The following is a 57,671-nucleotide window of genomic DNA, read 5'->3' as shown; positions in this document are numbered from 1 at the left end:
AGCTGTAATCGGCATTTCAACTTCCATTTTCTCTGCCAATTCATGAGCAGCTTTCGTTGTTCTTACACCTTCCACAACCATGCCCATGCTTTCTAACACTTCTTCTAAAGAGTGTCCTTTTCCAAGCATATTTCCAGCGCGCCAATTTCGGCTATGAACACTTGTACAAGTTACAATTAAGTCTCCCATACCAGTTAGACCAGCAAACGTTAACGGATTCCCGCCCATTTTTCTTCCTAAACGAGCAATCTCTGTTAAACCACGTGTCATCAATGCCGCCTTTGCATTATCACCTAATCCAAGACCATCAGTTATACCAGCAGCTAATGCGATAATATTTTTTAACGCACCACCAAGTTCAACTCCAACGATATCTGGATTTGTGTATACACGAAAATAACTATTCATAAATAAATCTTGTACTTCCTCAGCCGCTTCCATACGCTTTGCTGCAGACGTAACTGTTGTCGCTTGTCGTAAACCGACTTCTTCAGCATGACTCGGTCCAGACAGTACAACAACATCTTTAATTAAGTGCTCTGGAATTTCTTCCTCAATCACTTCCGAAATACGTTTTGACGTACCAGGTTCAATTCCTTTGCTCGCATGAATCCAAGTAATTGGTTCAGTAACAATTTCTTTCATCTCTTGTAATACATCTCTGTACGCTTTCGTTGGTACTACTAGCAGTACTGTATTTACATCTACTAATGCTTCTTCTAAAGAAGAGTAGGCTACGATTGTGCTTGGCAATGTAATGCCTGGGAGATATCGACTATTCTCATGTTTCGTATTAATTTCATCCATAAGTTCTGGGCGATTTCCCCAAATACGTACATCATGTCCATTGTCAGCTAATACCATCGCTAACGCTGTTCCCCAGCTACCTGCTCCTACTACTGTGATTTTTGTCATAAAATCACATCCTCTCCATTAGTCTCTTGCTCTAGCGATAATGTGAATCGGCGTTCCTACGAAGCCAAATGATTCACGTAAGCGATTCTTTAAGAAACGCTCATATGAGAAGTGCAATAATTCTGGATCGTTTACAAACACAACAAATGTCGGTGGTTTTACCGCAACTTGTGTTGCATAGAAAATTTTCAGACGGCTACCATTATGAGTTGGCGTCGGATTCATCGCTACCGCATCCATAATTACATCGTTTAATACGTTCGTTTGAATACGGATACTATGACTTTCATTTACCTCATCGATAACCGGTATTAATGTTTGTGTACGTTTTCTCGTTTTTGCAGATAAGAACACAATTGGTGCGTATTCTAAGAATTGGAAATGAGCACGGATATTTTCTTCAAATGCTTTCATTGTTTTTTCGTCTTTTTTCACTGCATCCCATTTATTTACAACGATAACAACAGCTCGCCCTGAATCATGAGCATATCCAGCGATTTTTTTATCTTGCTCAATAATTCCTTCTTCACCATCTAAAACGACTAAAACAACGTCAGAACGTTCAATCGCTCTTAGCGCACGAAGTACACTATATTTTTCTGTACTTTCATACACTTTTCCTTTTTTACGCATACCAGCTGTATCAATAATTACATAATCTTTTCCATCTTTACTATATGGTGTATCGACAGCATCACGAGTTGTTCCTGCTACATTACTAACAATTACACGCTCTTGACCAAGAAGAGCATTTACAAGTGATGATTTCCCTACGTTTGGACGTCCAATTAAAGAGAAACGAATTGTGTCTTCATCATATCCGTCTTCTTCAATCTTTGGAAAATGTTGTGCAGCTTCGTCTAGTAAGTCACCTAACCCTAATCCGTGTGTACCTGAAATTGGGAATGGTTCGCCAAATCCTAATGCATAAAAGTCATAAATGTCACTGCGCATTTCCGGATTGTCCACTTTATTTACTGCAAGTACAACCGGTTTATTTGAACGATATAAAATTTTTGCAACTTCTTCATCAGCTGCTGTTACACCGTCACGACCGTTTGTCATAAAAATGATAACATCCGCTTCATCAATTGCTACTTCAGCTTGTTGACGAATTTGTGTCAAAAACGGCTCGTCTCCAATATCAATTCCGCCCGTATCAATAATGTTAAATTCATGATTTAACCATTCTCCAGCGCTATAAATACGATCGCGCGTTACACCTGGAATATCTTCTACGATTGAAACTCTTTCTCCAACAATTCTATTGAAAATAGTAGATTTCCCTACGTTCGGGCGACCTACTATCGCTATTACTGGTTTCGGCATATACTTTCATCCTTTCAACTTGCTTCTGTTTATTATGTAAAAAACCCTTCTTTGTGCAAGAAGGGATTTGCATTCCAGAATATTTCTCAACGTATCAAAACACCTCACATTATAACACACGTTGCTAATGTTTCACAATAATATATACATTCTCTTGTAAGCGATGTGCAATACCATCTAAAATTGCTTCTAAATTATTTGCAACAAATTCTAGTTCCTCCGTCGATTCGCAAACGAATAAAGGAGCACCACCTGCAAATTTTTCTGGAGTCGTTGTTATAACTGCCAGAATAACACTTTCTAACATCATCTCTTATCTCCCCTTCCTTTTGGGGCTTCCGATGACATATGGACAGCACTTTCTAACGTTGGTACATTTCCTATGACACCTATCGCTTTCTCTGCATCTTGATCTTGCGGCAGGACAAAAATCCCAACCCTGCCATCCTCTAAATCACGCTTTGCTAACGGTACAAGCGCTGGTGTACCAGAATCTCTATAAATCCCTAACGCTACTGAAACATCGTGTAAAATAGCTTGTCGTTGCCCTAAATTTGAGATTGTAACCATCGCATCAATTGATTTCGGCTTTAAAATAAAACCCATACCATATTTCATAATTTCTTCTTGTCTTGCTGGCAATCCAATATTCATAATGTAAATATTGTCAATATAAAGCCCTGCTCCTTCAAAACGAAGCGGAACGTGCTCAATTTCAACAAGATCATGTAGCCTTTTACCAGACATTAATTTTTTCGCGATAAAAAATGCGATTATAGCCATAATTACTCCTGCAATCCATGAACGGAATCCTATATACGCAAACGTCGTTGCAAACGACGTTAACATTGCCAAATAGTTGCGACTTTCAAAAACCAATGCAATTCCTTCAATGTATGTATTTCCACGCGGTACGAGCTCATACCCATCTAATTGTTGAAGCGTATTTCTTTCCATATTACGTACATCACGAAATTGTGTCGCTGCTAATGTAAGAAATGTAATGGCAGAAAAATCTTTTTTCAAAATAGACGGGATTGCAATCGCTCCTAAAGCAGCTGCAATTAACCCCATTGCAATATGAATAATTTTCCCATGTAGCCTCGTCGGATATTGCCGCGTATCCGTCCGAAGCATTAGCACCCTTGTAACTGTCCCCGCTATTACGCCGCATAAAATGGCTGGTGTATATTCAGTCATGTATTACCCTCGCCTTTCTTTTACGTGTTTTTCTCTTAAACCGTTCCATGTATACTGATGCTTTTGCAATCCAAAACAATATTGCCATGAATAATGTAGAAATGGCGACGATATCAAAAAATGCTAAACTACCGTAATCATATGGAAAATTCAATTTCCTAAAAATAAATGTCACTAGCAGCTCTCCTTGTAACATCCCTACATATAGAGAACATAATCGTAATATGCGATCCCCATGCAATAACACCGATGCATACACAAGAGCACTACTTAGCAGAAACACTCTATCCACCACAATCCAAATCGGATCATATATTTCTAACAGATGAAAACTTGTATATAACATTGCAATAATAAGTGCCGAAAGTAAGCTATACACTTTTTTCCAGACAGAATATAGCGTGATCCCTATAAAAGAAATAATACAAAGTAAAAGAGCATTTACTGATACCACGAATGAGGCAATCGTTACATGTAACGGAGAGCAAATTATAAAAATCAGTATACAAGCGCCTAACTTCCACCGGATAGGGTCCTTTTTCATAAAAAAGGTTACAATGATCCACCCTATCCAAGCTACAAAATAAAAAGTACTTCCATCCATCAACTTCACCTCCTATGTTTTCCATTATGGGAACTTTTTATGAAAGTTAATCCACTTTATTTACGCATAGTTTTTTCTTATAACAGCAACACTTTTAACAAGGAGGTGTTATTCATTATGGGTAAAGATCGCCAAGAACGAAAACTACGAGAATCACGCCGCGTTGAATCCGATCGTGATCAATCACTACAATATCCAGGTGCAACTGGACTTGATACACCAGAACAGGCTCGAAAACAAAACCAGCACTAATTAATACAAAAAGACGGTTTCTATATTGTACGAAACCGTCTTTTACATAATCAGTTTAATGATTTCTATTTATATTGAAATAATATTTCGCGCACTATATCCTCCCATTACTTCTTTTTACCTTCACCTATTCCCATTAAAAATTAAGTTCTCTCCAGTAATTCGACAACACACCATCTACATTTTTCAACCCTTTTTCAATTACAATTTTTACGAAATGATATTTTTATATAATGCTAATTCCATTCTCCACTTTATATTACGAAAAAGAATAGAACAAAAAAAAATCAACCGAATGGTTGATTTTTTATCTCCTACTATAATGCGCAGTATCAATACCACGCTGCATTAACCAATGATATGTTTCACCCTTTACAACAAGAGGTACAGATTGCAACTCTTCTATCGTCTTCGCACCAAGAGCTGTCATTATAAATTTCAAATCTGTATGTAGAAGCTCAATTTCATCTACTAACTTCTCGATACCATCTTGCATTAAAATACGTAAAAAATAACCAGCAAACGCAGTTGTATTCGCCCCTAATGCGATTGCTTTCGCTACGTCAAGCGCTGTTTGTATACCCCCAGATGCAATAAAAGAGAGGTTATTATTTGTAGAGGTTGCTTCAATAATCGAGGTTGCTGTTTGTATGCCCCAGTTATTAAAATAAGAAAGCATTCGCTGTCTTCTTTCGTTTTCAACAGCAGCAAAATTCGTACCACCTTGCCCACCAATATCAATTGCTGTTACACCTACGTTCACTAACTGTTGCATTGTTTCCTTACTCATCCCAAATCCAACTTCTTTTACAATGATAGGAACTTTACTATTTAAAACAATTTTCTCAATGCGCTGAAGTACTCCAGTAAAATCACGGTCTCCTTCTGGCATCGTTAACTCTTGTATGACATTTAAATGAATTTGTAATGCATTCGCTTCAATCATATCAACGGCGCGCTCTGCCTGCTCGATAGTTGCCTCACTACCTAAATTAGCAAAGAAAATACCATTTGGGTTTACCTTTCTAATCACCTTATAAGAAGCAGCTTCACTTTCATCTTTTAACGCCGCCATTTGCGAACCTACAGCCATAGCAAGGTTATGATGTTTCGCTACATATGCTAATTGCTCATTAATATGTAACGTTTTCTCTCCTCCACCACCAGTCATCGCATTGATAAAAATCGGCGAACTTAGTGAAAGTTCGCCGATTTTTGTTTCACATGTTATTGTGTCATAATTTGAATTTGGCAAGCTTTGATGCACAAAATCAATATCATGAAAGCCATGCGTACGAGACTGACCAGTAGAAAGAGCGTATTCAATATGATCTAATTTACGTTTTGCCCTTACCACTTGTACCCCTCATTATTTCTTTAATTTTTTCAGTTGTTCACCAATAATATCACTTAATTGGAAAGTAGCAGAATCAGCATTTGGCTCATACTGACTATAATCTTCAGTTACATTATTTTCCTCAAGCGCTTCTTTTATACTTAAAGAAATACGTTTCTCTGCTACGTGAACTTCAAGTACTTTCACTTTTACTTCTTGTCCCATTTCCAATACTTCATTCGGATTTTTCACGTGACGATTTGCAATTTGAGATACGTGTACAAGCCCTTCAACGCCCGGTAAAATCTCAACGAATGCACCAAATGTAACAAGGCGTTTTACTACTCCCTCACGAATATCTCCAGCTTTTATTTCGCCAGCAACGTTTTCCCAAGGTCCTGGTTGAGCTGCTTTAATTGATAAAGAAATACGTTGTGTATCAGCATCAACAGATAACACCTTTACCTTAACCTTTTGACCTTGCTCTAACACTTCAGAAGGTTGCTCTACACGTTCGTGTGAAATTTGTGAAATGTGAACTAAACCGTCCACTCCACCAACGTTAACGAATGCGCCAAAGTCAGTTAATCGTTGTACTGTTCCTTCAACAACGTCCCCTTCTTTTAATGAAGAAATTGCTTCTTTTTTCTTAGAATCTAGTTCTAATTCTACTACCGCTTTATGCGAAAGGATTACACGATTTTTTTCACGGTCTAATTCAACAATTTTCACCGCTAATGTTTTACCTTTATAGTCAGTAAAGTCTTCTACATAATGTACTTCTACAAGTGAAGCTGGAATAAAACCGCGAACACCAAGGTCCACAACTAATCCGCCATTCACAATATCTTTTACAGTAACATCAAATACATGACCAGAAGTAAATTTCTCTTGTAGTTCTACCCATGCTTTTTCTGCATCAACAGCACGTTTAGATAAGACAAGATCATCTTCTTCTAATTTAATAATTTTCAACTCTAGTGTTTGATCTAATTCTACAACATCGCTTGCTTTTTCAATATGAACGTTAGCTAATTCACTAATTGGAATTACGCCATCTGTTTTGTATCCAACATTTACAAGCACTTGTTTCTCTTCAACCTTCGTTACAGAACCTGTAACAACGTCACCAACTTGTAATTCTTTTGAATCCATAACTTCTTCATTCATTTTCTCTACCATGGAAATACCTCCCTACAGAATTGACAAAGCATTTTTTATGTATATACGAAATGAAAACAAAGTTTTCATTTGCATGTTTAAGAATTTCTCATCACATACTCTTTTTCAATAACATTCACAAGAAAATATATTAAACCTATATAAATAGTATACAGCAAAACCAGCTTGAAAAAAGTATGTTTTGAAATATAATAGCGAATATATTCTGACAGTTTTATTCCTCTTTAACTAACTTCTTACAAATCAGCTCATTTGTCAAGGAAAGAGACTCACAATTCACGTATCCTTTACATTTCTATTTAAACAAAAAAAGAAAGAGGATTATCCCCTTTCTTTATTTCGCAAACACTCCAGAAACAATGCTCATAATTTTTTGGACAACTTCTTCAATTGATAAAGAAGTCGTATCTAATTCCAATGCATCATCAGCCTTTTTTAGTGGAGAAACTTCGCGTTCTGAATCTAATTTATCACGCTGAGCAATTTCTTCTTTTAGCTGCTCTAAATTAGAATCGAAACCTTTATTTAAATTTTCTAAATGTCTTCTTTCCGCTCTTTCTTCAACAGAAGCAAGCATAAAGATTTTCACTTCAGCATCCGGTAATACATGTGTACCAATATCACGGCCGTCCATTACAACGCCGCCTTTTTTCGCTAACTCTTGCTGACGACGTACCATTTCTTCACGAACAAGGCGATGTTTCGCTACAATAGATACTCGATTCGTCACATCAGGTGTACGAATTACTTCAGAAACATCTTGTCCATTTAAAAATACAAGCTGTGTATTTTCTCCTTGCTGAAACTCAATATTTACATTCTTTACAACTTCCATTAACTGCTCTTCATTTTCAATGTCTACTTTTTGTTCAAGGGCTGCATATGTAAGCGTACGGTACATTGCGCCTGTATCAATATAAACGTAAGAAAGTTCCTTCGCAACAACTTTTGCCACTGTACTTTTCCCAGCAGCTGCTGGACCATCTATAGCAATTGAAATTCGTTTATCCATTGTAACACCTCATTTTTTCACTTATAAAACAAAACGAAAAGCAGGTGTTCACCCTGCTTCTTCTCATTTGCTTCACGTCATTAAATCCTCAATTATTGTAGCATAATCCTTCATAGAAGAAAATGAAAACTACCTATTCACCTGCAAGATTTCCACTTTGTTTTTTACCATGACACCCTCATAATAAACAATTTTAGATAAATATTTCACTGATGACTTATGTATAAATAACAATTGCACAATAGAAAGACAAATGAATTGTATTATTAATATACGAATAAAAATTCTCTCCATCTTTTTCACCGGAATTCTTCCCTCCTATACTATATTTGCACATTTCGTTTCATAATTTTATACATCGTACATATAGCAGTTAATTTTATTGTCATTTTCGAGGCATACTTTTATACATTTCCATTGTCGAATTTACTCAAAACATGTTATGTTCTAAATGTATTTTTTTACTTGAAGGGGGTATAAGCATTGAAAAGAATCCTAGTTTTACACACAGGTGGAACAATTGCAATGGAGGAAGATAAAGAAACTGGGGTCGTACAACCAGGTGAAAAAAATCCTCTTTTAAAATTCATTCCTGATTTAGAAGGCGATGTTGATTTAATCGTTGAAGATGTGTTCCACCTACCATCTCCTCATATGACACCGAGCGAAATGTTACAATTACAAGTCATCATTGATGAAAGAGTAAAACAAGACAACATTCATGGCGTAGTCATTACGCATGGCACGGATACATTAGAAGAAACAGCTTATTTCTTAGATTTAACAGTACAAGCAACTATTCCGATCGTAGTGACAGGTGCAATGCGCTCTAGCAATGAGTTAGGTGCTGATGGTCTATATAACTTCTTATCAGCTGTAAAAGTTGCTAGTTGTGATGAAGCTGCAGAAAAAGGTGTTTTAGTCGTATTAAACGACGAAATTCATTGCGCTACAAATGTAACGAAAACACATACAAGTAATGTTGCAACATTCCAAAGCCCACAATACGGACCAATTGGAATGGTAACAAAACGCGGCGTTGTCTTCCATCACGCTTTAGTACATCACGAAACATATACGATAAACAAAGTGTCTAAAAATGTAGTTGTTCTAAAAGCATATGCTGGCATGGATGATACATTATTAGCAGCAATCGAAAATCTTCCTGTAGACGGCATTGTTATCGAAGCTCTTGGACAAGGTAATCTCCCTCCAAGAACACTACCTAGTCTAGAAAGATTATTAAATAGAGGTATTCCTGTCGTATTAGTTTCTCGCTGTTTCAACGGTATCGTTCAAGACGTATATTCGTATGAAGGTGGCGGTAAACACTTAAAAGATATGGGCATTGTATTCACATACGGCTTAAATGCACAAAAAGCACGCATTAAATTACTTGTTGCATTAGAGAATACAAATTCTCATGAATCCATTCAAAATATGTTTATGCACGAATAAAAAGGAGCTGTCGAGGTTTTCCCGACAGCTCCTTTTTATTTTTCTCTTGATGCAATGGTTTGCGCAATCGCATCTCCATGAAATCTCCCGTTCTCGATAAATATTTCATTTGCATTATTTCCAGCAGCAATGACACCTGCAATGAAAATATTTTCAGCATTCGTTTCCATTCTATCCTCTGTATAAATTGGACGTCCTGTTTCTTCATCAATCTGAACACCCATCTTCGTTAAGAAGCTATGATCAGGATGATAACCAGTCATCGCAAATACAAAATCGTTTTTGATTGTAAGAGCTTCACCATCAACTGTAAACGTTAATGTATGCTCAGTAATTTCTTTCACATGAGCCCCAAAATGCATTTGAATTGTACCATTTCGTACTAACGCCTCAAATTCCGGCAAAATCCAAGGCTTTATGCTTGGTGAATACTCACTTCCACGATACAGTACCGTTACACGCGCACCAGATTTAACAAGTTCTAACGCGGCATCTACACTCGAGTTTTTCCCACCTATAACTACTACATCTCGATCAAAATAAGGATGCCCCTCTTTAAAATAGTGAGCTACTTTCTTCAATTCCTCACCTGGAACATTCATATAATTTGGATTATCATAATATCCAGTTGCTACAACAATATAGTTCGCTATATATATTTCCTTACTTCCGTCACGCTTTGTCGTCTCAACCTGAAAAACTTCTCCATCTTTTTGAACTTTCTCCACTCGCTCAAAAGCATTTACACGTACAGATTTACGTCTTACTACTTCACGATAATACGCAAGCGCTTGATTTCGAACTGGCTTACGATTTTCTGTAATAAAAGCTACATCACCAATTTCTAATTTTTCACTAGAAGAGAAAAATGTTTGATGAGTTGGATAATTATAAATGGCATTTACAATGTTTCCTTTTTCAATTACTAACGGATTTATCCCTACCTTTTGCAACGAAATTGCAGCCGCTAATCCGCACGGACCGCCTCCGATTATAATAACTGTTTCTTTCTGCATACTCGTCCACTCCTAGTCTTCTACCAATACACTATTTATAAAAACAAGAAAAAACCTACTTACAGCAGTAGGCACCTATCTTTATTGTATTCATTTTTCATATATTTGTCATCTAAACGAAACGTACATCCGATAGACATCTGCTAAAAACTGCTGAAATTTAATACCTTGTTTCCCTAATACATTCTCAGGATCAATCTTTCTAGCTGGATCAAGCGTTTTATGTGACACGATATCTTTTTTCGGATTTAAGCCAAAGTTTTGGCATAAATAAGCATGATACCATGTAAAACGATTATATGCTTCCCAAAAGTTAACATCACCACCATAACAAAGTTCCACTCCAATGGCCGCCTTATTCGCGTCATAGCCATATAAGTCATTATCCGTCGGCACACCATATCGAACATGATACGCAACTTCATTTATAGGAATAATCTCCAATATTGTTTTATCATCTATAAATGTATGCGCCGAAGCTTTCGGTTGTAATTCATTAAAGTAATCTCGATTCCCTATCGCATTGCTTCCAGGATTCCCCGTATCATGGCTTACAATAAATCTCACTTTAGTCAGAGGAATCCCCGGTCGTGAACTTCCATATCCAATATAGTTGCGCTCTATAGGAAACATCGCCATTGCTACCAACTCCCGCTCTAGAAGATTACCTTACTTCCTTATATATGTATTCGGTAGCAATGTCCTTATCGCATATTTCTTACGCGAAGAGAAAATCGAAAATATTTGAAGTGAACACCATAAACAACAAGATACTTACAGCCACTCCATAAAAACCGTAAAACCAAACACAATCTTCTTTCGTATCTAAACCGAAAAATTTATTTACCGATTGTAATAATGTGCCACGCTTGCTTTGTTTGTTTCGTAATACTTCCACTCGCTCTACAACATCTGCTGGCATCATAAATCTTTGGTCTACTGTCATTTTCATCATTTATCTCTCCTTAAAATCATTTCCGTTTTGTTTATCTAAGGAGAGTATAGCACGTTTGTTCGTATAGAACAAGCGTTCTTTTTATTTTTATTTTATTTTATTTTTCAGCAAGCCAAGTAAAAATCGAGATTACAACGGCAATAATCGGCCCTACTACAACCACACCAAATACCAAAAACAGTAGCCCTTCCCCGAACATCCGAACGGTACTTATTTTTCGAGCTTTCATCGTTCTTGCAAGTTCTCCCTCTAACCTCTTAACCTTTTCTTCTAATTGTTCTACTCGTTCCAGCATTTCATTCTCCATATACAACACCTCATTTAATACTTCAACAAAAAAACGTGATTCCCTCGAAAGGAAATCACGTTTTCTCAAGATATAATATTTTATACCCAACCTCTGAAGCGGCTTGCTTCAGCCATTTTACGAACACCAACCATGTACGCCGCTAAGCGCATGTTCACTTTACGAACTTGTGCTGTTTCATAAATAGAATCAAATGATCTTACCATTACTTTTTCTAAACGTTGTTCTACTTCTTCTTCAGTCCAGTAGTAACCTTGGTTGTTTTGTACCCACTCAAAGTAAGATACTGTTACACCACCAGCACTTGCTAACACGTCTGGAACAAGCAAAATTCCGCGATCTGTTAAAATTTTAGTCGCTTCTAATGTTGTTGGACCATTTGCAGCTTCAACAACGATTTTTGCTTTAATATCATTAGCATTTTCTTCTGTAATTTGGTTCTCAATTGCAGCTGGTACTAAAATATCGCAATCAAGTTCTAACAATTCTTTGTTTGAAATTGTATTGTTAAATAGCTTTGTTACTGTACCGAAGCTATCACGACGGTCTAATAAATAATCAATATCTAATCCGTTTGGATCATGTAACGCGCCGTAAGCATCTGAGATTGCAATAACTTTCGCACCTGCATCATGCATAAATTTAGCTAAGAAGCTACCAGCATTACCGAATCCTTGAACAACAACGCGTGCACCCTTAATATCAATGCCACGTTTTTTAGCAGCTTCGCGAATACAAATTGTTACACCTTTCGCTGTTGCTGTTTCACGTCCATGTGATCCACCTAATACAAGCGGTTTACCTGTAATAAATCCTGGTGAATTAAATTCATCAATACGGCTATACTCATCCATCATCCACGCCATAATTTGAGAGTTTGTGAATACATCTGGAGCTGGAATATCTTTCGTCGGACCTACGATTTGGCTAATTGCTCGTACATAACCGCGGCTTAATCTTTCTAACTCACGGAATGACATTTCACGTGGATCACAGATAATTCCACCCTTACCTCCACCATATGGTAAATCAACAATACCACATTTTAAACTCATCCAGATTGAAAGTGCTTTCACTTCATTTTCTGTTACATTCGGATGGAAGCGAATTCCACCTTTCGTTGGACCAACAGCATCATTATGTTGCGCACGATATCCTGTAAATATTTTAACAGTCCCGTCATCCATACGAACTGGTATTTTCACTGTCATCATACGAATTGGTTCTTTTAATAATTCATATACTTCGTTTGGATAACCCAATTTTTCTAACGCTTCACTAATAACAATTTGTGTTGAATTCAATAGTTCAAAATGTTGTTCCCTTTGTTGTTGTGTTTTTGTTTGAGTTCCCTTTTCGGCTACCATAGTAAGTAAACCCCCTGTAATTTCACTTGTTTAGTAAACCTTCATTGCCTAGTATACACCCTTAAATTTGGAATGCAATAGAAAACGCTAACAAATATATACAAACTATTTTCTGTTGCAAGCGTTTTCACTATTATTATAGTCCTTTTATTACTTTTAGAAAAGTAAAATACTTAAATATTTAAATATTTTTTATTCTCATCAACCACACTCCCATAAAACTGCATATTTTATTTTCAAAAAGTATGTTCGAGTATTTACAATCCTCCCTTCCCTTCTCCAAATAAAAACAAAACCTCAGCTATGTTGTATTAGCTGAGGTTTTGTTTTTTCACAAAGTAATTGTGTATTTGTTCTATCGCGTTAACATCCATTAATTCTTTACCGTACTCCATGATGCGATAAATGGTTGCTGTAGACGGATTACCGTATTCCGCTAAAATAGCTATAAAATCCGCCTTTAACAATTGAATTTGTTCCTCTTCTTCCACCCAAAGATAGAAGCGCTCATCCCACGTATATAGCTTTCCGCCAGTTACACCAAGGTTATATAAGCGATTCGACAGGTTAATTACGTCATCTAGCGTAGCAAACTCATATAATATATGCTCACTTTCATCTAGAGTCACTTGCATTTCAATAAACTCGTCACGGAACTCATCATCTGTATCCATTTCTTGATTTTCTTTCGTTACAATTACAACCATCCCTTGTGCTTGTAGAGAAAACACTTCAACTGCAATCGGACCATCTGCTTCAAACCCTAATTCCTTATTTGCTTCTTGCATCATATCACGAAATAATTGCTGTACTTTCGGTGCATTTCTCCATAAATCTTCTTTCGTTAATCCTCGTTCAGATAAATCATCAAATGTTAGAAAAATTTTTATCTTATTGTAATTTAATCGTTCCAGCCTCATCTCATACCCTCCCTACGTAACCAATGCATCTAATTTTTATTATATGAAATAGAAAATAGATGGTTCTTTTCGAACAACTATTCCGACATTTTTAACCATCCATCCCATTCTTCTTTCGTATCACCAATTAAGATTGTTTCAATGTCCAACTGGTTTAGAACGCCTAGCTTTCCGATAAATCCAACAGAAAGAGATTCCCTTTTTTCTTGTAATACATTTATAAAGTTCATCGTCTTTTTCATTTCTTGTTCGTCAGCAAAAGATATAAATACATATTTCGGCTGTATTTCCTCTACCGCTGATAACATACCATCTTCAGCTAAGCTTGTCCTAATATATATCGCCTCATATCCTTTTAAGCGTAAATAAGTTGAAAAAATAAATCCTTTCAATGCATCCTTTTCTAACACAATAACTTTGTGTAAAGAGGAAAACATTGAGGCATTGTGATACACCATCCCTAGACGCGTTTGTAAAAATGATAGTGCATATTGAAATTGCACCATTGAAATCTCATTATTATTTTTTGACGTTAATAATTTGTCTGTCACTCGAAGAACGATACTGGCAACAACCTTTTCAGTTGAATATATACTAAAAGCTTCGTTTAATAATGCAGCAATTGTAATTTCATCAAATTTTAACAAAGCTTGTAGCAAATCGTCCACTAAAACAACTTCTTTATCGAAATGTATCTCTTTTTGAACTGTACTCTGCAAACGATTCTCTTCTAATAACTGAACTGCTTGTCCAATCATCATACCGGAAGAAACTTTTTCCATTAACCATTTTAAAATTTGAATATGCTCTTCTGTATATAAGCGATGCCCAGCTTGATTCCGCTTTGGGGCAATAATTTGATATCGTCTTTCCCATGCACGAAGCGTACTCGGCTGAACTCCAATTATATTCGAAACGGCTTTTATATTATATTTCCCACTAAGAGTTGGCATCATTTCCCTCCGCACAATGTAATGATATGTGTTTGAGCAGGTGCTCGGAAACGAAGTGGTATCAATGTTGTTCCATACCCATTACTAACAAAGAGAATCGTATTCAAATGGTTATATACGCCACCTTTTAAATATTTTTTAGATGGGAATAATCGGATTTGTCCTCCATGCGTATGTCCACTTAACACAAGTGAAATCTGTTCATTTCCAGACATTTTTTTTATTATATCAGGGTTGTGACTAACTAGGATACGAAAACCATCTTCTTTACAATCCGCCAATGCCAAATCTAGACGATCACGGTGCAATCCAACATCATCTATACCGAGCAAACAAATTTTCTCTCCTAATTCAGACTCAAATACCACTCTTGTATTATCTAAAACTTTTACGTTATTTTCTAATAATAACGCATCTAATTCATGATATTCTATCTCATAATCATTGTTTCCCCACACAAAATATACAGGACCTATCTCTCTTAACTTTTGAATATTCGCAGAGATTTTTGATAAAGAGACACCTTTCTCTGCTAAATCTCCTCCGATAATTACGAGATCTACTTTTCCTTTTACTTGTTCAATTAACAAATTCGAAATGACCCTTCTATGAATATCAGAAATAAAAAACACATTTACTTTTTGAAAACTTTTCGGAAATTCTTTAAATACTAAAGTATGTTCCAACACCGTATTACGCATCGCTTCTTTATACATCACAAAAAGTAATAAAATCCCCATGCCTATGAGAGTACTGAATAATATAATCCATATCATATTTTTGACTCCCTCCTCATAAAGATAATCCTAGGCTTTTATAACAAACTGTGATCGCTTAACTCGCTAGCTTTCTTGCTTTGTGGACTTATCTTTTATCGGAATTTTTAATTCTTGACCCGCACTCACTTCATCTTCTTGCAAGTTATTATACTTTTTAATTACTTCAATTCCATTTCCATCTGAAAAATATTGCTTCGCTATACTTTCTAAAGTTTCTCCCTCTTTCACAGTATGCGTTATTACTTTTTCAGAATGTTTCTGCGACTCAGATTTAGCTGAATCAAAGAAGATTACTTCAAACGCACTTTTTCCAGCATTATTACTATCACCCTTCACCTGAATATATTTATCCGTGTACCACAAAATACTAATCGGCAGCAGAATGAATAGAAATGTTAAAACCCGGACGAAAATGTGATTTATTTTAAACTTTTGTTTTTTCTCTTTATTTCTATGAATTTCACTACGCGGCGGTAAACTTTCTTTTTCTTCCACTCGCTCAACTTCTAATTCCTCTTCAAAATCAGGAATTCGTTTCCTCATGTTGTTCACCACCACCTTCCATTTATTTTCTTAATTGGAGTCCCATTATAAAATCAACAAGAAAGTGTGCAAAGATTGTTATAAACAAATTTCCTGTCCATTCAAATACATAACCAAAGACAAAACTAATGAAACAGACGAAACAAAACAAAAATGGCTTTGTTATATAACGAATATGTAACACTGCAAATACGAAGCTCGCAATTACAATTCCAAAATGAGTCTGTACTACACCTCTAAATAAAAATTCTTCTGCAAAACCAATCAAGAACGTAATAACGAGTAAGTGTAGAACGGACATTCCTCGAAACATCTTATCGTTAATACCACCATCATCAAACCAAGACTCCGGAAACACTCGCATTGCAACATAATCTAATAACACAATACCAATCGCTAACAAACCACCTATAATAAGTATAGATACTGGTTCCCATTTCCATAAATTAAAGACTTCTTTTACATCTTGAAATAATATATATGCCAGTAAACAGCCAATACCGATAATAATTAACTGTGTTATATATAGATTCAGCCTTATTTCCTGCGGACTCATATCTTCAACATTATGCCTTTGAATGTTCATCATTCCCCCATCTTTTCTAGGCCGAAAAGCTTTTGTAACTCTGTTTCCCAATTATAGTCGAAATCCGATTGTTGCGCTCGTCTTTTTTTATAATCTTCTTTGGTAATACCGCAATAATCGCAGCAATTAATTAACTCTTGCTCTTTCCTATAACCGAACTGTTGCAGCACATATTCACGTCTACACCCTTTAACTTGTATCCATGACTTCATATTTTCTAGCTCACTATATTTATTACGCAACCTTATTTCTACTTCAGCTATTAATCGGTTCATGATTTCATCTGACAAACCTTCTAATAATAATCTTCGTTGTTGTATAATTCCAACCTGTTCGAGATGATAACGAACGAAACGCCAATATTGCTCATTAAATCTTGCTGCATTATAACAAATTTCTTCTACATCTTCTATTGGTAATTCCTTCGTTTGAAACATTCTTTCTTGTAGTAAAGAAAATAAAAATTGTATTTGTGACTTACTTGGCAATTCATCCTCAATGATTGAAATTGGTAAATCATGATCCAACGGACTACATAATAAAATAGCTATACTCGGTTCGCCATCTCTTCCAGCTCTTCCGATTTCTTGTAAGTAAGAGGCTATATTAGTTGGATAATGAAAATGAATAATATATCGCGTATTCGCCTTATTTACCCCCATACCAAATGCACTTGTGCATATTACAAGTTGCAATTGATCGTTCATAAACTGCTGTTGAATTAACATACGCTCTTCATGTTCCATACCACCATGATAAAAAGCTACACCAGTAACACCTTTCCCTCTCAAGTATTCCGTTAACCTTTCTGTCCACGCTCTACTTGAGCAATATACAATCCCCGGCCCTTGTAAATACATCACCTGCTCTAAAAGCGCCTCTTTCTTTTCTTCTATCGTCTCTACAAATTGCACATCCATTGCAATATTAGGACGATCAATAGAGTATACATGTTCCGCGGCATCCTTTAAATTTAAACTATCTGCGATATCCTGCAGTACCCCTTTTGTCGCTGTGGCTGTCAATGCTAATACTGTAGGAGAACCAATATTTTCAATAACTACATTTAGTTTTTTATAGTCCGGTCTAAAATCATAACCCCATTGAGAAATACAATGAGCCTCATCAACAACAAATAATGAAATATGAATTTTCTTCAATTCCCTAATTAATAACTCCGACTGCAACATCTCTGGTGAAACAAAAATAAATTTATATGAAGATAATTTTTTCATCGCTTCTCTTTTTTCATTTAATGTCCGAAAACTATTAAATGCTATCACTCGGTTTTTCACAACATACTTTAATTGTGTCACTTGATCTTCCATTAAAGATAATAACGGTGATACAACAAGCACTGTTCCTTCTCGCATAAGCCCCGGAAACTGATAGCACATAGATTTCCCTCTTCCAGTCGGAAGCATTGCTATCACATCTTTTCCTTCTAATAAATCTGTAATTACTCCTTTTTGACCTGGACGAAATTCAGAATATCCAAACCACTTATATAAATATTCTTCAAGTTTCATTTACACCCTCCATCCGCGCTAATACAAGACGAACTTCAAAATAAGAGATATCTTCTCCAACCGCTTGTTTCAAAACACGTAACTTCCGCGTTTGCAATGCTTCAATTACTTTTATTACTTTGTCTATCTTTTCTTTTTCCATAAACATTTCAATAGAAAAATCTTTTTCTCGCAAAGCAATTTCAACAAAATGATCTTCTATCGTTGCAACCTTTAAATTCCGAATCGTCGCTATTTCTTCTAAAGAACGTCCTTGTCTCCAAAAATTATATGTTTTTTTCGTGGATAAACTAAATAATTCAGCTCTCTCATTTGGATAAGATATAATTTCAGCTAATAGTGGAAATTCATTTTCTTTATCACGAACTTCTTGTATAAAGAAATGTATTGTACCCCAAAATAAAAAATACACCCTGAATATATCTTGTTTCGTAATTTCTGCTAATTGTTGCAATGTACAACCAATGCGTTCATAACCTGTTAATCGATATGTTACAATCGTCGCTTCTATCGCATTACTCTTTTCTAAAAGATTATGTACTTCCGTCCATAGTTTTCTCGCCAACTCACTTCTCTTATATGGCCTTCCTGTTAGAAAACGTTTCACCCACATCATTATTTCTGTATCTTGCTGAATTGGAATAAACCTCGTATTATTCTGTTGTAAATTTGATATGGTTTGAATAATTAATGATAATCTTTTCCAAAATGTTTCACCTAATTCACCATAATGTAAACCATGCAAATGCGCCGGAAAAGCATAAACTTCCTCCCATTTATGTAACTGCATTTTACCCGTAGGTGTTAACACATATGTATTTTCATGTATTTCTTGAATAAAATCCGCTTGCAACAACTTTGCAACTTCACCATCATAGTCATTTCTATTTAATGATTTATATATTCCGAACAAAAAAGAAATTCGGAACATATTTCCATCTTGTAAAGTTTGCGAAGAACGTTTGCCCTTTAGTAAATAATAAATAGAAGAAACGGTTCTTTCACCATTCAATTGTTTTAAACAATGCAACAAAGTATATTGTATTTGCATGACCGCTTCCACCTTCCAATCTTAACTTCATTCTTTTCAGTACAATTACACTATCTACTGTCGCTCATTAAACTTATCATATAAGAACTATATACTTGTATATATTCTATTGTATCAAACGAAATCATATTTACGTATTTTGAAAATCTTATGACATAATTCAAAAATAAGTTGACACTCTAATTGATAAGCATTATCATTATAATTTTATGTTGAAAAGTTTTACAAACCGTTTTACAATAAGGTTATAATTTTTATGGCGAGCTTTTCACATACATATTATCAGGAGGGAAAAAAGATGGCAAAATATACAATCGTTGATAAAGATACTTGTATTGCATGTGGTGCTTGTGGCGCTGCTGCACCAGACATTTATGACTATGATGATGAAGGTATTGCATTTGTAACATTAGATGATAACCAAGGTATCGTTGAAATTCCAGATGTATTAATTGAAGATATGATGGATGCATTCGAAGGCTGTCCAACTGACTCAATTAAAGTTGCTGACGAATCATTCGACGGAGACGCTTTAAAATTCGAATAGTCTTTTATTAACTTCAAAAAATGCCCCTCATATTGATGAGGGGCATTTTTTGTATCTAAACTTTATTTTCCTTAATAAAAAACCATTAGTAGTTTCACACTACTAATGGTTTTAGTATATATTATGCATTTTTCATTTTTGCAAACACCCATACTTTCAGGCGTGAGAATAATGCTACAAATACAATTGTTACAACAATCCCTTTAATTAAATTAAATGGTAAGATTGCCGTTACAACCGTTGTTTTTATAGCTTCGCTAGACATAGCTGGTGAATTTAAAAACCAAGTGTACGCCGGGAATATGATGATGTAGTTTAATACACTCATAATAAGTGCCATTGTAATTGTCCCTAGCATTAATCCTGTAGTTAAACTCTTCACAGTACGATACTTTCTAAATAAGAAAGCTGCTGGCCCAATAAATAAACATCCTGCAATAAAGTTTGCAATTTCTCCAACTGGTACTCCCGTTAGACTTCCTTGAATCCCGTAATGTAAAATGTTCTTTATCGCCTCTACAATCACTCCTGCTACTGGTCCAAAGATAATTGCCGCAATTAGAGCTGGTACATCACTAAAATCAATTTTCAAAAATGGCGGAAGCCCTGGGAACGGGAAATCCAACATCATTAGTAAATATGCAATACTACTTAGCATCGCTACACTCACCATCTGCACTACACTGTTTTTTTGTTTCATCTTTCTCTCTCCTTTTCCATCGATCATCTCATGGAAAGTGGAAAGGTTCTGCTATGCCTATTTTTTCATAGAACGAAAAAACCCTTTGTGTTTTACACAAAGGGAGAATTTAAGGCACATCAAACAGACGTTCAAATCCATATCTTTTTTGAACGCTTGAACCTCCATCTTCTCCCATCCAGACTATACTGTCGGCTTTGGAATCACACCAAATCCTGCCTTAACGGCTCGCGGGCTTAGAACAAAATCATAAATAGTTCATCACCGCCGGTCGGGATTTTCACCCTGCCCCGAAGATAGACCGATATTCTATTTTCCCCTTCATTATACAACAACCTCATAACATTGTGAACTAAAAAATTGTAACTTATTTAAAATTAGTTATTTATTTTTCGTAACAAAAAATAAATTGCGAGATATTTTACAATACAATCCATATTTTTTATTATTCGGCATTTCTCTTTTGAATTACCTAGTCATATATAATTAAAAGTGATAAGATATTGAATTGTTAAGATAAGAACATTTTCTGAGTTATGGAGGAAATGTCATGAAAAAAGACAAGAGACATTCTATTCGAGAAGCAATGAAAAAAAACTTAAGAAAAGAATACTTTTACTTAAAAAAAGAATTACTTTTCTACTGCCCAATTGATTTAGGCACATTCTCAAACGAGACATACTATGCTACTTTCGATGAAGATGGCATCAGTATTTATCAGTATGATAAAAAAACAGAAAGTAAATTAAAATTGTGTGAGCGTCATCCGTGGAAGAGTTGGAATAAAGTGAAGATTGATCACTATTTGACAACTTCTCAATTTATTTTTCAGGGTGAGCGAAATTGGATCTTATCTCTTTTTCAAAAAGGAAAAGAAGCTCAAAAAATTATTGAAGAGCATACATCTTTACAAACAGAAGTTGTTTCCCGCTCTTTCTTAAAAAAACTTCCTGGTTTTCGTTCTAATACACCACTGAATAAATACATCGGTAGTATTTGTTACACTGCACTTATTGCATTTTTATTAAAATGGATGATTCCATTTCAGGCACCACAAATCGCCCTGTATTCTATTTCGATTGGTTGTATGCTTCTTGGCCTACTTTGTTTGACAATCGGTTTAATTGAACCGACTATCGTACTGTTTCGAACAAAAGAGAAAACAAGAACAAAAGTTTTTTACTTATATAGCTATTTAGCTATTTCTGGATTTATATGTGTCTTTATTTTTTGGTAAAAGAAGCCGTCCCAAAATAAATTTTGGGACGGTTTTCTTTTAGATATAGATGCTCTGATTCACTCAATAGTTCTAGCAAAAGCGCCCATATAATTTCATTTACATTGAATCTTATTTAAGAAGAACATAAATTTGTTCAAAGTTTAATTTTTGAGGCGTTTCCTTTACTTAACATATAATTGTTGATTAGGATAAATTAGCTCTTGCTGCAATCCATTTTTTTCTTTAATTTCCTTAAGTGTCATACTAAATTTCCGTGCAATACTAACTAAAGTATCGCCTTTTTGTACGACATATAATGACGAAGAAACAACTTCATTTCTTTGTTCACTTAAAACAAGCAATGGGTTCATCGCATTCTTTTTCGCCATCGTCCATCTTCCTTGATGAAGTTCTAGATGTAAGTGCGCACCTCGCGATTCTCCCGTGTTCCCTACTTCTCCAATTTTTTCTCCTTTGGAAATATAATCTCCTTGATTCACATATCTCTTATTTAAATGTGCATATACAGCCTCATATTCTCCGTGTTTAATAAATACAACATTTCCATAACTACTTGAATAATAAGACCTCGTTACCTTACCATCTTGGATAGCTGCCACAGGCGTTCCAATCGGCGCAGCTACATCAATACCATAGTGTTTTCCATGCCTTGTCCCAAAATAATCACTTATCTGACCTTCAACAGGCCATGTCCATCGATTTTCTTCTGCATAAACATGTAATTGAGATACAAACAGTATACTCAATAACATGACACCGCATTTTAAAACTTTCATATACATCCTCCGTTTTCTAATTACCACCATACCTTCTCTATTTTGGTATATTACAGAAAAAAGTATACAAAAAAAGAAAGTGAATTACTCCACTTCCTTCTCTTTTTTATCACGAAAAACTAATGCACTACGGTTATACTCCACATCTTTCACTTGTAATCGGGCATTTATTACTCGAGCTATCGCAAACAAATAATCAGATAATCTATTTACATACTTTAATACAACTTCATTTATTTTCACTTCTTTTTGCAATGATACTATAGAGCGTTCTGCTCTCCTTACAACAGTACGTGCAATATGAATAGTAGCCGCCGCCTCGCTACCACCTGGCAAAATAAAGCGTTCTAGTGGCGGGGCTTCTTCTATATATAAATCAATCTTTCTTTCTAAACTTTCAACCATCTCAATTGTCACTTTATAAGGAATTTTTTGTTCCACTATTGCCAAGTCTCCTCCACAATCAAATAGTTCATGTTGAATATTTTCGAACTCATTGTAAATATCTATAAAAGCCCCACCTTGAAGCTTAGTCATTGCATATCCAATATGAGAATTTGCCTCGTCTATTGTTCCATACGCTTCCACACGGATATCATCTTTATCAACCCTGCCACCTATTACACTTGTCGTTCCTTTATCTCCTGTTTTTGTATATAATTTCATTTCTTCACAGCACCTCTCTTGTTATTCTTTATTCGAGCAACATAGAAAAAAGTTCTACCATTCTTTATTTAATTGAGTTTACAAAAAAATAAAAAACAGCAGAACTTTATTCATTATCAACTTTAAAAACGCATATCTAAATTATACGATTCGGTAAATATACAGAGAATGTAGTTCCTTCTCCAACAACACTTGATACAGAAATTTTACCATCATGGCCTTGAACAATATTTTTCGCAATCGCAAGCCCGAGTCCTGTTCCACCCTTTTTCCCACGTGTTCTTGCTTTATCAGCTTTATAGAAACGATCAAATAAAAATGGAATATCTTCTTCTGGAATGCCTGCACCCGAATCTTGTACTTCAAAAATAAGACCGTTATTTTTCGTATCAATTACAAGCGTTACATGTCCGCCTGCGTTCGTATGACGTATTGCGTTATCAATTAAATTCGTCAATACTTGTTCCATACGATCTGCATCAAACGGGTATTGTTCAATTGGATCTTTGAAATCAACCGTTAACGCGACCTCTTTATCCTTTGCAATCCCTTGGAATTTACGACCAATTTTTTCAACAAACGGATGTATATCCACTTCACCAATATGTAACTCTACATGACCGCTTTCCATACGAGCTAAATCTAACAATTCATTTACAAGTTTACCTAAACGAACAGATTCATCATAAATAATTTGAACAAACTCATCTATTTCCTCTTTCGTTTGCACAATATCATCTAAAATCGCTTCACTATACCCTTGCAGCATGACCATTGGTGTACGAAGTTCATGTGATACATTCGCAATAAAATCTTGACGCATCTTTTCAAGACGACGTTCTTCCGTCATATCTCGCAGCACTGCTACAGCTCCACGAATTTTCGTTTGATTGTAAAGCGGCGTCATAAGAACTACATAGTTTCCTTTTTGTAAATTAATTTCAACAACTTGTTGTTGTTCGCTTTCTACAACGAGATGGAATAATTCCACAAGTTCAGAAGGTAATTTTTTACTTAACTCTATCTCTTTTTCTTCTTGCCAAACTTGTAAGAAATGTTCGGCCGGCGGATTGATTACAACGACTTCACCTTCTTGATTTAACGTAATAACCCCATCTGCCATACTACTCAAAATACTTGCTAACTGCTCTTTTTCTTGTTGCAAGGCGTTCATATTAAACTTCAACTGTTTTCCCATTTGATTTAAGGCCGTTGCAAGCTCACCAATCTCATCCTGAGATACCATAGGAGCCTTTGCATCAAACTTCCCACGTGACACTTCAAAAGCAACCTCACGCATTTTACGAAGCGGTGCTGTAATCCGAGTAGATAAGAAGAACGCAAAGAAAGTTGTTAATATAATCGCAATTCCAGCCGATAAGAAAATAAAATCAGTTGTTCTTTCCATACCTTGTATCGGTACTTGTAAAGATTCATATACGAACACTGCACTTTGATTTTTTGATTGCACTGGTTTTCCGACGATCATAATATCATTTTCGGTGTTTTTATTCTTCCTACTATTAGACGCTTTTCTAATATTATTCTTAATTTCTTTTTTGTCTGTAAACACAGCCGCTAATTCTTTATCTTCTTTTAAGTCATCCATTGTAAGAGTGACTAACCCTTCTTGTTTCGGTGAAGAAGAGATTTCTTTACCATCTTCTACAATAATAATCCTTGAAAGTGGGTCAGAGAATTTGTAAGCGATATTCTCAATCGTTTTTACATCGGCACCTTCTTCAATTAACTCTGAAACACTTGTTGCAACTTTTTGAAGCCTAGCTTCACTCATATCAACATAATACGTTCTAAAAAACTGTGAAAGTAAAATCGCAACAAATCCAAGAACAAACGAAACGAGAAGTAATATGGTCATCCATAACTTCCCTACTACACTTCTCCAAAGCATCAGTCGTTCACAACCTCAAATTTGTAACCTACACCCCAAACAGTAACGATCATTTTCGCTGCATCTGGTGATTTTTTGCTTAACTTCTCACGTAAACGCTTTACATGTGTATCAACTGTACGTAAATCTCCGAAGAATTCATATTGCCATACTTCTTTTAACAGTTGCTCACGATCGAATACTTTATCAGGAGCTTTCGCTAAAAATAATAGTAACTCATATTCTTTCGGCGTTAAGTTTACTTCATTACCATCTGCAGTAACACGGTGTGCATCGTTATCAATTGTTAAGTGCGGGAATACAGTAACATCTTTTGTCGTTGTATCTTGTGTAAAGAATGTTGTTGGTACAGCACGACGTAATACCGCTTTCACACGTAGTACGACCTCACGTGGACTAAATGGCTTTACAATATAATCATCTGTTCCAACTTCAAATCCTTGTACTCTATTTACTTCTTCACCTTTTGCTGTCAGCATAATAATTGGTGTCGCTTTCTTCTCACGAACCCCTTTACATACTTCAATGCCATCTTTACCAGGCATCATAAGATCTAATAAGATTAAATCGTAATCATTTTGCAACGCCATTTCTAAAGCTGTATCACCATTATCTGCTTCTTCAATCGTATATTGTTCTCTTTCTAAGTACATTTTCAATAAACGACGAATACGATCCTCATCATCTACAATTAAAATTCTTGATTCATTTTCCATCTCTACCCGCTGCGCACTCTCACCTCAGCGGTTCACACCTACCCTTCTTTAACTATTATGTTGCGCTATTCTCGTTTATTTAAGCAATCTTCTAAATGTTTCACTTCCCATATTATGCTTCACAAGAATAATAAATTTTGTTCAATTTTTTTCCAAAACTATGTATTTTTTTTGAACAGCATATAATGTCCTCGACATCATTTTACAAAATCAACCGCTACTTTGTCATGTTTTTCTCAAAAAAGAAGAAAAGTTGACAAAAATAAAATAGGAAAGTGACATGCACTCCCCTATTTTATTTCTCTATGCATATGAATGTAAACCGGCAATAATTAAGTTTACTACAATAAAGTTAAACATAATGATTGCAAAACCAATTACTGCAAGCCAAGCTGACTTCTCTCCATGCCATCCTTTTGATAGGCGTAAATGTAATACTGCCGCATAAAAGAGCCAAGTGATAAGTGCCCAAACCTCTTTTGGATCCCAGCCCCAAAAGCGCGTCCACGCTATTTGAGCCCAAATCATCGCAAAAATTAACGCTCCTAATGTGAACACTGGGAATCCAATTGCAATAGATCGATATCCGATTTCATCTAGTAGATCACTATTCGTATTCTTTACTAACGGCTGAAGTGCCGCCGATACTCGCTTCCGTAAAACAAGTCTTAATACAATATACAGTAATGTTCCAACTAACACTGACCAAATAACAGTATTTAATTTTTTCGCATTTACAATTGCTGGAACTTCAACTGCCGGTTCTAATTTATTTTCTGTCAGTAACTTCCCTTCATGCGGTCCAACTAAAGCCGGAAGATTGTACTTCATTTCCGCTTGCTGTTCATTTTTGTCAATCCATTGAAACTTCGCTTCATATTTCATACTAGAAAATACCGTTGTTACCCCAATAAATCCAACTGTACAAACAAGTGTAAATACTACCGTCTCTAGCCAAAATGTACGTTTACTTCTCGTCGATTGATCTACATTTTTCAATAAATACATAACGCCTGTAATAAAACTAATCGCTAAAATGGCTTGTCCTGCTGCTGCAGTCGTCACGTGAATATGTAACCAATTACTTTTTAAAGATGGAATAAGCGGAGATATTTCCCTCGGAAACATACTTGCATAGGCAATTAATAAAAGCGCAACTGGTAATGCAAATAGTCCGATTATGCTTACACGGTACATAAAATACATAACAATAAATGCTCCTACAAGCATCATGCCGAAAAATGTACCGAATTCAAAAAAGTTACTAACTGGCGCATGCCCTGATGCAATCCACCTTGTAACAAAATATACTGTTTGTGCTATAAACCCTAAAATTGTAATCGTTATTCCTACATTTGCCCATTTATGACCCTTTTCTTTAATGGCTCCCCCAAAAAATAGAGTCGCAATTAAATATAAAATAAATGCGGTAAAGAGAAAGTTACTACTTATTTGCACCATATCGTTTCCCCACCTTAACTAATTTTTTTATCAATTACTTTATCATTTGGCTGTGGAATTGCTGTACCTTCTATTACTCTTTCAATATCTTTCTTTAAACCGAACCAATTTTTATTTGTATGCCCTGCAATCCACCATTCATCATTAACACGTTGTATCCAAATACGGCGATGATTCCAATACATACCTTGAATGACACCAACCATAAATATAAATCCTCCAATGCCGAGAATCCAAAGCGTTAAATCTTTTCTTACAGTAAGTGCTGTTGCATTTTGCATTTCAACACCTGCAAATGACATTTTATATTTGTTGTTTCCATCTGGTTCTATATTTTGCTGAATACCAACAAAACTCACTTCACCATCTGGTGTTTCAGGTGTAAACATTTTAAATACAAATGCAGGATTGTTTGGTAATTTCGTTTTTGTATTTGGTTTTCCATTCTCATCAAAATAAAAATCAGGAAAATAGCTTAATAGTTCTAGAGAATAACCATTTCCTAAATCATATTTTTCCTTAGGATTCGTTAAATCTACTTTAATTGGTCCCCACTTTTGATTATTTTCTTTATTTTGCAAGTTAAAGGACATACTTTTAAATTCACTTTCTTTATAATCCACTTGATACACTGCAAATTGATCAAATTTCAGTGGTTCATTCACTCGAATTTCCGCTTCTTTTACTTTTTCTAATTTCGGTTTTTGTCCTGCTATATTTTCTCCTACTGCTTTATATAATACGGCATTCGTTTGGAAGTTTTTCGCAATCATTTTATCGCCTACACGATCAATCGCTTCATCAAAAACTTCCTTGTCCTTACTTTTATCATAAACTTCTTTTATAAATTTCTCGTTTTTTAAGTAGTATTGTCCATCCGTCCCTGGTATTTCTTTCGTTTCACCGTCACGTAACCAAAGTGCTTCGTCTACGTACATACTCGGTAAAAAACGAAGCATCGCACCGAATAAAAAGATAATAAGACCGATATGATTTACATATGGACCCCAACGCGAGAAGCGTCCCTTTTCTGCTAAAACGTTTCCGTCTTCCACTTTCACGTTATAGTTTCTTTTCTTTAAATTCTCTTGCACTCTTTCCAGGTCACCTTCTTGCGGTGTACCAGTCCCATATAATCTCTGTCTCTTTAAAAAACTAGGATGTCTTTTTACGCCTTGCTTTTTTAAAGCTTTATAAAGTGGAATAACGCGGTCTAAACTACATATCACAAGTGAAATACCGATAGAAGCAATCAAAATCATATACCACCATGAACCGTATAAATTATTAAACCCTAATTGATAATATAATTGTCCTAAAAATCCGTATTCTTGTTTATAATATTCAGCTGGTGCAATACCTGGAGTTATGTACATTTCTTGCGGAAATATAGTTCCTATCGCTGATGCAGCTAAAGTTATTACGATTAGCCATACACCTACTTTTACAGAAGAGAAAAAGCTCCAAATTTTATCGACTATCGTTTTTGTCTGCGTGAGAGATCTCCGTGCACTCCCCTCATAGCGCATATCCAATAGTTTTGCATTTTCATTGCTTTCAAATGGTTTCCCGCAAGCTTCACAAAAAACGGTTCCTATCGGATTAACATGTCCACATTCACATTTAATTTCTTTCAACACTCTCACCGCCCCTGTATCTATATGTACTATTGTATATTCTAACCTCAAGTTACCGCAATACTCAGAATTTTTAAACCAGAGGCACTATAAACACGCACCCCTTATGTAAAGGCTTTCTTTATTACGGAGTAATTTTCTTTAAATACCCTTCTAACTGTTCTTTCGTTTGTTCCCCTATAATTTTCTCCACTACTTTTCCATCTTTATCAATCAAAAAGCTTGTCGGTAAAGGACCTACTCCATATGTTCCTATAATCTTTTGTCCTTTATCAATGGCAACTGGGAATTTCAAACCATATTGGTTCACAAAGTTCTTTACTGCAATATCCGTTTCATCTGCATCTAACGCTATGATTTCAACGCCTTTTTCTTTATACTTTGGATATAATTCATTCATATAAGGCATTTCTTTTTCACAAGGTTTACACCACGTGCCCCAAAAGTTTAAAAATACACCTTTTCCCTTTAAATCTTTTAGTTCAATTTTCTTTCCTTCTAAATCCGTCACAATAAAGTTAGGTGCTTCTTTTCCGATTTGCATTTTCTCTTTATTAGCAAAGAATCCTTGATAAAGAGTAAATCCTACAGCACCACATAAAATGAGTAGAATAATAACGCGAAATAATAAGCGATTTTTCTTCATATTACCTCTCCTCTCCTCGGTAAATGTTATGTATTATCTTCTGTAAATGTTGTATTGAATAAATCACCAGCAGAGCACTCCACTGGTGAATTTTTAACTCTATAGCTTATCTTGGCTTTGTAGAAGCAAGCGCGCGTAATTGTTTCACCTCATGTGGTGTCAATTCTCTCGCATCACCAGGTCGCAGGCTTCCTACTTCTAAGAAAGCATAACGTTCACGTTTTAATTTCACTACTTTACAGTCTAACGCTTCAAACATACGACGTACTTGACGATTACGTCCTTCATGAATTGTTAATTGTACAATAGCCATCTCTTTACGCTTGTCCCAAGAAATAATTTTCACACGTGCTGGTGCTGTTTTACCGTCTTCTAACGTAACACCGCGTTCTAACATGCGAATTTTCTCACCTGTTAATGGCCCTTTTATTTTTGCAACATATGTTTTTTCAACTTTATATCTAGGATGCATTAATACGTTTGCGAAGTCCCCATCGTTTGTCATTAATAATACGCCAGACGTATCATAATCTAAGCGTCCGATTGGGAATAAACGTTGTGTAATTTCCGGGAAAAAGTCCGTTACAACACTTCTTCCTTTATCGTCTGATACACTTGAAATTACGCCAGTTGGTTTATATAGTAAAAAATAAACAGGTTCTTCTTTTTCAAGAGGGATATTATTTACTTCTACTTTATCTTGAGGAGTTACTTTTGTCCCTAACTCTTTCACTATTTTTCCATTAACTTTCACTTTTCCTTGCTGAATTAATTCCTCAGCCTTTCTTCTCGATGCAATACCTGCTTGCGCAATCACTTTTTGTAATCGTTCCATTTCTTTTTTTCACCTCGAATTTATCTTACCTTACATTAGAAAGACTTGGCAACCGCATACGCTTTACGGCTATTCGCTTCATCTTACTTAAACAACATAGCGATGATAATAAACATATAAAGGTCAAATCATGTTTTTACCCTTTATTATTGTCCATATTTTTCATATTTCTCACAATAAAAGTTCATCATTTTGTCAAAAATACCACATAAAAAAACCACTATTAAGCTACACCTTAATAGTGGTCGTATACGTATTATAAGCGAAATAGCGTAAAAAATGAATAGTATTACTGAAACAATAAAGAAACGAACACAATTGAGCATATAATCCCGATTAAATCTGCAAAAAGTCCTACTTTTAGTGCATCCCCCATTTTTCTAATCCCAACCGCTCCAAAATATACAGTTAAAATATAGAAAGTCGTATCTGTGCTCCCTTGCATCGTAGAAGCCAATCTCCCAATAAACGAATCTGGCCCATATGTTGCAATTAAATCGGTCGTAATACTTAAACCAGCAGAGCCTGAAATAGGGCGTATAAGTGCTAAGGGTACAATTTCCGCTGGAACATGGATCAAGTCTAACATTGGCTTCATTACCGATATCATTGCATCTAACGCACCTGAAGACCGGAATATAGAAATAGACACAAGCATTCCAACCATAAACGGTAAGATGGAAATTGCAATTTGAATCCCTTCTTTTCCTCCCTCAACGAACGATTCATACGTCGGCACTTTCTTTATTGTGCCATATAAAAGGATAAAACCAATTACACAAGGGATTACCCATAAGGAAATTGTATTTACAATGCTCATTTTTTCCGCCCCTTTCTACTCCTTCTTCGGTAAAAATAGCGGTCAATCCAAATTGCCCCAATCATAGAAAGTACTTGTGCAATAAATGTTACCCCAACAATTTCAGTAGGATTCGCTGATTCATACGTCATTCGAATGGAAATGACTGTCGTAGGAATTAATGTAATAGCTGATGTATTTAATGCTAGAAACGTCACCATAGAACGGCTCGCCGAATCCTTTCCTCCATTTAACTCTTTCAGTTGTTCCATCGCTTTAATACCAAGAGGGGTCGCTGCATTACCTAGACCAAAAAAGTTTGCCATCATATTTGATAGAATAAATCCCATAGACGGATGATCCTTTGGTATTTCTGGAAACAACCTTTTTACTATCGGCATAAAAAGTGTAACTAATTTTTTTAACAATCCGGCTTCCTCTGCAATTTTCATTAAACCGAGCCAAAAAACTAAAACACTAATAAGTCCTATACAAATCGTTACCGCATCTTTTGCTCCGTCAAATACAGCTTTATTCACTTCTTCCATCGTTCCATTTATCATGGCGTATACAATCCCAATGACAGCCATCGCTACCCATACGAGATTAACCATCGTTCCCAACACCTATCATGTAAGAAAAAATTTCTTTCACATTATTCCAGTAAAGTCCCGTTGTAGCTACTAACTTTCGTTTACTATAAAATAAATTCCGTTCTCCAACTTTTTCATTACCAACATAAATGTCTGTCTTCCCAACCTTTACTCCATCCGTAAGTTTTGTACTTTTATCGAGTTCAACTTTTAATACTACGTTCTTTTTTTCTTCTTCAGTTAACGGTACCGAAAAACTATTTTTCGTATAAACATGGTTGGCATACTTCTTTTCATTTATTTCAGCAATTGCTCCTTGTCCTAAAACTTTCGTTTGTTTGAAACGGTCAAAACCTTTATCAAACAAATTCATATGATCATCCCAATCACTAGAGGCACTCAAAGTTACGACAATTAAATCTAGTCCACCTTTTGATGCCGTTGTAACAAGCGTTCGCCCAGCTTTCTTCGTAAAGCCTGTTTTTCCCCCTGTTGCAAATTCATAATAAGACGTTACCAGCTTATGTTTATTTTTCCACGGGTAATCCCAAGAATCTGATTTATATGTTTTGGTTCCAAAGATTTTCTTAAATGTCTCGTTTCCCATTGCATATTTCGTTAATAATGCCATATCGTAAGCCGACGAATAATGTGATCCATCTCCATCTAAGCCATGAGGGTTTGAGAAGTGCGTATCTTTCATTCCAATTTCTTTCGCTTTTTGATTCATTAAATATACGAATCCATCTATACTCCCACCCACACTTTCAGCAATTACTTGCGCTGCGTCATTACCAGATCTAAGCATGAGTCCGTATACTAAATCTTCTAACTTCACTTTTTGTCCAGGCTTTAAATAGATTGCCGATCCTTCCACCCTCACCGCTTCATTACTAACTGATACCATTTCTTTCATCTTCCCTGATTCAGCAGCTAATAAGGCGGTCATAATTTTTGTTATACTAGCAATTTTTTGAGGCTCATGTTCTGCCTTTCCGTATAATACACGACCAGACTGTTGCTCCATTAATACAGCATTTCGAGCACTAACATTGCTGTTCATCTTTGCATATGTAGGAATCGGCATAACGCTTGCATACATCATAAGAAGCGTAATGATTACACAAATTCGTCTCATATTTCCCCCCACGTCCTTTTGGCACTTTTTGTACAAGTGTATGCTTGGCCTTTTAAAATATGAACGAAATCTTCCTTCTACTTCCATTAAAAAAGACGCAGAGAATTTGCGTCTAATATGGTGTCCATTCAATTTGTTTCGCAGTTTCAAACCTTTTTTCTACATCAGGCCAATTTACAACATTCCACCAGTTTTTAATATATTCATCTTTTCGATTTTGGTATTGTAAATAATACGCATGTTCCCAGACATCTAGTACAAGGAGCGGTATCGTATCCCATTGTGTAAATAATTGATGAAGTGTACTTTGCAAAATTTCTAACCTTCCAGACCGGGGTACCCAAACGAGAATTGCCCAGCCTGAACCTTCTACTTTAGAGGCTGCTTCTGTAAAATGTTTTTGGAAACGTAAAAAGCTCCCAAAATCTTGTTCAATTTGTTGTGAAAAAGTTCCTCTTGGACTTCCACCACCGTCTTTTTTCATGTTATTCCAAAATATCGTGTGTAAGTAATGACCTGACCCATGAAAAGCCGCTTCCCTTTCCCAATGCTTAATTAAATCAAATTTATTTGTTTTTCTCGCTTCTTCCATCATCTTCTCTGCTTTATTTAATCCTTCCACGTAACTCCGATGATGTTTATCATGATGTAACATCATAATTTCTTTAGAAATATACGGTTCTAACGCATTATATGGATAAGGTAATGGCGGGAGTGTATGTCCTCCAATTGGGACAGCTCGTTCACTATCCCCTCTTTCATATAATTCATATTCCTCTTCTTCTTGCATAAATACTTCCTGCAAGTGATGCTGAATATGTTCTACATCATCGCTTATTTCATACATAAACTCTGCATCTGTTTCATACTCATGCTCTTTCATACGCTCTAATAACGTCTGAATTTTATAAGCAAGCATATGGACATCATACACTTCCATTGCGCGACTATCTAATACGTGAAGAACACTTTCACACCAATTTTCTACTTCATGAAAGTAATCTGTAAATACACCTTGCTGATTCATGTTGCACCTCCCTAATGCTATCCACTTAACTATATTCAATGAAAATCCCTTATATAACTGTACAAAAGGAAAAGAAGCTAAGTCACCTTAGCTTCTTTTCCTCAATCAATATTTGTGTAACATCTTTGTCTGATAATCCGTCTCATAATATTCTAGTTCTTCACGCATCAATTGAAATTTACCTTCTAAACTCTTCATCACTTGCTCTAAAGATGCAGGTGGTGTTTGTTGAAAAACGATAGAATTTTTCCCTGTATATGCAGACCGACTATTTTCATACCAATGATCACTCTTCGGTGAAAAAAACTCTGCAATTACTTGATGGTAAATCTTATATAAAATTTTTTCAGCTGCTGTTTTTCGAAATGGCTGGCTATTCAACAAAACAAAACATGCATCCTGTCCTTCTTCGCAAAAAACGAGAAGTCGTCTCATTGATGCTAATAACCCTTTATAATATCGCTCATTCCCTGCTGGTGTTTCCTCTAATAAAGAAGGTAACGTATGATAATTTACATAATTGGTTATCAAATTAATAGCATCTTCTAAAAATATAGAAACTTGTTCTGTTTGATTTTCAACCATCAAATTAGACATTTTTTCTCTCTCCTTTGCCATTTCACGCTATTTCTACTCTTTTATTTTTATGTAATTCAGCCAATATTTCTTGTACTTTCGACACCGTTCCCTCATCAAAATATTGTTGAAATTCTTCCATATTATTTAAATACAAACGTTTTTGCGCACGAAGCTCCTTATCTTTCATTAAACAACATATCGCTACAATATCGCGCAAATATATGTTTTGTTCTTCTACTTTATACACTGGATTTCCTTCAAAAGGAGTAATTTCTTGTAAAACTTCTTCAAAATATCGAACGTATAAAACCGAAAAAGTTTTCTCTTTACCATTTAATATATATGTCACTTCAGATCTGTTAAAAAAATCTTCTGATGTATTAGGTTTCTCTTTTTCTAACTCATATCCTACGTAACCTTTTATAATCATATACTCCCCCCTCACCCTTCTTTCACCTTATTCTAACTTAATTTTCCGATAAACAAAATATTCTTTTAAATATACCTATATAAAAAATAGCTCCCCTATACAGGAAATTACCTTTTTATTTTTCTTGAAGTTTGTCATAATAATATTATTGTCTCAGTTTTCTTATACAAGGAGAGTTGTATTTATGTCGTTTTCATGGAAACGTTTCTTACAAATCGGGAAAATTATCTTCCCATTTGTTGTATTAACAATTGTATTCTTTCAAGCAAAAAAAGAATTAGCGGGCATTTCTTTTTTAGAAGCGATTGATACAATTAAAAACATTCCAACTGGAGGAGTCTTTTTAGCAATTACACTTGGTGCATTCGCTGTATCAACAATGTTCTTTTATGACTATGTTATGCTTCGTTACTTAAAAGCTGATATTCCTGTCCAAAAGATTTTCCGTATCTCGTGGATTGCTAATACTTTAAATGGATTTATCGGGTTTGGTGGTCTTGTTGGAGCCGGCGTACGCACAATGCTTTATCGTCCATATATAAAAGAAAATGGAAAACTTATTAAAAGTATCGCTTGGATGACAACTGCCTTTATTAATGGATTAGCCATTCTTTCATTTCTTGGTCTTATCGGAATATTAGACACGAGATTTATTTTGCATGAAAAACCATGGCTATGGCCTGTTCTTATCTTCTTCGCTCTTTTCGTCCCTATATATATCGGATTTTCTAAATTAAAAAATAGAAAAGCGACGCAAACAGAGGAACAAGAAGAAGAGGAGAAAAACCCAACTGTTTTATACTCATTAGTTTCATTAGTCGAATGGGTATCTGCTGGTATTGTTATGTACGTCATATTACTATTATTTGGCATTGAAATCGAATTCCAAAAGTTTTTAGGCGTATATGTTATTGCTGCTTTAGCTGGTGTCGTTAGTCTTGTTCCTGGTGGCCTTGGATCATTTGATCTTGTCTTCTTAACTGGGCTTGGGCAATACGGCATCGATACAGGTGTTTTACTCCCTGCTATGTTATTATATCGTCTCGTCTATTACATCTTGCCCTTCTGCCTTGGTCTCATTTTTGCAGCTTTTGAAATGACAGGAGTAGCCATTAAAAAGTTTGAAGATAAACCTTTTATTGCGCCTGCATTAGAGACAACTGGTGTTATATGGACTTTGCAGCGTGACTTTCTAGGAAAGTTAGGTTCTTGGGCATCTGCTGCTTTAACAGTATTTGCTGGCTTAATGGTTATTTTATCAACCATTCTACCGACAAGTATAAATCGGGCACACGCCTTACATATTCTAGCTCCAAAACATCTTATTCAATTTTCTTTTAGCTTATCGCTAACATTCGGTATTCTCCTCCTCATTCTTTCGCGGGGGATATATTACGGAACAAAACGTTCTTATTATATGACGATTGTTTCTTTAATTGGAGCGGCTATTTTTAACACACTAAAAGGAATTGATGTTGAAGAAACTTTTATTTTATTAATCGTACTCGCTGTATTGTATATGCTTCGTAAAAGGTTTGTACGTGAGAAAATGGAAGTCTCACTTTCCGATATCGTAAAAGTTTTTATATTCCTACTTGTAACGTTATATTTATATAAAAACTTAGGTATTTTATTTGCAGGTGCAAAAGAAGCTTTCAAACCTGATTTTGTCGTTCGTAATATTACACAAGTGAAACGAAGTGCATTAGCAGCTGCCTTTTTTGTTCCTACTTTTTTACTAATTGGTTCACTCATTGCAAATCGTTATCGAAATGAATTTCCTGGGCAACCAGCTAATGATAAACGATTACAAAACTTCTTAGATGAACATGGTGGAAATGTGCTTAGTCATTTAGGTTTTTTAGGAGATAAACAGTTCTTTTTCAGTAGTGATGGAAAAGCACTCATTCTCTTCTCAATAACTGGAAAACGGCTTATTGTACTAGGTGATCCAATTGGGGACCCTTCCTCCTATCGTACTGTATTGCAAGAGTTTTTAGCTGAGGCTGATCGATTTGGATACATTTGTGTATTCTATCAAATTGAAAGTAAATGGATGAGTTTATACCACGATTTTGGTTATAACTTCTTTAAGCTTGGTGAAGAAGCTGTTGTTGATTTAAATACCTTTACAATAACAGGAAAGAAACGCGCTGGCATGCGAGCTACTTTCAACCGTTTTGAAAGAGAAGGCTATACATTCTCTATTCATGAGCCACCTTTCTCCGACGAATTATATGAAGAGTTAAGAAAAGTTTCAGATGCATGGCTTGGTGGAAAAAAAGAGAAAGGTTTTTCACTCGGATACTTCGATCGTGAATATATTAGTCGCGCTCCTATCGCAACATTATCTGATGCGGATGGAAAAATTATTGCATTCACAACATTCATGCCTGTATATCAAAACGGATCATTATCTGTCGATTTAATGCGATATTATCCAGATGCGCCTAGCGGCATTATGGACGCAATTTTCATCCACTTATTCCAGTGGGCAAAAGAAAATGAATACCACTCCTTTAATATCGGTATGGCACCACTTTCAAATGTTGGTTTATCCACACAGTCTTTCTGGTCTGAACGAGTGGCTGCTGCAATCTTTAATAACGTTCGTTATACGTATAGTTTCAGCGGATTACGACATTTTAAAGAAAAATATAAACCAGCATGGAGCGGTAAATATTTAGCATTTAGGAAGAATCATTCTTTACCAATTACAATGCTCTCTGTAACAAAATTAATAGGAAAAAGAAAAAACAGCTAAATTCTTAGCTGTTTTTTCTTTTTTGAACTTGTACAATAAATTCTTTTTCATACTTCTTACCATTTATATAGAAATTCCCCCACATTTTATACGTGCCCTCGGCAGGAAATGTAATTCGGTATTGTAATTGCTCATCCGTATCTACAGGCATAGCGTATAAAAAATTCTCCTTCGTTTCATCCACTATATAGAGTGACTCTACTTCTCCTCTCTCTGAATGCAATTTCAATTTTTCACCCTTTTTCGCTTGAAACTGAAATGTTAACGTAACTGGTTCATTCGGATGTAATGCGCCAAATAAAAGAGAAACTTCATACTCTCCTATTTTTTTTGTAAGTACACTGTCGATTGGAAATTTCACTTTTTTCTTATTGTTCTCCTCTTTCGTTCTACCAAAATCTTTCTTAGCGAATGACTCTACGGACTTATTTTTGTCTTCGTATAAAAATATTGTATATTCTTCGTCTTTCGCTATTTTGGAAGATAACTTATATGACCCGTTCCCTGCAAATGTGGGTTTAATTTGTTGTATGTTTTTTAACTGTCCATCTACAATCACTGCCCGCATTTGATCATTTACACCACGAATTTCATTATTCTTGTTGTTTAACAACTGAAATACAATATCTACTTTCTCATTTCCCTTTCCATTTGAAACATCCCACTTTACTTCCTGAACATCTCCTACAGTCTCTTCGTTTTCTTGATATTTTTTTATGTAAAATCCTCCTGCCACAATAAGTACTAACGCAATAAGCCCAATGACAAGATTTTTCAAAACATCACCTACCATTTTTATTGTCTCTATTCATACAAAACTTCTTAAGATATATATTCTAGATTATGATTTATGAAATCCTCCTATTTTGTACATATTACAAATAATAAAAAGATTTTAATTGAAAGGATTCGTAGTGTATAATGCAAATGATATTGATTTCTATCAATACATTATAAGGAGGACTTTTTTATGAGTGTACATATCGAAGCAAAACAAGGCGAAATCGCTGAATCTATTCTATTACCTGGTGATCCATTACGTGCAAAATATATCGCTGAAACATTTCTAGAGGACGTTACTTGCTATAATAATGTGCGTGGTATGTTAGGTTTCACTGGAACTTATAAAGGAAAACGTGTATCTGTTCAAGGTACAGGTATGGGTGTTCCTTCTATTTCTATTTATGTAAACGAATTAATCCAAAGCTACGGAGTTAAAAATTTAATTCGCGTTGGAACTTGCGGTGCAATTCAAAAAGATGTAAAAGTTCGTGATGTTATTATCGCAATGACGGCTTGTACTGATTCTAATATGAACCGTTTAACATTCCCAGGATTTGATTTTGCACCAGCTGCAAACTTTGACCTTTTAAAGAAAGCTTATGATGCTGGAACTGAAAAAGGATTACACGTTCGTGTCGGTAACGTTTTAACAGCAGATGTGTTTTATCGTGAAAGCATGGACATGGTTAAAAAACTTGGAGATTACGGTGTATTAGCAGTAGAAATGGAAACAACTGCTCTTTACACATTAGCAGCGAAATACGGTGTAAATGCATTATCTGTATTAACAGTTAGCGATCACATCTTCACTGGCGAAGAAACAACATCTGAAGAGCGTCAAACTACATTTAACGAAATGATTGAAATCGCTTTAGATGCAGCAATTCAACAATAATACACTAAAGAACTTGTCATACGTCTGGCGAGTTCTTTTTATGTGACTTTTTATAAATAACTACTTTATAAAGAGACAGATTTCTCCCCTCTACTTTCTTGTAACGTTTGTTATAATGAAGTGAAACTTTAATCAGTGGAGGTTTTTTCCATCCCCCATTGATTATTAGTTGAACCAATCGGATTTTACGGGCAATTGATCTCCCGCCTAACTCCCTTGTATTCGCCGAATTTTGAAGTGGGAGTCTTATTGCCCGTTAAAGCGGGATAAAGAAATCATTTACAGTATTTCTCATAAGAGGTGACGCAGTGAAAAACAGAAGTATCGTCTTTAAACTATTTTTATTAACATCCACTTTATTTACAATCATATTCCTACTTTTTTTCCTAGGACAATCTCTATTTTTAGAGAAATTTTATATTAATAAGAAAGTAAAAACAGTCCAAACTGCTTTTGAAAAATTCGTAGATAATTATGATAAAAGTGATAAAAGTTATGAGCAGGTTAGAAAATTAAAACAAGAATTTCATGATAAAACAAATGCCGATATGCAGTTTTTGGATTCTAACGGTATTATTAAAAGTGATAACAATTACTATATCGATGTATTTAATCCCAACAATAATAAACAGTATTCCATTCCACTTAATAATCTTTTAACACCAGAAGAATATAATAAATTCGAAAATTTAGGTTTAAAAAAAGATGTAATAATCAATGTTGATGGAGTCGTACAAGAGAATAATATAATCACACCACAAAAATTAGGAACGAATTATAATCAATGGCAGAACGAACATTTCTATTCGGATTTTCAGTCAATTAATGGTAACCCTTCTAAGAACAGACTTGCAAGCCGATACAAATCTACAACTCGAATCGTCTTTACAGGTGTTATAACTAAGTTACAGCTCCCATCCAAAGCGGAGGTTCGTCTTGCAAATGATATTGAAACATTACAAGCCGTTCAATATTTTGCAGATATGATTAGAGAGGGAACTTCTAACTCGAACCAATTAAGTACTTTCATATTAGATGGCGGAGAAAATATAAAAAATAGTATCTTTGTAAAACCGATTATAGAAAATGGAAGGATTACAGAATACGCTTTTGCGATAGCATCTTTGCAGCCTGTTAATGAAGCGATGCTCGTTTTAAAAGATTATTATGTCTATGCCTTAATCATCGTGTTTCTCGTAATTATTTTGTTATCCTTCTACTACTCAAAAATCATTGTTAAGCCATTAATTAAAATAAATCGTGTTACAAAAAAAATGGCTAATTTTGATTTCAGCGAGAAATTACCTGTTACAGCTGACGATGAAATTGGCGGGCTTTCTGGCAGTATCAATACATTATCTGTAAATTTAAAAGATCGAATCGATCGATTAAATGTTGCTAATACAAAGTTACAACAAGATATTGAACGTGAACGTCAATTAGAAAAAACAAGAAAAGAATTCATTTCTGGCGTATCACACGAATTAAAAACACCGCTAAGTGTAATTAGAAGTTTTGCAGAAGGAATTAAAGATGGTGTTAGTAAGGATACTTCGTATTATACTGATGTTATTTTAGAAGAAACAGAAAATATGAACAGGCTGATTGTTGAAATGTTAGAATTAGCAAAGTTGGAATCTGGTACTTACAAACTAGATATGACGACGTTCTCAATCGGTGAATTAACGCAACAAGTCTACACAAAATTATTATTTAGCATGGAAGAAAAACATTTACAAGTGAACATCGATGCAGACCCTTCTATACTTGTTAAAGCAAATCGCAGTCGCATTGAGCAAGTAGTTGTGAACTTACTAAGTAATGCAATCCGTTATACGCCAGAGGGAGAAAAAATACAAGTCTCCATTATAGAAGCAGAAGATACCGTAAAAGTCGAAATCGAGAATACAGGAAACCCTATCCCTGAAGAAAGTCTTGAAAAAATTTGGGATCGCTTCTATCGTCTAGATGCATCACGTAGCCGTCACACTGGAGGTACCGGTCTCGGATTATCTATTGTAAAAAACATTTTAGACCTCCATCATGCCGAATACGGTGTGTATAATACGACTAACAGTGTTGTATTCTATTTCAATTTACAAAAAGTAAAAGAAGTCAAATAATTTGTCTTAATTTCACTAGGAGTTCACATGAAATTCACACTCTCCCTTTATAGTAAGAAACAAGTTAATCCTTTCCTTTACACATATAAAAGAGGAGAGTGCGTGAAATGAAACAAGCAGGACAACCTATTCAAAATGAAAAACAATTAGAAACTATCAAAAATATACTTTTACAATCTTCGAAACGTGATGGCTTATTATTCGTATTAGCTGTAAATTCTGGCTTAAAAGTAAGTGAAATCTTACAATTAAAAGTTAGTGATGTAATCGATGAAAATGAAAATGTTCGCCATTCCATTTTATTTTACAATGAAAAAGTGAAGAAACATAAATGGTTTGCTGTAAATGAAGACTTACAGCACGCAATCGAAGACTACATGAAAGAACGTAAAACTTGGAAACGTAATGAACCATTGTTAAAATCTCAAAAAGGAACAAAATCTATTACGAGACAACATGCATGGTACATTTTAAACAAAGCTGCAAAAGAAGTTGGATTAGAAGGGATTAGCTCACATACACTTCGAAAAACTTGGGGTTATTGTGCATACAAATCAGGTGTTGATATTGCATTTTTACAACACTTCTTTGATCACAGTACTCCATCAAAAACTTTAAAGTATATCGGTATTGCTTAATAACTCTTATACATAAAAAAGGTTACCATTTGAAAATTTGGTAACCTTTTTTATATTTCATATTCTCTTTTCTTGTCTCTCCTATATTGTAGTGGTACTCTAATAATAAGGGGGAGAAATTATGAACACACTTACAATTGAATTACCAAAAGAAACGGCTGAAAAACTTGATTTATTAAAACAAGCTTATGAAAAGAAAACAGGTGCTTCTATCTCTGAGAGCACTCTCGTTCAAACACTTATCTCAAAAGAATTTATCCAGGCGATAACTCCTTTTGATTTACAGCAATTCGTCAACGGAAAAGAACAGCATTAATGCTGTTCTTTTTTTTATCTCTATTTAAAATATACAAAGTTTTTTATATATTTTTAGAAAAACCATTGACAATGATAATGATAACCATTATCATTTATTATGAAGCCAACAATTGATGAATCAACCAAACGCTCAGTAACATTGTTACCCCTCTTTTTCATATAGAAAGGCACTGTACATTCCCCCTGTTTGTACAGTGCCTTTCTTGTTTATTATCATTCAAAAAAATTTAATTGCTCCGGCTTCGGCTCACCATATGTAATGTTCATCATTTTCATAAGCTGTTTCGCATTATCTGCTGCATCCCCACCTGAATTGTTGTTAAACAGTACGTATATATCCTTTGTTTTCTTTTTTAATTGCTCTAGTCGTTCAACCCATTCTTCCAGTTCTTTATTGTTGTAGCGATATAAACAGCGAACCGCTCTCCAATTTTCCCCTTTATCAAGCCAACCATGAACATTTCGACCGTGAAAACGTATTAATGCCATGTCTGAATTCGTAACCTCTAACACGAGTGGCACAGAACCTATCCCAGCCTGTGGTTCATCACAAATTGTATGAACCCATTTCTCCTGTTCTAGAAACTGTAACGTCTTATCTCTCATTTCTGGATAAAACCATGTTTGATTTCGAAATTCTATCGCACACGGCAAACCTTCCATTTTTTCTTTTGTATATCGGAGAAAATCTACATTTTTCTTTTTGCAATCAAACCATGGTGGATATTGAAATAAAATTGTTTTTAATTTATCAGCTTCTATTAAAGGAAGAATAGACTGTTTATACACATCAAACATCTCATCGAACGTAGAAAAAGGAATTTCACCTTTCATATGTCCTGTCATTCCTTGATATGCTTTTACGATAAAAGAAAAATCTTTCGGTGTTTCCATTGCCCATTTTGTATAGTTTCGTGCAGGTTGCATCGCATAAAATGAGCTATCCACTTCTACTATAGGAAAATACTCGCTGTATGTTCGTAATTTATTTCTATTTTCATAGGGATTTATGTATAAAGAATCATGATCTCCCCATCCTGTCACTCCAATAAACAGCACATATACCCCTCCCTTTTTAACTTCATCTTCTATTCACTTTCCAAACACTTTGCATCATGTAGCCTTTTCTTTAAGAGTATCCTTATAAAAATATGATATACTATATGGAAGAATTTTTAAAATGAGGGGTTATTTATTTATGCTTCCAAACGATGCTACTGTATCTCATGAAAAACGAATTGAAGAACTAGAAAATAAAGTACGTTTTTATGAAGAACTTGTGAATCAATTACCACATCATTTCACATACAAAAATCCACATATTGGTTTACGAATAAAGAAAACTAGAACAACCCATTCCATTCAAGAAATACCAAAAGAAAATAAAGAGGCTCATTTTCAACTTACTTGTGATTCATTATTTTTATTTGAACAACTCGAAAAACACTTTGTACATATTTTTGATGCCTTTTCACATCATGTAACCTTTGTCGATAGTAAAGGGAATATTACTTTATGTAATCAAGTTGCTGCAGATGATTTCGGTGTAATACGAAATGATATTATCGGAAAACCGATTCAACAATTACTAAACTTGCCGGAAGAAAAAATTAAAGCGATTGAAACATTAAAAACGGGAACAGAAATATATAATGAAGAAGTTTTAGACAAAAACTATGGCATTATAAATAACCGAATTATTCGCGATTATAACGGGGAGATTTTTAGAGTTATTAGTGTCTTTCATTATTTAAATACAGAACGTGATGCAGAGAAGTTTTCGTTAGCAGGGCGAATCGCAGCTGGAATTGCACACGAAGTACGAAATCCTCTTACAACAGTACGAGGATACTTACAATTTTTACAAGAAAGCGTTTCTCCATCAAATAAAGAGTTATTTAAAAATTTGCTTATCCCTGAATTAGATCGTGCAAATAATATTATTACAAAATTTTTAGCCATTTCAAAAACACGGGAATTTACAAGAGAACCGTTTCCCATTAATACATTTTTACGTGACTATATTCAACAGTTACTAGTTAGTGAAGTTTCCTTGCATAATATTTCAATTGATTATAACTTCTCTAATGAATTAGATGATATTTTAGTCAATATTGATCGACATGAACTTGTTCAAGTGTTTTTAAATCTATTTCAAAATGCCGTCGATGCTCAAGGCGACAAACCTCTTTCTATTCAAATTACTAGTTATCGCCTTGATAACTTCGTTCGGATTACTTTCACAGATAATGGAATTGGTATTCCTCCAGCTATTCAAGAATATATCTTTGATCCATTCTTCTCAACGAAGGATTCGGGAACAGGACTAGGCTTGTCAGTAACAAAAAAAATCATCCAAAATCATAACGGCACGCTCAAAATGACTAGTGCTTCAAACGGTACAACTTTCACTATTTCTATTCCAATCTTACCTAAAACAACCCTTGAAAAATTAAATCAATGTAAATAAAGGACTAATGCACGAACTACATGCCAATTGTTAAACACTCCCAACAATTAGCATGTAGTTTTTTATGTTGCACTTTTCTTCTTTACATTATATAAACCTTTCTCTATATCTTACTTATTTCTTTCTATGTGGGCCAATTTCTTATTTTTTTAGAAATGGTAGTTTGTCCATCACGAATTTAGTATAAATTTCATTTTAATATATAGTAATGACTAATGATTCTATGAAAGAAAAGAATGAAAAGATGAACAATAAAAATAAAGGAAAAGTATTTTATGGTAATGATTGTTGCGAAGTAAGAGCATGTAGCCATATTAACATCCCTAAGTCAGAACTCACAGAATTTGTTAGACTTCTTCAAACTCTTGGTCAAGCTATTCTAGTTCAATATGGATCTGGTTGCCTAGGCGGAGGAACTACGGGGACTACTGGTGCTCAAGGGGCTCAACAAGGACCTGCGGGCGATACAACTGCGACACTATCTGTCTTCCGAATTTACTAACCACAATTTCCGAAAATATTTTGGGAGGACTAAGCACATTTATAAGTAATAGATGTGATTTTGATTGACTATTAAATCTCTCTTTTAATAAAAAGGAGCACTTGTTTGGGAGGATAAGTGCTCCTTCTTTACGTTTCTTTACCTCAAATTTACTCTATCTTAATCCTCATTTTGTATGATAAATAATGAAGTCAAAGATATGAAAGAGGGATGAAAAATGAGAGTTATGTCACCGATACGCATTTGGATTGCTCTTATGATATGCATTATTTTATGTGTAGGATTTTTTTTAACTCTAAAATATTCCACTATTTCAAAAGCAGAGAGAAAAACAGTTCCATACACACTTTTGTATACGAAACAAAACAACATCCTTTATTCCAATTCCACAAATAATGAAAAAAAAGTTATAAAAGGAATGCTTATTACGGAAGCTCCTAGTTACGAAACTCTACTTCAAATTGCTGAAACGATTAAAAATCAATATACAAATAAAGGAATTGATGAAATCACGCTGTCTATCCATAATGAAAATAATGGTAGTTATGAAGAAGAATTACTATACGAACCGATTAGTAAAGGAACAATAATCATCACATACGATTCCCAATCCTTTGGCAGTACGAACATTACTCTTAATGAATAGTAGCATTTACCTCACAAATTATGAGCAAACTTTATTTTTCACATGAGAAAGAGGCGAATAACGAAATTCGCCTCTTTTTTTACCATAATGATGGAATCCACTCTTTCACTTTATTAAACCACTCTTGCTGTTCTTTTTTCCTTTGTTGTTCTTCTTCTTGCCTTTTCTTTTCTTCTTCTTTTCTTCGCTTTTCTTCTTCAATTGTTTGCAATTGTTTTTTATAGTCCGCTTCAGATATTAACGACAATTGGAACGCTTTTTGGGCTGGGTTTGCATTTGCTTTTTTCATGATATCCCGGAACATCGTCGTTGTAATTTGACTACCACCTGGAACATAATGCTCGCTATCTGTTTTGTCATATCCTACCCAAATCGCACCTACTAAATCTGGTGTGTATCCTACAAACCACGAGTCCTTTGCCCCTACGCTCGGACCATTTACAAGTTGAGTAGTCCCTGTCTTTCCTGCTGTATCAACATTAGTAACTTTCGCTTTTCCACCTGTTCCCTTTTCTACAACACCTTTTAATAAATACGTCATCTTTTGAGCAATTTTCTCACTCGTCACTCGTGTCTCTTTCTTATACCATTTCCCTATTATTTCTCCTTCAGCATTTTGAACTTCTCTAATTGCATGAGCCTCTACTTGAACCCCATCATTAGCAAATGTACTATATGCTTGGGCCATTACAAATGGTGATGTCCCTACATGCATCCCACCTAAAGCAATTGGATACGTACGGTCTTCTGGTACTAATGGAATACCAAATCGCTCTAAAGATTTCAATCCTTTATCTAATCCTATTTGTTCTAATAGCCACACAGCGGAAACATTATACGACTTTGCTACCGCTTCATACATTGTCACATTACCATGAAAAGCCTGATCACTATTTTTCGGTTCATATTCTTTAATATGAAATGGTTCATCCTTTAATATATCGTATACTTCATACCCTTGTTCTAAAGCGGGTACATATACAGCTAGAGGCTTTAACGTTGAACCTGGTTGTCTTTTTAATTGCGTAGCATGATTAAATTGTAAAAACTGATATGGTCCTCTACCACCAACTAAAGCTGGAACACCGCCTGTTTTGGGATTTATAAGAACTACACCCGTTTGCATAAGTTGGTCTGAGCCACTATCTTTGAAATAACTATCATTATTCACAACGTCTTCTACAGCCTGTTGTTTTTTCGGGTCAAGCTCTGTATAAATACGATAACCACCCGCTAAAATTTCATTTTGTGTTAATTCGTACTTTTCCATCGCTTCCCTAACTATATAGTCTACATATTGGGAGTATTTACCTTTGTATTTATCATCAACCCCACGTTTTAATACAAGGCCTGACTCTTTTTCTTTATTATACTGTTCGTCAGAAATATACCCTTGCTCTTTCATTAAACTTAATACGACATTACGTCGTTCAATTGATTTATTAAAGTTTTTATAAGGCGAATACGCAGACGGCGCTTTAATTAATCCCGCAATCGTTGCAGCTTCTGAAATTGATAAATCTTTTACCTCTTTATCAAAATAAGATTTAGCTGCCCTCTTTATCCCCCAAGCACCTTCCCCAAAATAAATTTGATTCATATACATTTCAATAATTTCATCTTTTGTATAAGTACGTTCTATTTTTTTTGTTAAAAAGTATTCCTTTATTTTACGAGAAAATGTACGATCTTGTGTCAGAAATACATTCTTCGCAAGCTGCTGTGTAATTGTACTTCCCCCAGCTACAACTTCTCCTGCTGTAATATTTTTAAAAACCGCACTTATAATTCCACTATAATAAATACCATGATGGTTAAAAAATTCCTTATCTTCTACTGCAACAATTGCCTGAACCATAATATCAGGAATATCTTTTCTTTTAACGCCTTCTGTTTTCGAAGAAGCTAATTTAGTTGCGACCTCATTATTTGCATCATAAATTAAAGTCGGTTGTGGAACAGCTTGTTTTAATTCAGATATGTCTTGAATGGAAATTATTATATTTACAGCAATAAATAGAGTAACGAATACACTTCCCAATACAATTAATGAATTACGAAGTTTCTTCCTCTTATTGAACCACTCAAGCATTTTTTTAAAATGAGTGTTCTTCAATTTCATTCGTTCACTTCCTTCATTTATTTACACTCTTCTTTTTAAAAGGAAGAATATACCGCCTTTTAAATTTATTATAATAACGTAGTCATTCCTATAGTGTAAAGCTTTTCTTTTGCATTCATACTTTTTGCAAGAAAAGGACATTCTACAAGTAAGATATTCACTATTGGATATTAATATTATTAATAGAACAACGAGAGTTATGTTAAGTTTTTGTAAACTTTTCGATAAAATGTTTTAAAAAACGACAGTTTTTTGTTAGAATTGATTAGCCAATATATTTTACATATATTACTTTTGTGGGGGTAACAATAATGGTCTTTAAATCAAAAAAAGATAAATTTTCTGAAATGTTAATGAATGTTTCCGAAAATTTAAAAGAAGGCGCGCAGTTTTTCGTGGAGTATAAAATTAAAAATGCTAGCGATTTAAAAGAGTTTTCTATGCGCATGAAAGAGTATGAGTCAAAAGGTGACTCATTTATTCACGAAATCATTATGGAGTTAAACAAAGCGTTTATCACTCCGATTGAGCGTGAGGACATCCTACAACTTGCAATGAGTATGGATGATGTATTAGACGGATTAGATCACAGTGCTGGTCTGTTCGAAATGTATTCTATTACAGAAGCTGATGAATACATGATTAAATTCGTAGAAGCAATTAATCAATGTGCGATTGAGATTGCAAACTCTGTTGAATTAATGTCTAACAAAAAATTAGTCGACATTCGTACAAATGCGATTAAGATTAAGGATTATGAATCACAGTGTGATGATATTCGCCGTCATGCGATTAAGAACTTATTCTCTCGTGAAAAAGATCCGATTAAGATTATTCAATTTAAAGAGATTTACGAAGAGCTTGAAGAAGTAGCTGATAGCTGTCAAAGCGTTGCAAACGTATTAGAAACAATTATTATGAAGAACGCGTAAGGAGTTTGATCATGGATACACTCTTGATACTGACCGTTTTAGTAGTCATTTGCGCTTTAGCTTTTGACTTTATCAATGGATTTCACGATACAGCAAACGCTATTGCAACGGCTGTTTCAACGAAAGCTCTAAAGCCTAGACATGCCATTATTATGGCGGCTATTATGAACTTTTTAGGCGCAATGACATTTACAGGTGTAGCAAAAACGATTACAAAAGATATCGTTGATCCATTCGCCTTACAAAATGGTTCTCTTGTAATTTTAGCTGCTTTGCTTGCGGCAATAGCTTGGAACTTAATTACTTGGTACTACGGTATTCCAAGTAGTTCTTCGCATGCAATTATCGGCTCAATCGCAGGTGCAGCAATTGCGGCCGCTGGGATTAGCTCGCTAAATCTTAAAGGATTTATTAAAATTATTGAAGCTTTAATCATTTCACCGATTATCGCTTTCGTTATTGGTTATACCGTATACAGTATTTTTAAAGTAGTATTTAAAAACTTTAACTTAACAAAAACGAATAAGAACTTCCGTATATTCCAGATTTTCACTGCAGCATTACAAGCCTACACACACGGTACGAATGATGCACAAAAAGCAATGGGAATCATTACGATGGCTCTTATGGCTAATAACTATCATACTTCTAGCGATATCCCGTTCTGGGTACAATTATCTTGTGCTATCGCAATGGGGCTTGGTACTTCTGTCGGCGGATGGAAAATTATTAAAACTGTCGGTGGACAAATTATGAAAATTCGTCCTGTAAATGGTGTAGCTGCCGATTTATCATCATCACTTGTTATTTTCGGTGCAACATTCATTCACTTACCGGTTAGTACGACGCACGTTATCTCTTCTTCTATTTTAGGGGTTGGTGCTTCTCACCGTGTGAAAGGGGTAAAATGGGGAACTGCAAAACGCATGTTAATTACATGGGTTATTACACTTCCTATTTCAGCTTCTTTAGCTGCTCTGTTTTACTACCTATTACATTTTGTTTTCTAATCAAAAGTCGTCTTCCTTATTTTTCTAGGAAGACGACTTTTTTGTGAACAAGCCTATTTCTCATTAAAAAGCGTGTATAATAATTGGTGGATAAGTTATTTAGAGGAGTTGGCAATTTTGGAATACATCATGTTACTTTTCATCGGACTAATCGCCGGAACAGTCGGCAGCCTAGTTGGGCTTGGAGGCGGAATTATTATTGTTCCGTTATTAATTGGATTACACAGTTTATCACCACAACTTGCAGTAGGGACTTCTATGGTAACAGTCGTTTTCACAGGACTATCTTCCACCCTTACTTACATGAAGCATAAGCGAGTAGATTATAAAAGTGGACTTATTTTATTTATCGGAAGCGGCCCTGGTGGTATTATCGGATCATGGGCAAATAAATTTTTAAACCAAGACACATTTTCTTTATACTTTGGGATTTTCCTTATATTCGTCTCAATTCTACTTATGCTTCGAGACAAATTAAAACCTCTTTCCCTCTCAAATACGTCTGTAATTAAGCGTTCTTTTACAGATAATGATGGAAATACTGTACACTACCAATTCCCACCGTTTCTTGCTATCTTTATCGCCTTTATAGTTGGGTTTATATCTGGATTATTTGGAATTGGTGGCGGTGCCTTACTTGTTCCAGCAATGATGCTTCTTTTTGCATTCCCAGCACATATTGCAGTAGCAACTTCAATGTTCATCGTATTTCTATCAGCAATTGTAAGTTCTGCAACTCACATCTCACTTGGAAATGTCAGCTGGATTTATGCATTAATCCTGATTCCGGGTGCATGGATTGGCGGAAAAATCGGGGCTTACATTAATACAAAACTAAGTGGTAACGCCGTAATTAATTTATTACGTATTACGTTGATTATTCTTGGAACTAGATTAATCATTATTTCCCTTTTATAACGTATTCTTTTTAGAATGCGTTTTTCTTATACACATGAATATAAAAATCCTCCGAGGAGAACAAATAAAATTAAACAAACACATAATAACATATAATTTGAAATATGTACTTTCTTCAAGTTGACCACTCCTATAACTGCGACTGTTATCTTTATGATAGCGAAAAAATAGTTCACTTGCAGTTACAGAGTGCTAACAATGCAAAATCAATTATTACAAATTTTATCCTTATATTTCATTTCTTTGTATATTCTATCGATTTAATAAAAAAAGATGTCATATTGACATCTTTTTTAATGAAGAAGTGACCACCCCATGAAGTCTTCATGTACTTGGCACGCCCTCTTATCGTTTCGATCATATAATTCAGCATAGCTATCTGTTTCTTCATCATAAGCCATCGTATAAATAATTTGGCCGTCTACTTCAACGGATAAAACGACTCCACCTTTCATCTCTTCTACATGAATGATAGCATTCGCCGGAATTCTCATATCCGTCATTCTCATCGCATCTAACAATATACTAAACCCCCTACAGCGTATTCATTGCTAGTACTATTACACACTAAATAGTATACTACTGTAATAGCATACATTTCGTCAATGAAATTGCTGTTGAAATAGCATATTGTCTATATACATATACGCTAAAATAGAAGAAATAGAAACATATTAATGGGGGGCTAACATTGATTCTACACAAAGGAGATGTACTATTCCGTCAAGGCGAGGACGGTCCTTTATACTTTATAAAAACAGGCTTATTAAAAGTAGTTCGGCTAGAAGAAGACGGAACACCATTTTTATTCAACATTATCGTTCCAGGTGAAACGATACCTCATCATTCTTTAATTTCACCGAAAGAATATCACGGTACAGCTATCGCTTTAATAAAAACAGAAGTGGAACCGATCACTAGTAGTGAATGGTACGAGAGACTTCAAGCAAATCCCGAATCGTATGCTAACATCGCTATGCAATTGCAATCTAAATTAAGAATGATGCAACAACGAATTGATCAATTGACAACCGTCTCTCCGAAAGAACGTCTTCATCGTTTACAAGAATGGTTCACCCTATATTTAGGTGACATTCCTATATATGAAATATTAACACAAACCGAAATTGGTCAACTGATAGGTATACGTCGTGAAACAGTAAACCGTTTATTACGAGAACAAATAAAAAACGAGGTAAAATAAATACCTCGTTTTTTTGCTTATTGTAAGCTTGTTGCTGGGCCGAAAAATTCATAATGAATATGCTCTTGTTTCACACTTAAATCAGTTAGTGCAGCATTTATATGCTTCATAAATGCTACTGGACCACAGAAATAGAACTCTGCTTCAGTTGTCGGAATAATAGTTTTTAACCATTCACTTTCAATGAAACCTTCTTTATCAAAGTTCTTCATTTCTAAATCTTTTTCAGTCGGTGCAGAATAACAAGTATATGCTTTAACTTGTTCATATTCATTTTCTACTGCCTTAACGTGTTCTTTCATTGCATGTGTATTACTATTTATTGCTGCATGAACAAAATATACATTACGTTTTGAATCTTGTTCAATTAACGTATTTAACATACTCATCATCGGTGTAATCCCTACTCCACCACTAATTAGTACAACTGGTAATGTTGAATCCATATTTAACACGAAATCTCCCGCTGGTGCACTTACTGGTAAAACATCTCCTTCTTTTACATGTTCATGTAAGTAATTAGACACTTTACCGTCTGGTGTATCTACACCTTTTTCTTTTTTTACACTAATACGATAATATTCTTTCCCAGGAGCATCGGATAAACTGTATTGACGATTATGTGTATATGTCTCACCTTCAATATTGATTTGAATCGTTACATATTGACCTGGGATGAATGAAGAAACTTTCCCTCCATCTTCAGGTTTCAAATAAAATGACGTAATAACATCGCTTTCCTTCACTTTTTTAACAATCACAAAGTTGCGGAAGTCTTTCCATCCACCTTCTTTATGTGCAGCTTCTTCATACATCTCTGCTTCAATGCTAATGAATGCATCAGCAATGACACCATATGCTTCTCCCCATGCATTTAAAACTTCATCAGGTGCACCTGCGACCTCTTTAATGGCACGTAGTAAACATGTACCTACAATCGGATAATGCTCTGCTTTAATACCTAAACTTCTATGCTTATGACCAATTTGTTTTACAACTGGAATAATAGCTTCTAAATTATCAATGTACGTTGCAGCTGCATAAACAGCATTCGCTAACGCTTGTTGTTGTCTTCCCTTTTTCTGATTTGTATGGTTGAAAATATTCAATAACTCCGGATGTTCCGAAAATAAAATTTCATAAAATCTCGTTGTAATTTCAACGCCTTTTTCTTGTAATAATGGTACTGTTGACTTTACGATTTCAATTGTTTTTGCACTTAACATTGTATCCCACTCCTCTATTTCCTTAACTGTTTTTAGTTTAACTGAATCTTATAATGCAGATTGTGATTTTAATCACTATTAACACGGTGTTTTTGTGAATAATATATGAACATTATATTTACAAAAGAAAATAAGCTAACTAGAATTCTAGCTAGCTTATTATTTTGTTTGTATAGCTTGTTCAATTACTTTTATATCTTTCCCATCGCCAAACTCCGTATATCCCCAGATATTCGTTTCACCTCTATATTTATTTACGATAATATCCAAGTCATGATATACACGGTGGGCATACACTACATACTCAATATTTTGAAGTTCCACACCTTTTTTTACAATTTCATAGCTTCTATTTACATCGCGTTTTATTTTTTCATTCTTTATTTCTGTATGTATATTTTTTAACGATGATTCTTGTTGTTGAAACCATTGCTTAAATTGATTCCAATCCCCGTCTGTATAATTCTCTGCTTTACCGTAATTTAAGAAATTATTATAGCTTTCATGTGTCATTCGAATAAAATTTAGCACTTTTGTCTCTTCTTGCACATCTTCTATTTGAGCTATTGTATTTACCTCAGCAGGCTTATTCGCATAATGTAACAGCACTTTCATAAGACTATAGCTTGCAATGATCATCACGATAATAATCCCGAATACACTTAACAATTTCTTCATATACAGAACTCCTTCTCTACTAAAAATATTACAATGTATGACTATACTTGTAACTTTCTCTCGTAGAAATATAATTCCTGTATAAATTCTTCCTATCATTTCGACAATATTTTTCTATACATTTCTCGTTGGCAAATGTTCTTGTAAAACAATATATCCTTCATAAGCTGTGTAACCGAGTATAGCCATTAATCCGATATAACAAGCAAATACTGTCCATTTCGTTTTCGCATCCACTTTATAATAGTTTTCTTGTTGTTCCTTTTCTGTTTTCCATTCATTTAATTTTCTTTCTGACGCTTCAAATGCTTCCCTTATGTGAATTGTATACTCATCTTTTTCATCTTCATATGGAACATAATCTAACGGTTCGAACTTCGGTAAAAGATACTCTAACACTTCCATTTTTTGAAGTTCACCTATTTGTAACTCTTTTTCCCGTTCTCTTTGTCTTAATGCATTCATCTCATGATGCATCACGTATATAGTCCGATGTACAGCACCCGTTTCTTTTAATTCCTCTTCAAGCCTAGTAACATATTCTTTCATCCCATCAATTTTATGCCCTAATTCCTTAATCGGCTCATCTCTCTTTATTACTCTATATAACTCCATACAACCGATAATAACAATAAATCCTCCCAAAATACTTTTAAAGTAAATTGAATAGCCAAGTAATAAAATAAGGCCTGCTCCCCAAATTTTAGTACTGACAACTGAAATAATTCGCCCACCATCTAGCGGCGAAACGGGAATTAAATTAAAGAAATTAATCATACTTCCAAGCAAAATAACAAGCGCCCAAAATGGCTCTTTCGTCATTATATAAAGCGGTATCGCTGGTAAAAATGACAGAAGTCCGAAAAGCGGACCCATATAGGCAATGTAAGCTTCATCTTTCGCATTTTTCGGCATCTCTTTCATTCCAATAAGGGCCCCCATAAATGGAATAAAGATTGCTGGCGATGTTGGGATCCCCTTTCTTTTCGCAGCCCATAAATGGCCCATTTCATGAACAAACAACAAATAAATGAGCGCCACTCCAAATTTCCAACCATATAGAACTGCGTATGCGCCAAGCGATAGAAACATACTAAATACCGTTGAAAACTTTGCTAATTTAAAAATTGCAAATACCCACTTTAACTTAGACAGTAAAAATAGACCTATCGCAACAATAATTCCCCATAATCCTTTTTTATTATTTTTCATATTCCTCTCCTTTATCTCTCATTAATGAATCATATCATTCATCAAAGCTTGTTCTTTTCTCTATTATGACATATTTTTTTCTATTGTTAGAAATAATGTTTATATAATCCATTTTCAGCCAAAAATATAAATAAAAGGAGGTGTACACAAATGAATTTACAATCTCTTATAATAGGTGCTCTATCGTTTTTAGCTTCAACTCTTATTTTTTATACCGTTAGTTACGTATTATTATTAGATTTGTTGCCCAATCACGTATTTATTGCCCTTGTCATCCTTTCCGCTCTTATGATTTCTTTTCTTATTACACGAAAATCAATGAATGAGCCATCTACAAAAGCAAAGTAATAGAGAGGGGTGCTTTCCCCTCTCTATTATCATTTCCTAGGAAAGGTCATATAGATTTGACAAGTTTACATTCATTCCAATCCGTAAGGGCTAATTAAAGTCTCACTTTATCTTTGAAAATTCATTTTTTCACCATAATCTTTAACAATCTGAATTATATTTTGAAACACACCTATTTTTTCTTTTTCACTGTTTAATATTTTCAAATCATAATTTTCGTAATATGTTTCTAATGATTTTAATTGTGATTCTGAAGCGCTGTTTATCGGAACAGTAGCATGTAATTCATATTGCTTATACCCTTCCTTTACTTTTTCACCTAAAATCATTTCACTCTCTTTTGCTCCAATTAATTTTTGAACTTTTTCTGGAAAATTGAGTTGCAAATAATATTCTTGCTCCTTCACTAACTTATTGTATAGTGATTGTGAAATCGTATACCGTACCGTATAATTCACGTTTTGATCGCCTGTTTTAATATGAAACGCGGTAATCTGCAAATCTTTTTTTGTTACTTCCGTTAAAGGGCTTACCTGCATCTCATCTTCTTTTTGTTCTGAGACATTTGGAAATATATCCAAAAGCTTTTCCGTATCTTTTTCATTCAACATATACATAGCTTTCTTATATTGCACCCATCCTCGTCTATCTTCTCCCCTTAACCATGCATAATAAGTTTCTTTTTTCCCATCTCTACTAATTTGTATTTCATATTCAGGTTCACCGAAGCTTCCTGTTATTTCTTGTTTCTCAGCTTTATTCAAAATGTCTATTACTAACTTCGCTTCTGATTCCTGCAACTTTTTCTCTTTATGTTTTTTTTGTATAACGGTTACCCCTATTGTTTCTTTCACTTCATTCACCGTCTCTTCTACTTTTTTTGTTTCTTTTTTCGGTTCAACTTGACCACAAGCTGCTAGTAACATAACAAACAACAACACCAATACATATTTCCCTTTCAAATTAATCCTCCTCTTACGATAAGAAATCCTTATAATCTTCATACATAAAACAAAAACGTGACATCCTATTAAATACGCTATACTAATCATTGAAAGGAGGTCTTTATCATGTCCATTAATTTTCATGATGAAAATAATAAGTACACATATGCAACAAGAAACGCTCATATTTCTTGGGCTGAAATGGTAAAAAACATTACAGAAATACAAAACAAGCAAATAATTGATATCGGCTGTGGTGGTGGGATTTATACGAAAGAACTCGCTCTTATGGGAGCCAATAATGTTGTGGGACTTGATTTTTCAAAAGAAATATTACAAGCTGCAAAAGAAAATTGTAACAACTTTTCAAACATTTCATTCATCCACGGTGATGCACATAATATCCCATACCCTAATGAAACATTCGACATAGTTATTTCGCGTGCAGTTATTCATCATTTACAAGACATTCCTACATTTTTACGTGAAGCTTCTCGTATATTAAATAAAAACGGTGTACTTATTTTACAAGATCGAACAATTGAAGATTGTACAATTCCAGGAAGTCCCGAACACATTCGCGGATATTTTTTCTCTCTATTTCCAAAACTTATTGAAATAGAGTCAAAAAGACGTCCAAAAACCAACACTATACAGACAGAATTACAAAAACATTCTCTTCATGTACTTCCCACACAAACACAATGGGAAATACGAAAAATACATGATTCTGTAGAAGCATTATTGCAAGATTTATCTCCTCGAACAGGTCGATCTATTCTATATGAGTTAACAGATGATGAACTTTCTCAACTTCTACAACATATACAGACCGCATTACAAAACGTCTCTCCTATTATTGAAAGAGATCGATGGACAATTTGGAGCGCCATGAAGTTGTAAGGAAGGAAGCCTCACAAAATAATGTGAGGCTTCCTTTCT

Annotated in this window: 62 protein-coding genes and 1 riboswitch (1 of these 63 only partly in view); of the genes, 18 read left to right on the top strand and 44 right to left on the bottom strand. The window is 34.8% G+C overall.

Annotated features, from left to right (window positions below; all coding sequences use genetic code 11):
- The 5 genes from ACTFRU_RS10790 to ACTFRU_RS10770 all read right to left on the bottom strand — a co-directional run.
- Positions 1-915, bottom strand: partial view of an NAD(P)H-dependent glycerol-3-phosphate dehydrogenase gene (locus ACTFRU_RS10790; protein WP_000161763.1) — the 5' portion only. 108 nt of this gene lie to the left of the window's left edge; only the first 915 of its 1,023 coding nucleotides appear in the window; it begins with the start codon at positions 913-915; its stop codon lies beyond the left edge, outside the window.
- Positions 916-933: 18 nt separating this feature from the next.
- Positions 934-2,244 (bottom strand): ribosome biogenesis GTPase Der, encoded by a 1,311-nt coding sequence (der, locus tag ACTFRU_RS10785; RefSeq protein ID WP_001125893.1) that lies wholly within the window; start codon positions 2,242-2,244, stop codon positions 934-936.
- A 124-nt stretch (positions 2,245-2,368) separates the two neighbouring features.
- On the bottom strand, positions 2,369-2,554 hold the full coding sequence (locus tag ACTFRU_RS10780) for a capping complex subunit for YIEGIA (protein ID WP_000979059.1): 186 nt from the start codon (positions 2,552-2,554) through the stop codon (positions 2,369-2,371).
- Positions 2,551-3,444 (bottom strand): YIEGIA family protein, encoded by an 894-nt coding sequence (locus tag ACTFRU_RS10775; protein WP_000141596.1) that lies wholly within the window; start codon positions 3,442-3,444, stop codon positions 2,551-2,553. The genes ACTFRU_RS10780 and ACTFRU_RS10775 overlap by 4 nt, the downstream gene beginning before the upstream one ends.
- The gene (locus ACTFRU_RS10770; RefSeq protein ID WP_006924441.1) at positions 3,437-4,048 is read right to left on the bottom strand and encodes a YphA family membrane protein; all 612 of its coding nucleotides are present in this window, start codon (positions 4,046-4,048) and stop codon (positions 3,437-3,439) included. The genes ACTFRU_RS10775 and ACTFRU_RS10770 overlap by 8 nt, the downstream gene beginning before the upstream one ends.
- 117 nt (positions 4,049-4,165) lie before the next feature.
- On the opposite strand from ACTFRU_RS10770, the gene ACTFRU_RS10765 reads away from it, so the two are divergent.
- Positions 4,166-4,300, top strand: coding sequence for a YpzI family protein (locus ACTFRU_RS10765; RefSeq protein WP_000513900.1), 135 nt, complete (start codon positions 4,166-4,168; stop codon positions 4,298-4,300).
- 307 nt (positions 4,301-4,607) lie between these two features.
- Here the strand turns inward: ACTFRU_RS10765 and ACTFRU_RS10760 are convergent, their stop codons facing one another.
- The 4 genes from ACTFRU_RS10760 to ACTFRU_RS10745 form a co-directional block, all read right to left on the bottom strand.
- On the bottom strand, positions 4,608-5,657 hold the full coding sequence (locus tag ACTFRU_RS10760) for a type 2 isopentenyl-diphosphate Delta-isomerase (RefSeq protein WP_000251036.1): 1,050 nt from the start codon (positions 5,655-5,657) through the stop codon (positions 4,608-4,610).
- Between the two features lie 12 nt (positions 5,658-5,669).
- A complete protein-coding gene (rpsA, locus tag ACTFRU_RS10755) occupies positions 5,670-6,818 on the bottom strand; it encodes a 30S ribosomal protein S1 (protein ID WP_000229559.1) in 1,149 nt (382 codons plus the stop codon).
- Positions 6,819-7,152: 334 nt separating this feature from the next.
- Positions 7,153-7,830: a (d)CMP kinase gene (gene cmk / locus ACTFRU_RS10750; protein ID WP_000361252.1), complete on the bottom strand. Its 678-nt coding sequence runs from the start codon at positions 7,828-7,830 to the stop codon at positions 7,153-7,155.
- Between the two features lie 129 nt (positions 7,831-7,959).
- On the bottom strand, positions 7,960-8,133 hold the full coding sequence (locus ACTFRU_RS10745) for a YpfB family protein (RefSeq protein ID WP_000738054.1): 174 nt from the start codon (positions 8,131-8,133) through the stop codon (positions 7,960-7,962).
- 180 nt (positions 8,134-8,313) lie between these two features.
- Here ACTFRU_RS10745 and ansA point away from each other — a divergent pair, with 180 nt between their 5' ends.
- The gene (gene ansA / locus ACTFRU_RS10740; protein ID WP_000822010.1) at positions 8,314-9,288 is read left to right on the top strand and encodes an asparaginase; all 975 of its coding nucleotides are present in this window, start codon (positions 8,314-8,316) and stop codon (positions 9,286-9,288) included.
- A 35-nt stretch (positions 9,289-9,323) separates the two neighbouring features.
- On the opposite strand, the gene ACTFRU_RS10735 is transcribed toward ansA, so the two are convergent.
- The 12 genes from ACTFRU_RS10735 to ACTFRU_RS10680 form a co-directional block, all read right to left on the bottom strand.
- A complete protein-coding gene (locus tag ACTFRU_RS10735) occupies positions 9,324-10,304 on the bottom strand; it encodes a YpdA family putative bacillithiol disulfide reductase (RefSeq protein ID WP_001168525.1) in 981 nt (326 codons plus the stop codon).
- A 108-nt stretch (positions 10,305-10,412) separates the two neighbouring features.
- Positions 10,413-10,943, bottom strand: coding sequence for a peptidoglycan recognition protein family protein (locus ACTFRU_RS10730; RefSeq protein WP_001240655.1), 531 nt, complete (start codon positions 10,941-10,943; stop codon positions 10,413-10,415).
- A 79-nt stretch (positions 10,944-11,022) separates the two neighbouring features.
- Positions 11,023-11,259, bottom strand: a complete 237-nt coding sequence (locus ACTFRU_RS10725) for a DUF3961 domain-containing protein (RefSeq protein WP_001983018.1) — start codon at positions 11,257-11,259, stop codon at positions 11,023-11,025.
- A 97-nt stretch (positions 11,260-11,356) separates the two neighbouring features.
- A complete protein-coding gene (locus ACTFRU_RS10720; RefSeq protein ID WP_000426763.1) occupies positions 11,357-11,566 on the bottom strand; it encodes a hypothetical protein in 210 nt (69 codons plus the stop codon).
- Between the two features lie 80 nt (positions 11,567-11,646).
- The gene (gene gudB, locus ACTFRU_RS10715) at positions 11,647-12,933 is read right to left on the bottom strand and encodes an NAD-specific glutamate dehydrogenase (protein WP_000225173.1); all 1,287 of its coding nucleotides are present in this window, start codon (positions 12,931-12,933) and stop codon (positions 11,647-11,649) included.
- A gap of 311 nt (positions 12,934-13,244) precedes the next feature.
- Complete coding sequence (locus ACTFRU_RS10710) at positions 13,245-13,853, bottom strand: genetic competence negative regulator (RefSeq protein WP_001235402.1); 609 nt, start codon at positions 13,851-13,853, stop codon at positions 13,245-13,247.
- Positions 13,854-13,930: 77 nt separating this feature from the next.
- Positions 13,931-14,806 (bottom strand): MerR family transcriptional regulator, encoded by an 876-nt coding sequence (locus tag ACTFRU_RS10705; protein ID WP_025709291.1) that lies wholly within the window; start codon positions 14,804-14,806, stop codon positions 13,931-13,933.
- Entirely contained in the window at positions 14,806-15,582 is a 777-nt protein-coding gene (locus ACTFRU_RS10700; protein ID WP_000637791.1) for a metallophosphoesterase, read from the bottom strand. The genes ACTFRU_RS10705 and ACTFRU_RS10700 overlap by 1 nt, the downstream gene beginning before the upstream one ends.
- A 66-nt stretch (positions 15,583-15,648) precedes the next feature.
- The gene (locus ACTFRU_RS10695; RefSeq protein ID WP_001231553.1) at positions 15,649-16,128 is read right to left on the bottom strand and encodes a LysM peptidoglycan-binding domain-containing protein; all 480 of its coding nucleotides are present in this window, start codon (positions 16,126-16,128) and stop codon (positions 15,649-15,651) included.
- A 22-nt stretch (positions 16,129-16,150) separates the two neighbouring features.
- On the bottom strand, positions 16,151-16,714 hold the full coding sequence (locus ACTFRU_RS10690) for a CPBP family intramembrane glutamic endopeptidase (protein ID WP_001025780.1): 564 nt from the start codon (positions 16,712-16,714) through the stop codon (positions 16,151-16,153).
- Positions 16,714-18,243, bottom strand: a complete 1,530-nt coding sequence (gene recQ / locus ACTFRU_RS10685) for an ATP-dependent DNA helicase RecQ (protein ID WP_006924450.1) — start codon at positions 18,241-18,243, stop codon at positions 16,714-16,716. The genes ACTFRU_RS10690 and recQ overlap by 1 nt, the downstream gene beginning before the upstream one ends.
- Complete coding sequence (locus tag ACTFRU_RS10680) at positions 18,233-19,294, bottom strand: helix-turn-helix domain-containing protein (RefSeq protein ID WP_001167004.1); 1,062 nt, start codon at positions 19,292-19,294, stop codon at positions 18,233-18,235. Before ACTFRU_RS10680 ends, recQ begins: the two co-directional genes overlap by 11 nt.
- A gap of 298 nt (positions 19,295-19,592) precedes the next feature.
- Between ACTFRU_RS10680 and ACTFRU_RS10675 the strand changes: the two genes are divergently transcribed.
- On the top strand, positions 19,593-19,841 hold the full coding sequence (locus ACTFRU_RS10675) for a ferredoxin (protein ID WP_001151993.1): 249 nt from the start codon (positions 19,593-19,595) through the stop codon (positions 19,839-19,841).
- A gap of 121 nt (positions 19,842-19,962) precedes the next feature.
- Here ACTFRU_RS10675 and ACTFRU_RS10670 read toward each other — a convergent pair whose 3' ends face one another.
- A complete protein-coding gene (locus ACTFRU_RS10670) occupies positions 19,963-20,541 on the bottom strand; it encodes an ECF transporter S component (protein WP_000810855.1) in 579 nt (192 codons plus the stop codon).
- A gap of 162 nt (positions 20,542-20,703) precedes the next feature.
- Positions 20,704-20,843, bottom strand: a riboswitch (FMN riboswitch).
- Positions 20,844-21,091: 248 nt separating this feature from the next.
- Here ACTFRU_RS10670 and ACTFRU_RS10665 point away from each other — a divergent pair.
- Positions 21,092-21,778, top strand: a complete 687-nt coding sequence (locus tag ACTFRU_RS10665) for a hypothetical protein (protein WP_000710837.1) — start codon at positions 21,092-21,094, stop codon at positions 21,776-21,778.
- A 164-nt stretch (positions 21,779-21,942) separates the two neighbouring features.
- Here ACTFRU_RS10665 and ACTFRU_RS10660 read toward each other — a convergent pair whose 3' ends face one another.
- The 14 genes from ACTFRU_RS10660 to ACTFRU_RS10595 all read right to left on the bottom strand — a co-directional run bounded on the left by ACTFRU_RS10660 (position 21,943) and on the right by ACTFRU_RS10595 (position 34,996).
- Positions 21,943-22,557: a peptidoglycan DD-metalloendopeptidase family protein gene (locus ACTFRU_RS10660; protein WP_000866119.1), complete on the bottom strand. Its 615-nt coding sequence runs from the start codon at positions 22,555-22,557 to the stop codon at positions 21,943-21,945.
- A gap of 84 nt (positions 22,558-22,641) precedes the next feature.
- A complete protein-coding gene (locus tag ACTFRU_RS10655; RefSeq protein WP_440037632.1) occupies positions 22,642-23,223 on the bottom strand; it encodes a cob(I)yrinic acid a,c-diamide adenosyltransferase in 582 nt (193 codons plus the stop codon).
- Positions 23,224-23,359: 136 nt separating this feature from the next.
- Positions 23,360-25,135: a sensor histidine kinase ResE gene (gene resE, locus ACTFRU_RS10650; protein WP_000964673.1), complete on the bottom strand. Its 1,776-nt coding sequence runs from the start codon at positions 25,133-25,135 to the stop codon at positions 23,360-23,362.
- Positions 25,135-25,851 (bottom strand): DNA-binding response regulator ResD, encoded by a 717-nt coding sequence (gene resD / locus ACTFRU_RS10645; protein WP_000426861.1) that lies wholly within the window; start codon positions 25,849-25,851, stop codon positions 25,135-25,137. Before resD ends, resE begins: the two co-directional genes overlap by 1 nt.
- A gap of 303 nt (positions 25,852-26,154) precedes the next feature.
- A complete protein-coding gene (gene resC / locus ACTFRU_RS10640; protein ID WP_000250079.1) occupies positions 26,155-27,312 on the bottom strand; it encodes a cytochrome c biogenesis protein ResC in 1,158 nt (385 codons plus the stop codon).
- A gap of 14 nt (positions 27,313-27,326) precedes the next feature.
- Positions 27,327-28,952, bottom strand: a complete 1,626-nt coding sequence (gene resB, locus ACTFRU_RS10635; protein WP_025709304.1) for a cytochrome c biogenesis protein ResB — start codon at positions 28,950-28,952, stop codon at positions 27,327-27,329.
- A gap of 121 nt (positions 28,953-29,073) precedes the next feature.
- Complete coding sequence (gene resA / locus ACTFRU_RS10630) at positions 29,074-29,595, bottom strand: thiol-disulfide oxidoreductase ResA (RefSeq protein ID WP_139849140.1); 522 nt, start codon at positions 29,593-29,595, stop codon at positions 29,074-29,076.
- Between the two features lie 106 nt (positions 29,596-29,701).
- The gene (gene rluB, locus ACTFRU_RS10625; RefSeq protein ID WP_000440556.1) at positions 29,702-30,430 is read right to left on the bottom strand and encodes a 23S rRNA pseudouridine(2605) synthase RluB; all 729 of its coding nucleotides are present in this window, start codon (positions 30,428-30,430) and stop codon (positions 29,702-29,704) included.
- A 289-nt stretch (positions 30,431-30,719) separates the two neighbouring features.
- Positions 30,720-31,250, bottom strand: coding sequence for a spore maturation protein SpmB (gene spmB / locus ACTFRU_RS10620; RefSeq protein WP_000029514.1), 531 nt, complete (start codon positions 31,248-31,250; stop codon positions 30,720-30,722).
- The gene (spmA, locus tag ACTFRU_RS10615) at positions 31,247-31,843 is read right to left on the bottom strand and encodes a spore maturation protein SpmA (protein WP_000247811.1); all 597 of its coding nucleotides are present in this window, start codon (positions 31,841-31,843) and stop codon (positions 31,247-31,249) included. The genes spmB and spmA overlap by 4 nt, the downstream gene beginning before the upstream one ends.
- On the bottom strand, positions 31,836-32,960 hold the full coding sequence (gene dacB, locus ACTFRU_RS10610; protein WP_001252638.1) for a D-alanyl-D-alanine carboxypeptidase DacB: 1,125 nt from the start codon (positions 32,958-32,960) through the stop codon (positions 31,836-31,838). The genes spmA and dacB overlap by 8 nt, the downstream gene beginning before the upstream one ends.
- A 112-nt stretch (positions 32,961-33,072) precedes the next feature.
- Positions 33,073-33,987 carry a superoxide dismutase gene (locus tag ACTFRU_RS10605; RefSeq protein WP_001075741.1) on the bottom strand — a complete coding sequence of 305 codons (915 nt, stop codon included), beginning with the start codon at positions 33,985-33,987 and terminating at the stop codon, positions 33,073-33,075.
- A gap of 105 nt (positions 33,988-34,092) precedes the next feature.
- The gene (locus ACTFRU_RS10600; protein ID WP_000067557.1) at positions 34,093-34,584 is read right to left on the bottom strand and encodes a YpuI family protein; all 492 of its coding nucleotides are present in this window, start codon (positions 34,582-34,584) and stop codon (positions 34,093-34,095) included.
- Between the two features lie 22 nt (positions 34,585-34,606).
- The gene (locus ACTFRU_RS10595) at positions 34,607-34,996 is read right to left on the bottom strand and encodes a hypothetical protein (RefSeq protein WP_000584367.1); all 390 of its coding nucleotides are present in this window, start codon (positions 34,994-34,996) and stop codon (positions 34,607-34,609) included.
- A 184-nt stretch (positions 34,997-35,180) separates the two neighbouring features.
- On the opposite strand from ACTFRU_RS10595, the gene mprF reads away from it, so the two are divergent.
- On the top strand, positions 35,181-37,760 hold the full coding sequence (gene mprF / locus ACTFRU_RS10590) for a bifunctional lysylphosphatidylglycerol flippase/synthetase MprF (RefSeq protein WP_000010848.1): 2,580 nt from the start codon (positions 35,181-35,183) through the stop codon (positions 37,758-37,760).
- A 4-nt stretch (positions 37,761-37,764) separates the two neighbouring features.
- Here mprF and ACTFRU_RS10585 read toward each other — a convergent pair whose 3' ends face one another.
- On the bottom strand, positions 37,765-38,553 hold the full coding sequence (locus ACTFRU_RS10585; protein WP_000232606.1) for a hypothetical protein: 789 nt from the start codon (positions 38,551-38,553) through the stop codon (positions 37,765-37,767).
- 177 nt (positions 38,554-38,730) lie between these two features.
- Between ACTFRU_RS10585 and deoD the strand changes: the two genes are divergently transcribed.
- The 4 genes from deoD to ACTFRU_RS10565 all read left to right on the top strand — a co-directional run bounded on the left by deoD (position 38,731) and on the right by ACTFRU_RS10565 (position 42,515).
- Complete coding sequence (deoD, locus tag ACTFRU_RS10580; RefSeq protein ID WP_000110707.1) at positions 38,731-39,438, top strand: purine-nucleoside phosphorylase; 708 nt, start codon at positions 38,731-38,733, stop codon at positions 39,436-39,438.
- A 308-nt stretch (positions 39,439-39,746) separates the two neighbouring features.
- On the top strand, positions 39,747-41,561 hold the full coding sequence (locus ACTFRU_RS10575) for a sensor histidine kinase (protein WP_000797516.1): 1,815 nt from the start codon (positions 39,747-39,749) through the stop codon (positions 41,559-41,561).
- 107 nt (positions 41,562-41,668) lie between these two features.
- Positions 41,669-42,199 (top strand): tyrosine-type recombinase/integrase, encoded by a 531-nt coding sequence (locus tag ACTFRU_RS10570; RefSeq protein ID WP_000806236.1) that lies wholly within the window; start codon positions 41,669-41,671, stop codon positions 42,197-42,199.
- A 121-nt stretch (positions 42,200-42,320) separates the two neighbouring features.
- Positions 42,321-42,515: a DUF3924 domain-containing protein gene (locus tag ACTFRU_RS10565; RefSeq protein WP_001094860.1), complete on the top strand. Its 195-nt coding sequence runs from the start codon at positions 42,321-42,323 to the stop codon at positions 42,513-42,515.
- Between the two features lie 215 nt (positions 42,516-42,730).
- Here ACTFRU_RS10565 and ACTFRU_RS10560 read toward each other — a convergent pair whose 3' ends face one another.
- A complete protein-coding gene (locus tag ACTFRU_RS10560) occupies positions 42,731-43,576 on the bottom strand; it encodes a DUF72 domain-containing protein (RefSeq protein ID WP_197323583.1) in 846 nt (281 codons plus the stop codon).
- A 139-nt stretch (positions 43,577-43,715) separates the two neighbouring features.
- Between ACTFRU_RS10560 and ACTFRU_RS10555 the strand changes: the two genes are divergently transcribed.
- From ACTFRU_RS10555 to ACTFRU_RS10545, 3 genes are all read left to right on the top strand, one after another.
- A complete protein-coding gene (locus tag ACTFRU_RS10555) occupies positions 43,716-44,987 on the top strand; it encodes an ATP-binding protein (protein WP_000937247.1) in 1,272 nt (423 codons plus the stop codon).
- Between the two features lie 223 nt (positions 44,988-45,210).
- Positions 45,211-45,489 (top strand): hypothetical protein, encoded by a 279-nt coding sequence (locus ACTFRU_RS10550; RefSeq protein ID WP_002023636.1) that lies wholly within the window; start codon positions 45,211-45,213, stop codon positions 45,487-45,489.
- A gap of 217 nt (positions 45,490-45,706) precedes the next feature.
- A complete protein-coding gene (locus tag ACTFRU_RS10545; protein WP_006915455.1) occupies positions 45,707-46,135 on the top strand; it encodes a hypothetical protein in 429 nt (142 codons plus the stop codon).
- 79 nt (positions 46,136-46,214) lie between these two features.
- Here ACTFRU_RS10545 and ACTFRU_RS10540 read toward each other — a convergent pair whose 3' ends face one another.
- Positions 46,215-48,257: a transglycosylase domain-containing protein gene (locus tag ACTFRU_RS10540; protein WP_290102272.1), complete on the bottom strand. Its 2,043-nt coding sequence runs from the start codon at positions 48,255-48,257 to the stop codon at positions 46,215-46,217.
- Between the two features lie 311 nt (positions 48,258-48,568).
- Between ACTFRU_RS10540 and ACTFRU_RS10535 the strand changes: the two genes are divergently transcribed.
- From ACTFRU_RS10535 to ACTFRU_RS10525, 3 genes are all read left to right on the top strand, one after another.
- Positions 48,569-49,189 carry a DUF47 domain-containing protein gene (locus tag ACTFRU_RS10535; protein WP_000231449.1) on the top strand — a complete coding sequence of 207 codons (621 nt, stop codon included), beginning with the start codon at positions 48,569-48,571 and terminating at the stop codon, positions 49,187-49,189.
- Between the two features lie 11 nt (positions 49,190-49,200).
- On the top strand, positions 49,201-50,199 hold the full coding sequence (locus ACTFRU_RS10530) for an inorganic phosphate transporter (RefSeq protein WP_000380273.1): 999 nt from the start codon (positions 49,201-49,203) through the stop codon (positions 50,197-50,199).
- A gap of 117 nt (positions 50,200-50,316) precedes the next feature.
- Positions 50,317-51,117, top strand: a complete 801-nt coding sequence (locus ACTFRU_RS10525; RefSeq protein ID WP_000455762.1) for a sulfite exporter TauE/SafE family protein — start codon at positions 50,317-50,319, stop codon at positions 51,115-51,117.
- 293 nt (positions 51,118-51,410) lie between these two features.
- Here the strand turns inward: ACTFRU_RS10525 and ACTFRU_RS10520 are convergent, their stop codons facing one another.
- Positions 51,411-51,638 carry a hypothetical protein gene (locus ACTFRU_RS10520; RefSeq protein WP_000883009.1) on the bottom strand — a complete coding sequence of 76 codons (228 nt, stop codon included), beginning with the start codon at positions 51,636-51,638 and terminating at the stop codon, positions 51,411-51,413.
- A gap of 170 nt (positions 51,639-51,808) precedes the next feature.
- Between ACTFRU_RS10520 and ACTFRU_RS10515 the strand changes: the two genes are divergently transcribed.
- A complete protein-coding gene (locus ACTFRU_RS10515; protein ID WP_000600585.1) occupies positions 51,809-52,321 on the top strand; it encodes a Crp/Fnr family transcriptional regulator in 513 nt (170 codons plus the stop codon).
- 17 nt (positions 52,322-52,338) lie between these two features.
- Here the strand turns inward: ACTFRU_RS10515 and hmpA are convergent, their stop codons facing one another.
- The 3 genes from hmpA to ACTFRU_RS10500 form a co-directional block, all read right to left on the bottom strand.
- Positions 52,339-53,547, bottom strand: a complete 1,209-nt coding sequence (hmpA, locus tag ACTFRU_RS10510; RefSeq protein ID WP_006915513.1) for an NO-inducible flavohemoprotein — start codon at positions 53,545-53,547, stop codon at positions 52,339-52,341.
- A gap of 159 nt (positions 53,548-53,706) precedes the next feature.
- Positions 53,707-54,225 (bottom strand): hypothetical protein, encoded by a 519-nt coding sequence (locus ACTFRU_RS10505; protein WP_000735526.1) that lies wholly within the window; start codon positions 54,223-54,225, stop codon positions 53,707-53,709.
- A 114-nt stretch (positions 54,226-54,339) separates the two neighbouring features.
- Positions 54,340-55,437 carry a site-2 protease family protein gene (locus ACTFRU_RS10500; protein ID WP_000794491.1) on the bottom strand — a complete coding sequence of 366 codons (1,098 nt, stop codon included), beginning with the start codon at positions 55,435-55,437 and terminating at the stop codon, positions 54,340-54,342.
- A 150-nt stretch (positions 55,438-55,587) separates the two neighbouring features.
- On the opposite strand from ACTFRU_RS10500, the gene ACTFRU_RS10495 reads away from it, so the two are divergent.
- Positions 55,588-55,785 carry a hypothetical protein gene (locus ACTFRU_RS10495; protein WP_001053357.1) on the top strand — a complete coding sequence of 66 codons (198 nt, stop codon included), beginning with the start codon at positions 55,588-55,590 and terminating at the stop codon, positions 55,783-55,785.
- Between the two features lie 107 nt (positions 55,786-55,892).
- On the opposite strand, the gene ACTFRU_RS10490 is transcribed toward ACTFRU_RS10495, so the two are convergent.
- Entirely contained in the window at positions 55,893-56,747 is an 855-nt protein-coding gene (locus tag ACTFRU_RS10490) for a hypothetical protein (protein ID WP_006915519.1), read from the bottom strand.
- A 108-nt stretch (positions 56,748-56,855) separates the two neighbouring features.
- Between ACTFRU_RS10490 and ACTFRU_RS10485 the strand changes: the two genes are divergently transcribed.
- Positions 56,856-57,632, top strand: a complete 777-nt coding sequence (locus tag ACTFRU_RS10485; protein ID WP_000026285.1) for a class I SAM-dependent methyltransferase — start codon at positions 56,856-56,858, stop codon at positions 57,630-57,632.
- Positions 57,633-57,671: the final 39 nt, after the last annotated feature.

Origin of the sequence: Bacillus cereus group sp. MYBK220-1 (genome assembly GCF_051916445.1) — a bacterium.
In the GTDB taxonomy this organism is placed as follows: domain Bacteria; phylum Bacillota; class Bacilli; order Bacillales; family Bacillaceae_G; genus Bacillus_A; species Bacillus_A cereus.
The sequence above is the reverse complement of the archived record's forward strand: the minus strand, read 5'-3'. Positions and strand labels throughout refer to the sequence as shown.

Coding starts and splice junctions, on each gene's coding strand:
- deoD (WP_000110707.1), top strand. CDS start 38,731: ATGAGTGTACATATCGAAGCAAAACAAGGCGAAATCGCTGAATCTATT.
- ACTFRU_RS10600 (WP_000067557.1), bottom strand. CDS start 34,584: ATGTCTAATTTGATGGTTGAAAATCAAACAGAACAAGTTTCTATATTT.
- ACTFRU_RS10670 (WP_000810855.1), bottom strand. CDS start 20,541: ATGAAACAAAAAAACAGTGTAGTGCAGATGGTGAGTGTAGCGATGCTA.
- resA (WP_139849140.1), bottom strand. CDS start 29,595: ATGAAGAAAAATCGCTTATTATTTCGCGTTATTATTCTACTCATTTTA.
- gudB (WP_000225173.1), bottom strand. CDS start 12,933: ATGGTAGCCGAAAAGGGAACTCAAACAAAAACACAACAACAAAGGGAA.
- ACTFRU_RS10585 (WP_000232606.1), bottom strand. CDS start 38,553: ATGGTAGGTGATGTTTTGAAAAATCTTGTCATTGGGCTTATTGCGTTA.
- cmk (WP_000361252.1), bottom strand. CDS start 7,830: ATGGATAAACGAATTTCAATTGCTATAGATGGTCCAGCAGCTGCTGGG.
- ACTFRU_RS10705 (WP_025709291.1), bottom strand. CDS start 14,806: ATGCCAACTCTTAGTGGGAAATATAATATAAAAGCCGTTTCGAATATA.
- resE (WP_000964673.1), bottom strand. CDS start 25,135: ATGCTTTGGAGAAGTGTAGTAGGGAAGTTATGGATGACCATATTACTT.
- ACTFRU_RS10550 (WP_002023636.1), top strand. CDS start 45,211: ATGAAAGAAAAGAATGAAAAGATGAACAATAAAAATAAAGGAAAAGTA.
- ACTFRU_RS10675 (WP_001151993.1), top strand. CDS start 19,593: ATGGCAAAATATACAATCGTTGATAAAGATACTTGTATTGCATGTGGT.
- resD (WP_000426861.1), bottom strand. CDS start 25,851: ATGGAAAATGAATCAAGAATTTTAATTGTAGATGATGAGGATCGTATT.
- ACTFRU_RS10700 (WP_000637791.1), bottom strand. CDS start 15,582: ATGATATGGATTATATTATTCAGTACTCTCATAGGCATGGGGATTTTA.
- der (WP_001125893.1), bottom strand. CDS start 2,244: ATGCCGAAACCAGTAATAGCGATAGTAGGTCGCCCGAACGTAGGGAAA.
- ACTFRU_RS10495 (WP_001053357.1), top strand. CDS start 55,588: ATGAATTTACAATCTCTTATAATAGGTGCTCTATCGTTTTTAGCTTCA.
- ACTFRU_RS10720 (WP_000426763.1), bottom strand. CDS start 11,566: ATGGAGAATGAAATGCTGGAACGAGTAGAACAATTAGAAGAAAAGGTT.
- ACTFRU_RS10565 (WP_001094860.1), top strand. CDS start 42,321: ATGAACACACTTACAATTGAATTACCAAAAGAAACGGCTGAAAAACTT.
- ACTFRU_RS10765 (WP_000513900.1), top strand. CDS start 4,166: ATGGGTAAAGATCGCCAAGAACGAAAACTACGAGAATCACGCCGCGTT.
- spmA (WP_000247811.1), bottom strand. CDS start 31,843: ATGGTTAATCTCGTATGGGTAGCGATGGCTGTCATTGGGATTGTATAC.
- ACTFRU_RS10780 (WP_000979059.1), bottom strand. CDS start 2,554: ATGATGTTAGAAAGTGTTATTCTGGCAGTTATAACAACGACTCCAGAA.
- rpsA (WP_000229559.1), bottom strand. CDS start 6,818: ATGGTAGAGAAAATGAATGAAGAAGTTATGGATTCAAAAGAATTACAA.
- ACTFRU_RS10660 (WP_000866119.1), bottom strand. CDS start 22,557: ATGAAAGTTTTAAAATGCGGTGTCATGTTATTGAGTATACTGTTTGTA.
- ACTFRU_RS10530 (WP_000380273.1), top strand. CDS start 49,201: ATGGATACACTCTTGATACTGACCGTTTTAGTAGTCATTTGCGCTTTA.
- ACTFRU_RS10555 (WP_000937247.1), top strand. CDS start 43,716: ATGCTTCCAAACGATGCTACTGTATCTCATGAAAAACGAATTGAAGAA.
- recQ (WP_006924450.1), bottom strand. CDS start 18,243: ATGAAACTTGAAGAATATTTATATAAGTGGTTTGGATATTCTGAATTT.
- ACTFRU_RS10535 (WP_000231449.1), top strand. CDS start 48,569: ATGGTCTTTAAATCAAAAAAAGATAAATTTTCTGAAATGTTAATGAAT.
- ACTFRU_RS10735 (WP_001168525.1), bottom strand. CDS start 10,304: ATGCAGAAAGAAACAGTTATTATAATCGGAGGCGGTCCGTGCGGATTA.
- ACTFRU_RS10730 (WP_001240655.1), bottom strand. CDS start 10,943: ATGGCGATGTTTCCTATAGAGCGCAACTATATTGGATATGGAAGTTCA.
- ACTFRU_RS10665 (WP_000710837.1), top strand. CDS start 21,092: ATGAAAAAAGACAAGAGACATTCTATTCGAGAAGCAATGAAAAAAAAC.
- ACTFRU_RS10500 (WP_000794491.1), bottom strand. CDS start 55,437: ATGAAAAATAATAAAAAAGGATTATGGGGAATTATTGTTGCGATAGGT.
- ACTFRU_RS10680 (WP_001167004.1), bottom strand. CDS start 19,294: ATGCAAATACAATATACTTTGTTGCATTGTTTAAAACAATTGAATGGT.
- ACTFRU_RS10595 (WP_000584367.1), bottom strand. CDS start 34,996: ATGATTATAAAAGGTTACGTAGGATATGAGTTAGAAAAAGAGAAACCT.
- ACTFRU_RS10695 (WP_001231553.1), bottom strand. CDS start 16,128: ATGAGGAAACGAATTCCTGATTTTGAAGAGGAATTAGAAGTTGAGCGA.
- rluB (WP_000440556.1), bottom strand. CDS start 30,430: ATGGAACGATTACAAAAAGTGATTGCGCAAGCAGGTATTGCATCGAGA.
- ACTFRU_RS10690 (WP_001025780.1), bottom strand. CDS start 16,714: ATGAACATTCAAAGGCATAATGTTGAAGATATGAGTCCGCAGGAAATA.
- ACTFRU_RS10725 (WP_001983018.1), bottom strand. CDS start 11,259: ATGATGAAAATGACAGTAGACCAAAGATTTATGATGCCAGCAGATGTT.
- hmpA (WP_006915513.1), bottom strand. CDS start 53,547: ATGTTAAGTGCAAAAACAATTGAAATCGTAAAGTCAACAGTACCATTA.
- ACTFRU_RS10605 (WP_001075741.1), bottom strand. CDS start 33,987: ATGAATCAGCAAGGTGTATTTACAGATTACTTTCATGAAGTAGAAAAT.
- mprF (WP_000010848.1), top strand. CDS start 35,181: ATGTCGTTTTCATGGAAACGTTTCTTACAAATCGGGAAAATTATCTTC.
- ACTFRU_RS10570 (WP_000806236.1), top strand. CDS start 41,669: ATGAAACAAGCAGGACAACCTATTCAAAATGAAAAACAATTAGAAACT.
- ACTFRU_RS10710 (WP_001235402.1), bottom strand. CDS start 13,853: ATGAGGCTGGAACGATTAAATTACAATAAGATAAAAATTTTTCTAACA.
- ACTFRU_RS10485 (WP_000026285.1), top strand. CDS start 56,856: ATGTCCATTAATTTTCATGATGAAAATAATAAGTACACATATGCAACA.
- ACTFRU_RS10545 (WP_006915455.1), top strand. CDS start 45,707: ATGAGAGTTATGTCACCGATACGCATTTGGATTGCTCTTATGATATGC.
- dacB (WP_001252638.1), bottom strand. CDS start 32,960: ATGAGACGAATTTGTGTAATCATTACGCTTCTTATGATGTATGCAAGC.
- resC (WP_000250079.1), bottom strand. CDS start 27,312: ATGGTGCAAATAAGTAGTAACTTTCTCTTTACCGCATTTATTTTATAT.
- ACTFRU_RS10775 (WP_000141596.1), bottom strand. CDS start 3,444: ATGACTGAATATACACCAGCCATTTTATGCGGCGTAATAGCGGGGACA.
- ACTFRU_RS10655 (WP_440037632.1), bottom strand. CDS start 23,223: ATGAAATTATATACAAAAACAGGAGATAAAGGAACGACAAGTGTAATA.
- ACTFRU_RS10770 (WP_006924441.1), bottom strand. CDS start 4,048: ATGGATGGAAGTACTTTTTATTTTGTAGCTTGGATAGGGTGGATCATT.
- ACTFRU_RS10505 (WP_000735526.1), bottom strand. CDS start 54,225: ATGAAGAAATTGTTAAGTGTATTCGGGATTATTATCGTGATGATCATT.
- ACTFRU_RS10540 (WP_290102272.1), bottom strand. CDS start 48,257: ATGAAATTGAAGAACACTCATTTTAAAAAAATGCTTGAGTGGTTCAAT.
- spmB (WP_000029514.1), bottom strand. CDS start 31,250: ATGAGCATTGTAAATACAATTTCCTTATGGGTAATCCCTTGTGTAATT.